Here is a 42493-nt window from a genome sequence, read left to right as displayed (position 1 = left end):
CCCCACGACTGCGCACTCAGCCGAGCAACCCGGCCGAACGAGCCCAGCGGTACTTCGCGCCGAGCACCGCCACCGGCTTTTCGGTGGTGTACGGGTAGGCCACGACCCCGTGCTGGTATAGGTAATCGCTGGCCTCTTCGACTTCGACGTCGCCGGAAAGCGAGGCGACGACGGGCTTTTCGATGCCCCTCTCGCGGAACTCCGCGACCACTTCGGACACCAGCTTCGCGAACACCATCGGCGGCGTGACGATGGTGTGCCAGTAGCCGAGGATCAGCGCGTGGATCCGCTCGTCCCCGAGTCCCAGCGCGATGGTGTTGCGGTAGGTCGACGGTGGCTCACCACCGGTGATGTCCACCGGGTTCCCCGCCGCGCCGAAGGGCGGGATGAACTTCCGGAACGCCGTGTCCAGATCGGACGGGATCTCCATCAGCTTCAGCCCGTTGTCCACGCAGGCGTCCGAGAGCAGCACGCCCGACCCGCCGGCGCCGGTGATGATGACGACGTTTTCGCCCTTCGGTGCCGGCAGCAGCGGGATACCCCGCGCGTACTCCAGCATGTCGTTCAGGCCCGGTGCGCGGATCACCCCGCTCTGGCGCAGGATGTCGTCGTAGACCTTGTCGTTCCCGGCGAGCGCGCCGGTGTGCGAGCTGGCGGCCTTGGCGCCCTGCGAGGTCCGGCCCGCCTTGAGCACCACGACCGGCTTCCGCGCCGAGACCCGCTTGGCCGTCTCCGCGAACGACCGGCCGTCCTTGAGGTCTTCGAGGTGCATCGCGATGAGCTCGGTGTTCTCGTCGTGCTCGAAGAAGGTCAGCAGATCGTCCTCGTCGATGTCGGCTTTGTTGCCCACGCCGACGATCGACGACACGCCCATCTTCGCCGACCGGCTGAACCCGAGGATCGCCATCCCGATTCCGCCGCTCTGCGAGGAAAGTGCGACACCGCCCTTGACGTCATAGGGCGTGCAGAACGTCGCGGACAGATTCTCCGGTGTGTAGTAGTAGCCGTAGATGTTCGGGCCGAGGACGCGCACACCGTGCTTGCGCGCGATCGCCAGTACCTCGTTCTGCAGTTCGATGTTGCCGGTCTCGCCGAACCCGGACGGGATCAGGATCGCCCCGGCGACCCCCTTGCGCCCGGCCTCTTCCAGCGCGGCGGGCACGAACCTGGCCGGGATGGCGAACACCGCTACGTCCACATCGGACGGTACGTCGGCGATGCTCGGGTAGGCCTTGCGATCCAGGATCTCCGGAGCCTTGGGGTTGATCGGGAAGATCTCCCCCGCGTAGCCGCCGTCGACCAGGTTCTTCATCACCGAGTTGCCGATCTTCCCGGTCTCGGCGGACGCCCCGATCACCGCGATCGACGTCGGCTTCATGATGCGGTTCATCGCGGAGAGGATCTCCTCCTGCGAGAACCGCAGCGGCTCCTTCGCCGCGTCCGGGTCGACCAGGATCCGGACGTCCACCGCGGTGGCCCCGTCCGGTGTGGCCAGCACCGGGTTCAGGTCGACCTCGGCCAGTTGCGGGAAGTCGGTGACCAGCTCGCCGAGAGCGCGGATCACCCCGGCGAGCGCGTCGCGGTCGACTGGCTCCGCAGCGCGCACACCCCGCAGCACCTCGGCCGCCGCGATCCCGTCGATCATCGAAAGCGCTTCCCCGGCCGAGGTCGGCGCGAGCCGGAACGTGACGTCCTTGAGCACTTCGACCAGTACGCCGCCCAAGCCGAACGCGACGACCTTGCCGAACGTCGGATCGGTGACCGAGCCGATGATCACCTCCTGCCCGGTGATGAGCATCTGCTGTACCTGGACGCCGGCGATCCGCGCGTCCGCCCGGTATGCCTTGGCGTTCGCGATGATCCGCGCGTAGCCCTCGGCCACCTTCTCGGCGGTGTCGAGGCCGACGAGCACACCGCCGGCGTCGGTCTTGTGCAGGATGTCCGGCGACACGATCTTGAGCACGACCGGCAGGCCGATTTCCCGTGCCTGCGCGACGGCTTCGTCCGCGCTCGCCGCGAGCCGTTCCTGCGGGGTCGGGATGCCGTAGGCCTCGCAGACCTGCCTGCCTTCGGGCGCCGTCAGCGACGTGCGCCCTTCCGCCGCTACGGCTTCGAGGATCTTCTCGACCGCGGCGCGGTCCTTACCGCTTGCCATCTGCCAGTCTCCTTTAGATCACGCCTGCGGTACGGAGTTCTTCGAGTTGTTCGGGGCTGTAGCCGAGTTCGCCGAGGATCTGGTCGTTGTGCTCGCCCAGCAACGGGGAACGGCCGATCTCGACCGGCGAGTCGGACAGCTTCAGCGGGCAGCCGACGGTCTTGTAGGTGCCGCGTTCCGGATGCGGGACCTCCACGACGGTGCCGAGCTCGGCCAGGGTCTCGTCCTCGGCCAGTTCCCTGGTGGACAGGATCGGGCCGCACGGGACGTTGCAGGCGTTGAGCTTCTCCATCACTTCCCACTTGGAGTGCCGCGAGGTCCAGTCCTCGATCAGCGCGAACGCCTTGTCCAGTTTGGACAGCCGGGCCTCCGGCGTCGCCCATTCCGGGTCCTCGGCCAGTTCCGGTTTGCCGATCAGCTCGGTGATCGGCTTCCACCCGACCGGCTGGATGATGACGTAGATGTAGTCGTTCGGCCCGCCGGGCGCGCAGCGCACCGCCCAGCCCGGCTGCCCGCCGCCCGAGGCGTTGCCCGACCGCGGCACCTCGTCGCCGAAGTTCTCGTTCGGGTACTCGTTGAGCGGCCCGTGCGCGAGCCGCTGCTGGTCGCGCAGCTTGACCCGGCACAGGTTCAGCACGGCGTCCTGCATGGCGACCTGGACGCGCTGCCCGCGCCCGGTGCGGGTGCGCTGGTACAGCGCGGCGAGGATGCCCGCCACCAGGTGCATCCCGGTCCCCGAATCGCCGATCTGCGCGCCGGTCGCGGTCGGCGGGCCCTCCTCGAACCCGGTGGTGCTCATCGCGCCGCCCATCGCCTGCGCGATCACCTCGTAGGCCTTGAAATCGGCGTACCGGCCGGGCCCGAACCCCTTGATCGAGGCGTAGACCAGCCGCGGGTTGAGCTCCTCCAGCCGCTCCCACGAGAAGCCGAACCGGTCCACGACGCCGGGGCCGAAGTTCTCCACCAGGACGTCCACTTGGGACACCAGCTCGCTGAACAGCTTCTTGCCCTGCTCGCTCTTCATGTTGAGCGTGATGCTGCGCTTGTTGCCGTTGAGCATCGTGAAGTAGAGACTGTCCACTCCGGGCAGATCACGCAGCTGGCCGCGGGTGATGTCGCCCCGGCCGGGGGTTTCCAGTTTGATGACGTCCGCGCCGAGCCAGGCCAGCATCTGCGTCGCCGACGGACCCGACTGCACATGCGTCATGTCCAGGACACGAATACCCTCAAGTGCTTTTCCCATGGGATTTCCTCCACTCGCGAGCCGGGTCACTTGTACATCGTCTGGTTCATGGTTCCGGGCGCGTACACGTCGGGATCGACCCAGACGTTGATCAGCGAGGGCTTCCCGGACTCCCGCGCCCGCCGCAGCGCCGGGGCGATGTCCTGGGGGTCACGGACTTCTTCGCCGTAACCGCCGAGCATCCGCGCGAACTCGTCGTAGCGGACGTCACCGAGCGTGTTGCCGACACGCTCGCGAGGCAGGCCGTACTTCGCGGCCTGGCCGTAGCGGATCTGGTTCATCGACGAGTTGTTGCCGACGATGCCGACGAACGGCAGGTCGAACCGCACCAGCGTCTCGAAGTCCCAGCCGGTGAGGCTGAACGCGCCGTCGCCGAAGAGCGCCACGACCTCCTTGTCCGGGCGGGCGTGCTTGGCCGCCAGCACGAACGGGATCCCGACGCCGAGTGTCCCCAGTGGACCGGGGTCCATCCAGTGGCCCGGCGACTTCGGCTGCACGACCTGCCCGGAGAAGGTGACGATGTCGCCGCCGTCGCCGATGTAGATCGAGTCCTCGGTGAGGAACTCGTTGATCTCGTGCACCAGCCGGTACGGGTGGATCGGGTTGGCGTCGGAGTGCTGCAGCGGCAGGCGCTTCTGGTACGCCTTTTCCTCCACGGCCCGCAGCTCTTCGAGCCACGGCTTGCGCGACACCGCGCCGTTGTCCCGGCGCGAAGCGGCCTCGGCGACGGCGGCCAGCACCTGCCCGGCGTCGCCGACGATGCCCAGGTCGATGTCGCGGTTCTTGCCGACGGTCCGGTAGTCCAGGTCGATCTGCACCACGGTCGCGTCGGGGGAAAGCCGCTTGCCGTAACCCATCCGGAAGTCGAACGGCGTTCCGACGATGACGATGACGTCGGCTTCGGTGAAGGCGTAGCGGCGGGAGAGCTGGAAGTGGTGCGGATCGCCCGGCGGCAGCGTGCCGCGGCCGGCGCCGTTCATGTACGCCGGGATGTTGAGCGTGCGCACCAGGTCGGTCGCCTGCTCGGTGGCCCGGGTGCTCCAGACCTGGCTGCCGAGCAGGATCGCGGGCTTCTTCGCGTTCACCAGCAGGTCCGCGAGCTTCTCGACGTCGGCGGGGTCTCCGGCGTTGCGCGTGGACGCTCGGTAGTGGCCCGCGGTGGGAATCCGCGCCTGGTCCAGCGGCACCGACGCGTCCAGCACGTCGCGGGGAATCTCCAGAAAGGACGGTCCGGGCGCGCCGTGGAAGCATTCGCGGAACGCCATCGAGACCAGGTCGGCCGCGCGGGCCGTGTGCGGCACGGTGGCGGCGAACTTCGTGATCGGCGTCATCATGTCCACGTGGGGCAGGTCCTGCAGCGACCCCATCTTGTGCTGGGTCAGCGCGCCCTGGCCGCCGATCAGCAGCATCGGGCTCTCCGCCCGCAACGCGTTCGCGACCCCGGTCACCGCGTCGGTCGTACCGGGACCGGCCGTGACGACCGCGCACCCCGGACGGCCGGTGATCCGCGCGTACCCGTCCGCGGCGTGTGCCGCGACCTGCTCGTGCCGGACGTCGATGACCTCGATGCCCTCGTCGACACAGCCGTCGTAGATGTCGATGATGTGCCCGCCGCACAGGGTGAAGATCGTGTCCACGCCCTCCGCCTTGAGCGCCTTCGCCACCAGGTGCCCGCCGGAGATCGTCTCCGGTGCCTGCTCGCCGCCGCTGCCTCCGCTCGGCGTGGTCCGCGCCGCCCCTTCGCCCGCCGTCGTTCCGGTCGTTGCTGGCGCCATGTCCGCTCCTCTTGTCTCACGCCGGACCTCTCTGATCCGTGCGCTCGCTGTCGGTCTCCCTGCCCGCCCCGGGCGAGTCCTCCGAGGTCAGGGCCACCTTCACGGCAGACTGTAGATTGCATACCGTATGAGGTAGCCATATACTGACTCTCCGAACGGCTCGCTGTCCAGCGGTGATTCACCGGGGTTAAGCCCCGGAGCCCGGAGCGCGACGAGCCGGTCCGCCGTGCCCGGACCACGGCCACCGCGGGTGCCGGACGGCCCCGCAGGAAGGACTTCCCCCATGGATCTGTTCGAGCATCAGGCGCGCGAACTCTTCGCCCGGCATTCCGTGCCGGTCCCCCGCGGCGAGGTCGCCGTCAGCCCCGGCCAGGCCCGGCGCGCCGCCGCGGCGATCGGCGGGCCGGTCGTGGTCAAGGCTCAGGTCAAGACCGGCGGGCGCGGCAAGGCGGGCGGGGTGAAACCGGCCACTACGGCCGACGACGCGGAGCAGCTCGCCGACGACATCCTCGGCATGGACATCAAGGGCCACACCGTCCACAAGGTCCTCGTCACCGAGGCGAGCGAGATCGCGGAGGAGTACTACGTCTCGTTCCTCCTCGATCGCGCCGAACGCACGTTTCTCGCGATGGCCTCGGTCGAGGGCGGAATGGAGATCGAAGAGGTCGCCGCCACGAAACCCGGGGCGCTGGCGAAGATCCCGGTCGATCCGCGCACCGGTGTCGGCCATGCCGAGGCCGCCGAGATCGTCGCGGCGGCCCGCTTTCCGGCAGAGATCGCCGCGCAGGCCGCAGACGTGCTCGTCCGGCTGTGGGCGGTCTTCGCCACCGAAGACGCCACGCTGGTCGAGGTGAACCCGCTCGCCCGCACCCGCGACGGGAGGATCGTCGCGCTGGACGGCAAGATCACGCTCGACGACAACGCCACCTTCCGGCATCCCGGCCACGCGGAGCTGGCCGATCCCGCCGCGGGCGATCCGCTCGAACGGCAGGCGCGGGAAAAGGGGCTCAACTACGTCAAGCTGGACGGCGACATCGGCGTCATCGGCAACGGCGCCGGGCTCGTCATGTCCACTTTGGACGTCGTCGCGGCGGCGGCCGCCGAGGCCGGGGCCATCGGGCCGGCCGACTTCCTCGACATCGGCGGCGGCGCGTCGGCCGAGGTGATGGCCGCCGGGCTCGGCGTGATCCTCGGGGACCCGGACGTGCGCAGCGTGTTCGTCAACGTCTTCGGCGGCATCACCGCCTGCGACGCGGTGGCGTCCGGGATCGTGCGGGCGCTGGAGATCCTGGGCGGCGAGGCGGCCAAGCCGCTCGTCGTCCGGCTGGACGGCAACAACGTCGCCGAGGGCAGGCGGATCCTCGCCGCCGCGGCGCATCCCCTGATCACCGTGGTCGGCACGATGGACAACGCCGCCCGCGAAGCGGCGAAACTCGCGGCCGTCCCCGCCGCGGCGAACGCGGAGGTGTGAGGCATGGCGATCTTCCTCGACAAGACCAGCCGGATCGTGGTGTCCGGGATGACCGGCGCCGAAGGCACCAAGCACACCGGCCGGATGCTCGCCGCGGGCAGCACGGTCGTCGGCGGGGTCAACCCGCGCAAGGCGGGACAGCGCGCCGAGATCGGCGACCTCTCGCTCCCGGTGTTCGGCTCGATCGGCGAATCGGTCGACAAGGCGGGCGCCGACGTCGCGGTGTTGTTCGTTCCGCCGCCGTTCGTCAAGGACGCGGTGATCGAAGCTGTCGACGCCGGAATCCCGCTCGCGGTCGTCATCACCGAAGGCGTCCCGGTCCACGACGCCGCGGCCTTCTGGGCCCAGGCGACCGCGAAGGGCGGCCAGACTCGCATCATCGGCCCGAACTGCCCCGGCGTGATCTCCCCCGGCAAGTCGAACGCGGGCATCATCCCCGCCGACATCACCGGCCCCGGCCGGATCGGCCTGGTCTCGAAATCGGGCACGCTGACCTATCAGCTCATGCACGAGCTGTCCGGTATCGGGTTCTCGACCTGCGTCGGCATCGGCGGCGACCCGGTCATCGGCACCACGCACATCGACGCGCTGGAGGCCTTCGAACAGGACCCCGAGACCGAGCTGATCGTGCTCATCGGCGAAATCGGCGGCGACGCCGAGGAGCGCGCCGCCGCGTACGTTGCCGAGCACGTCACCAAACCCGTAGTCGGCTACGTCGCCGGATTCACCGCGCCCGAGGGGAAGACCATGGGCCACGCGGGCGCGATCGTCTCCGGTTCGTCCGGGACGGCCGCGGCGAAGCAGGCTGCGCTCGAAGCGGCCGGCATCCGCGTGGGCCGCACCCCCAGCGAAACCGCCGCCCTGGCACGGGAAATCCTCGCCGGGTGACGCATGGATCTGCGGCAGATGGAGATCGCCGTCGCCGTCGCCGAGGAAGGCGGATTCACCGCCGCGGCGCAGCGGCTGCGCACCGTCCAGTCCACCGTGTCCACCACGGTCCGGGCGCTCGAACGGGACCTCGGGACTCCGCTGTTCGAGCGCACCACCCACCGGGTCGCGCTCACGCCCGCCGGAGAAGCCTTCCTCCCCGCGGCTCGCGCGGCGCTGCGGGCCGCCGACGAGGCGCGGGCGACCGTCGATCTCAGCCGCTGGCGGCTACGGGGCGAAGCCACGATCGGCACGATGCCGGGCCTCGGCTCCCGGCTCCACCGCGCCCTCGCCGGACTGCGCCGCCACCACCCCGGCATCGACGTCCGCGTCCGGCAGGCACCGGCCGGGGAGCTCTGCCAGGCGATTCGGGAGTCCACTGTGGACCTCGCGATCGCGGTACTGGACAAGCGGCAGCGGTACGGCCTGGTCACCCGGCTGCTCGCCGACGAGGACATGGTGCTGGTGACGTCGCCGGCGGCGAGCCCGCCGCAACCCGGCCCGGTGACCCTCGGCGAGGCGGCCGGTCTGTCCCTTGTGGACTTCCCGCCCGGCTGGGCGATCCGCGAGTCGGTCGATCACGCCTTCCGCGCCGCGCTGCTGGACCGCGCGGTGACCGTCGAGGTCGACGACCTCACCGCGGCGGCCGAGCTGGTCAGGCACGGTCTCGGCGGATGCGTCCTGCCCGAGTCGATCGCCGCGTGGTTCCCCGATCTCGTGGTGCGCCGCTTCGCGGAGCACGCGCCGAATTGGCGCGTGCAGCTGGCCCGCCCCGGCGGCGACGTCTCCCCCGTCGTCGCCGCCGTCCTCCGCGGGCTCGGCTGACGGCGCGTCGCCGGGGCGCCTGGTGAATCCAGGGCGAACATCTCGCGAAGGCTCGGCGACGGCCGAGGTGCGCCGAACCGTCCGGAGCCCGGGTCTCGGCCGGAGTATTCGTTGGGACACAAGAAGATTTCAAACCCCGGGGCACGCGATCCGGATCATGGACCTACCCCTATCATGGCGCCCGCTGCTCGCCTCCTCCCAAGTCGTCGCTCCCGAAAAGGGGACCCCATGTCCGACGTCATCAACAGCATCTTCGGCCGCTCCAAGAACGAGACATCCGGTGAGTACGGTGTCACTTCCGCCGCCGATCAGCCCGCCACCACCCCGGAAACCGTTGACAGCCCGGTGATCGAGGCCGAGCCGGTGGTCCCGGCCGACGGCGCCGCCGAGACCGAGGAGGTCGCCACCTCGACCGCCGACGAGGACGAGGCGGCCGAGGCCGCTCCGGCCGAGGACACCGTCACCGAGCCCGGCGAAACAGAGCCTGGGAACGGCGACGCTGAGGACGACGACACTGACGACGACACCGAAGACGACGAGCCCGAAGACGACGAGGCCTTCGTCGAGGAGGAGACCACCGACGAGGACTCCGACGAAGCGACCACGGACGCAGACGAGGACGACGCGACCACGGAGGAAGGCGAAGAGGAAACCGAATCCGACGACGCGCCGGTGGCTGCCACTTCCGAGGCGGTCGAAGAGGAAACCGGCGAAGCGGACGTGGAGCCGGACACCCCCGAGACCCGGCCCGCCGCGGGAGTTCGCGGCAGCACGACCGTCGGCGACGACGTCGTGGCCCAGCTCGTCACCATGCTGACCCGCAAGACCGAGGGCGTGCACGAGCTCGCCGCCGAAGGCGTATCGGCCGGGCTCGACGGTGAGGTGGCCACGATCGCGGTCCGCGTGGTGGTCGAGTTCGGGCACGCGGTCAAGACGCTGGCCGAGCGGATCCGGATCAGCGTGATCGAAGCCGTCGAAGAGTTCCTCGGCCTGGATGTCGCGGCGGTGGACGTCCACGTCGCCGGTATCCACCTGCCGGACGCTTCCTGACCGAAACCGGCGAGGTGCCCGGTCCCCGCACCGGGCACCTCGCCCGCCGGCGGGTCGGGGCGGGACGCTCCGGTCGCGAGCAGGTGTTCCCACTGTCCACAGTGGACCCCGCAGAGTACCGGACAACGAGCACGTCCGGCATTCTCGTCACGCGGCGGGCAGCAACGACTTCGGACGTCCGGGCTGCGCGACGCGTCCGGTGAGCACCGCGCCGGCCAGGCTCAGGATTCCCGCAGCGGCGAACGCGCCGAAGTAGCCGTGCGAGGTCACCACGAACGCGGCGAGCCCGATCCCGAGCACCGCGCCGACGGCCTTCGCGGCGTACAGCACCCCGAAGTTCTGCAAAGCGGATTCTTCTCCGAAGTACTCCCGGACCAGGCCGACCAGCAGCGTGTAGCAGCACCCGTTGCCGAGCCCGGCGAGCGCCACACCGGCCAGAAGTCCCGCCGCGCCACGGTGTTCCCCGGAGTAGAACAACACGAACTGCGCCACACCGCCCGTCGCGAGCGCGAGCCGGAGGATGCGCCGCCTGCCCAGCCGGTCCGAGAGCCAGCCCAGTAGCACCCGGCCGCCACCGGTGACCAGCGCGAGGACGGCGAGGGCGAACGCGGCCAGTACCGGGCCGCCGCCCCGCGCGGCGACGAACGTCGCGAGGTAACCGAGGTCGAACAGCAGGACGGCGGCGGCGAGCGCGACGGTGAGATAAAGCGGGAGCGCCTTCCGGCAGCGAAGCACCTCGCCCGGCCGGAAGTGCCGGAGTGCCGGGCGATTCGCCGTGACACTCCGGTTGTGCGCCTTGTCCAGCGCCCACTCCCGCGGGTCCGGCCGCTCCGGCCACCAGTGTTCCGGCGGGTAGCGCAGCAGCAGACCGGAGCCGGTGATCACCATCAGCACCAGCGCCGCGGTCACGTCGAGCAGCACTGCGCGGCTGTCCACCGAGAGCACGTATCCGGCGATCAGGACGAACGGCACGCTCCCGAAGGCGAAGGCGCCGCTGACCACGCCGACCCGCGCGGCGGTGCGCTCGGGGAACCACCGCAGCACCGCGCCGACACAGGTCGCGTAGACCAGGCCGGTGCCGATCCCGCCCGCCACGGAATAGCCGAGGAACAGCGCGGCCAGACTGCTCGCGTGGCCAAGCGTGACGAGTCCGGCGGCGCACAGCACGCCGCCGAGGACGACCGCCGCGGCAGGGCTCACCATCTGCCGGTCCCGCAGCCACGCCACCGGGAACGCCACGCTCGACTGGCACACCGCCCACAGCCCGAACGCCAGGATCACCTCGGTGAACGTCCAGCCGTGGGCCCGCGTCAGCACCGGGGCGATGGCGCCGAAGCCGTATTGCTGAACCCCGGCGGCGAACATCGCGGCGGCGGCCAGCCAGCCCATCCAGATCCGCGACCGGCCGAGCAGGGCACGATCGCTCTCGCCGATCCGGTACCGCCGCCCGTAGACGTCGAGGAGTTCGCGAACCGGGGGCTGGGACATGGCCATCACTTCCCCTCCACGGAGGTCCTGCACTGAATGTTGTATACAGTATGAAGTCGTCTGGTTATAGCACCCGGGCCAGTGCCCTGTCCACAGCCGTCGCGACTGCTCAGTGCGAGTGACGGCCGACGGCGTCCCCGCTGCTCCCGGCCAGAAAGTCCAGGTCCGCGCCCTCGTCGGCCTGCTGCACGTGGTCGAGGTAGAGCCGGACCCAGCCGCGTTCGGCGGCGGGCGGCGGAGGCTCCCATTCCGCGCGCCGCCGCGCGAGTTCCTCATCGCCGACTTCGAGATCCAGCCTGCGCGCCCCGGCGTCGAGGGAGATCCAGTCACCGGTCCGGACCAGCGCCAGCGGTCCGCCGATCGCCGCTTCGGGCGCGGTGTGCAGCACGCAGGTGCCGTAGCCGGTGCCGCTCATCCGCGCGTCGGAAATCCGGACCATGTCGTCGATCCCGGCCTCGAGCAGCACCCGCGGCATCGGCATGTTCCCGACCTCGGGGAAACCCGGGTAGCCACGCGGGCCCGCGTTACGGACCACCAGCACGGTGGTGCCGTCCACCGGCAGGTCCGGGTCCTCGCACACCGCGACGTAGTCCTCGATGCGGTCGAACACCAGCGCCTGCCCGCGATGCCGGAGCAGCCGCGGGGACGCGGCGGAGACCTTGAGCACCGCGCCGCGCGGGCAAAGGCTGCCGCGCAGGACCACCGTGCCGGACCCGGCGGGCCGGAACGGTTCCTCCCGGGTCCGGATGACCTCGTCGTTCCAGCAGCGCGCGCCTTCGACGTTCTCGCCGAGACTGCGCCCGGTCACGGTCGGCGCGTCGGCGTGCAGCAGGTCCCGCAGCCGGTCGAGCACGGCCGGAAGCCCGCCCGCGTAAGCGAAATCCTCCATCAGGAAACGGCCGGACGGCATCAGGTCGACGAGCACCGGGACGTCGCGGGCGAGCGCGTCGAAGTCGTCGAGAGTGAGTTCGACGCCGAGCCGCCGTGCCAGCGCGAGCAGGTGCACGACGGCGTTGGTCGAACCGCCCAGCGCCGCGTTCACCCGGATCGCGTTCTCGAACGCCGCGCGCGTCAGGATCGCGGCCGGGCGGAGGTCCTCGGTCACGAGCCCGACCGCGCGGCGTCCGGTGGCCTGGGCGAGCGCGAACCGGCGGGAGTCGACCGCCGGGATGGCCGCGGCGCCGGTGAGCTGCATGCCCAGCGCCTCGGCGAGGCACGCCATCGTCGACGCGGTCCCCATCGTCATGCAGTGTCCCCGGCTGCGAGACATGCACGACTCGGCCTCGGCGAGGTCGGCACCGCTCATCCGGCCTGCCCGCGCCTCCTCGTGGAAGCGCCAGACGTCGGTGCCCGACCCGATGTCCGCGCCGTGGAACTTCCCGTTCAGCATCGGGCCGCCGGTCAGCATGATCGTCGGCAGGCCGACGCTCGCGGCGCCCATGAGCTGGGCGGGCGTCGTCTTGTCACAGCCGGAAAGCAGCACGACGCCGTCGAGCGGGTTGGCCCGGATGGTCTCCTCGACCTCCATCGCCATCAGGTTCCGGAACAACATCGTGGTGGGCCGCATCAGCGGCTCGCCGAGCGACATCGTGGGGAATTCGAGCGGCAGCCCGCCCGCCTCCCACACCCCGCGTTTGACCGCTTCGGCCAGTTCGCGCAGATGGGCGTTGCACGGGGTCAGCTCGGACCAGCTGTTCGCGATGCCGATCACCGGCCGGCCGTCGAAGACGTCGTCGGCGAAACCCTGATTGCGCATCCAGGACCGGTGGATGAACCCGTTGCGCCCTTCCGCGGCAAACCACTGGGCACTGCGCGGCGACGTCGGCGACGGCACTGTCGTTCTCCTCCCGCAGGGAACACCGCCGCCAGTCAACCACGAAGATCGGCGCCGGGACAGCGCCGCCGGTCAGGCCTGGCTGCTGTCCCGGGAACCCTTGCGCGCCAACGCCTTCTTGTGCCCGGAGTCCAGCGCCGCGACGATCGCGAACGCGACGGCCGCGATGACGCCCGCCACCACGTAACACCACGGCGCGGGCAGGTAGTTGGCCGCCGACATCACCGACGGCTCCTTGTCGGTGAACAGCCGGAAGACGATCGCCATCACGCCTTCCCAGAATCCGGCGAGACCCACCACCACCATGCCGAGCCGGTACCAGCCCTCGTCCATTTCGCCCGCTCCCCTGTTGTCGATCACTACGTTACGAACGTATCATCCGGATAGCGCGAATTCCGGAGTAGAAGCAGGTGCAAGTGCCTTTACGTCACACAATTTCCGTCACGAATTCCCGATCTTCACGTGACGAAAAGCGGCAGCGCTGCCCGGTGTGCCGGACCCCGCTGCCGGCGGCGGAGCGCGGCAGGCCGCCCACGTACTGCTCCCGCGCCTGCCAGGCCAAGGCGTACCGGCAGCGCAAGAACCCACCCGTCCCGGAGCCGCCGGAACGGGCCACCCACTCGCCCCGGCGGCGTCAGATCGCCGAAGCGGTGTGGCGCATCGCCGCCGAACGAGGACTGGAAGCGGCGAGCATGCGCGAGATCGCCGCCGAGGCAGGCGTTTCCCTCCGCGTTGTCCAGTACCACTTCGAGAGCAAACACCAGCTTCTCGTGTCGGCGCTGGAAATGCTGCACGAAGAGAACAACGCCCGCGGCGGCGAACGGGTCGGCACCGAGCCGCTCGGCCCGCGTGCCCTGCTGGCCGCCGTCCTCGACGAGTTCCTGCCCCTGGACGAACAACGCCGGACAGCGTTGCGCGTCCTCAGCGCCTACTTCGCCCGCAGCCTCACCGATCCCGCGCTGGCGGCGGTGTTCCTGCACAACCAGCATCCGCTGGAGGACCTCGTCACCGAACTCGTCCGGCAGGGGCAACGGAGCGGACTGGCCGATCGCGGGCTCGACCCCGGCTACGAGGCGGATCTGCTGGTGTCCGGCGTCATCGGGCTGGGGATCGACATCCTGCACGAACGGCGGAGTGCCGAGGAGGTCCGGCACGTGATCGGCTACCACCTCGACCGGATCTTCCCGGCCGCCCGGCCTTAGCGTCCACAATGGACGCAGGCGGAAAACGAATGGCGCCGATCCGGCCCGGCCGGTTCACTGTGATCATGACCGTTCTGGACACCCGGCCGCTGTACCCGCTCGAACGGCAGGCGCTGCTCGGCCTGCTGGCCTCGCTCGACGCGGCCGACTGGGCGAAGCCGACCGTGTGTCCCGGCTGGGACGTGCACGACGTCACCGCGCACATCCTCAACGACTACCTGCGGCGCATCTCCGGCAGCCGCGACGGCCACCCCGGCGCGGTGTTCGCCGACGACGAGACACTGCCCGCGTATCTGGCCCGCACCAACGAGGAATTCGTCCGCGCCGCGCGGCAGTGCAGCCCGCGGACGATGATCGATCTGCTCGCCCATCTCGGCCCGCAGCTCGACGCCGTCTGGGCGGACACCGACCTCACCGGCCCGGCCCAGCTCGACGTGTCGTGGGCGGGCCCCGGCGAGAGCCCGGCCTGGCTCGACATCGCCCGTGACTACACGGAGTTCTGGGTGCACCAGCAGCAGATCCGCGACGCCGTGTCCCGCCCCGGTGCCGACGAGCCCGCGCTGCTGCACCCCGTCCTCGCCGCGTTCGCGCACGCGCTTCCCCACGCGCTGCGCGATCAGGACCGGCAGGCGGGCACCACGGTCCTGGTCGAGATCACCGGGCCTGCGGGCGGCCGGTGGGTATGCCTGCGCGACGACACCGCGTGGCGGCTGGCCGAGACGAACGACGGCGAGCCCGCCGCGACCGTGGTCATGGACCAGGACACGGCATGGCGGCTCGCCACCCGGGGCATCACGGTCGCCGAAGCACGGCGTCGTGCCGAACTGCGCGGCGACGCCGAACTGACGACGGCCGCGACGACGTGGCTGGCGATCGTGGCTTAGCTAGATTCGCTCGATCCTCGCCAGCCAGGCCGGTGGGCCGTCCGGATCGAACCGTGTCTTGATCCGCTCCGGCTCGATCGTCGTGACGCGCCAACCGGCGTCCCCGCCGAACGCCGCTGTCAGCTCTTCCCTGCCGACGGGATGCGGGCCGCGGCTCTCGGCCGGGCCGGCGTCGCTGAAGCACAGCACATACAGGGTCGCACCGGGCTCGGTCACCGACGCCAGGCTCGCCACGTAGTCCCGCCGCTCGCCGGCGTCGCAGGCGTGGAAGAGGCCGCAGTCCAGCACTGTCCCGAACACCCGGCCCAGCCGGTCCAACCGGAAGGCGTCGGCCGCCACGAACTCGGCCCCGAGACCGCGGGCCCCGGCCTTCTCCCGGGCGATCGCCAGCGCGGTTTCGGCCACGTCGACGCCCAGAACCGGCAAGCCGAGGGAGGCGATGTGCAGGGCGTTTTCGCCAGTGCCGCAGCCCGCGTCGAGAACCGCGCCGGTGAAGACCCCTTCGGCGGCCAGGCGCACGATCGCCGGTTGCGGCTCGCCGACGTCCCAGGGCGCCGGGCCGTCGTGATACGAGGCGTCCCAGGGCTGACCCGCCTGCCGCTCATGACTCGTCGGTTCCCGGCCGCCGAACGGATCCTCGGCGGGAATTCCTGGTCGCTCGGACATCGTCCCATCGTCGCACGGCCGTCCACTGAGGACACGAGGGTCAGCCGAGCAGCACGTCCGACGAGCGCGACGGGACGACGTCCAGCGATGCGAGCGTGGCGTCGTCGAACCGGATCGCACCCGCCGCGAGGTTCGCCTCGAGGTGACCGGCGTCCGCCGTGCCCGGGATGAGGAGCACGTTCGGGGCGTGGTGCAGCAGCCAGGCGAGTCCGATCTGGGCGGCAGTGACGTCGAGAGACCGCGCCGTGGCGAGAACCGCGAGCTCGTCAGTCACCTTCGGGACGCCGGGGAACGCGCCGCCGAGCGGGAAGAACGGCACCCACGCGATTCCCTCGGCGACACACAGCCGCAGCATCTCCTCGTCCTCACGCGTGACCAGGCTGTAACAGTTCTGCACGCAGGCGATGCTCGCCGGAAGCGCGCGACGCAGCACGTCGAGGGTCACCGCGCTCAGCCCGATCGCGCCGATCTTGCCCTCGTCCCGCAGCGCCGTCAGCACGGCGAGCTGGTCGTCGACGTCGACGACCTGGTCGCCCTCGGCGAGCAGCCCCGGCCTGGTGTCGAGACGGCGCAGGTTGACGACCGGGATCCGGTCCACGCCAAGGCTTGCGAGGTTCGCCTCGACACTGGCTCGAAGCTGTTCGGGCCGCTGGGCGGGACGCAACGGAATGGGCCCGCCGGGGTGGGGATCGGCACCGACCTTGCTCACGACCACGACGCCGTCCTCGGGGCGGATCGCCTCCCGGATGAGCCCGTTGACCAGGCCGTCGCCGTAGAACTCGGCGGTGTCGACGTGATCGACGCCGAGTTCGACCGCGCGGCGCAGGAGCGCGACGGCGGCCGCGCGGTCGCCGCGCAGGCGTTCGAGCTGCATCGCGCCGTAGCCGACGCGGGAGACGACGTGGCCGCTCAGCAGGCCCGCGCCACCGGGGCGTGCGGCGCCAGTCGCGGTGACCTCGGGGGAAGAAGACATGGACGCTCCGTCCTTCGTGCGAGAATGACCAAAGCGGAGGACCCTCCGCTCAGTCGACGGTAACACAACCGGAGGTACCTCCGCTTTGACTCCGCCCGAACCGCCGGACGCCGGCCGGCCCGTCCGCGCCGACGCGCGGCGCAACCGCGAGAAGCTCATCGCAGTCGCCCGTGCCGCCTTCACCGCGGCCGACGACTCCGTTCCGCTGGAGGGCATCGCCCGCGACGCCGGTGTCGGGATCGGCACGCTCTACCGCCACTTCCCCACTCGCGAAGCCCTCGTCGAAGCCGTGTACGCCGCCGAACTCGACGACGTCGTCACGAGCGCCTCCGCACTGCTCGACCAGCACCCGCCCGAAGACGCCCTCCGCGCGTGGATGGACCGGTACGCCGAGTTCAGCGCGGCCAAGCGCGGGATGATCGCGACGCTCCGCACCGGCTGGGGCTTGTCCGGCCCGCCGACGCCGACGACCCGGGAACGCATCACCGGGGCGATCGGGAAGATCCTCGCGGCCGGGGTGCGCACCGGCGTTTTCCGCGCGGACGCCGAACCCGACGACGTCACGGCCATGCTGCTCGGCGTGTTCCTCTCCACGTCAGCCACCAACACGCCGGAGCAGATACGACGGCTTCTCGACCTCGTCGTAGACGCGGTCCGCCCGCGAGCGGAATAGCCGGGACGCCTCCGTTGTCGTCGTTGAAGACGAACGCCGACGAAAGCTGGGGACGAATGAAGGCAATCGCGGTCACGCGCTACGGCGGGCCAGAGGTGTTGCGGGTACTCGACCTCCCGGAGCCGCATGCCGGTCCGGGCGAGGTCCGCGTCCGGGTGCGGGCCGCGGCGGTCAATCCCGCCGACATCGTGCTGCGCGAGGGCGGACTCGCCGAGCGGTTCGAGTTCGCGCCGCCGTACGTGCCGGGCATGGACGTCGCGGGAGTACTCGACGAGATCGGCGAAGGAGTCACGACGCCGATCGCGCTCGGGGAGCGAGTCATCGCCGTCGTTGTCCCGATAGGCGAACGTCGCGGCAGCTACGCGGAGTACGTGGTGGTACCGGCCGAATCGGTCGTCCGCGCACCGTCCGAAGTGGACGATGTGGCGGCGTCGACGCTGTTGATGAACGCGCTCACCGCACGCCAGGCGGTCGACGTGCTGAAACCGGCGCCGGGACGGACCGTCGCGGTGACCGGGGCCGCCGGAGCGGTCGGCGGGTACGTGATCCCGTTGGCCAAGGAGGCGGGCCTCCGGGTGATCGCGGTGGCCGCCCCCGCCGACGAACCGCTCGTACGCGAGTTCGGCGCGGACGAGGTCGTCGCACGCGGGGACGACCTGGCGGCGCGCATCCGCGAGGTGGTGCCCGGCGGCGTGGACGGGGTGGTCGACGCGGCGCTGATCGGGCCGTCGATCCTGCCCGCGATCCGCGACGGCGGGGTACTGGCCGTGGTCCGGCCGTTCGAGGGTGAGCCGGAACGCGGGATCACCGTGCACCGGGTCCGGGTGAGCGACGACGTCCGGTCCACCGCCGCCCTCGAGCGGCTCCGTGACCTGGCCGAACAAGGCGTGCTGCGGCTCCGCGTGGCACGGACCTATCGGCCGGAGGAAGCCGCCGAGGCCCATCGGGCCTTCGAACGTGGCGGGCTGCGCGGCCGTCTCGTCTTCGAGTTCTGACGGCGCGCCGGACCGTCCACTCCGGACTGATCGAGCGGGGTGCGGGGCGGGTTGGCACCGGCGGAGCCGCCCGGTCTACCGTGGTGTGTGGACAGCGCCGCCCTCCGGATCACCGCCCGCACCCCGGCCGAATCGAGCGCCGCGGGCACCTGGTTCCAGCACACCATCGTCGATTCCCACCGGCTCCAGCTGCTCTGCTTCTTCGTCAGCATGGTGCTGGCGTTCGGGTTCATCCGGCTCTCGGTCCGGCTCATCCGCGCGAACGTGCGGTGGTGGCCGAAGAACATCACCCCGGGCGGCCTGCACCTGCACCATGTCGTGTTCGGGGTCGTCTTCATGCTGATCGGCGGCGTCGCCGGGTACGCGATCCCGGACGAATCGACGGTCTGGCGCGCGGTCATGGCGGGGCTGTTCGGCGTCGGCTCGGCGCTGGTGCTCGACGAGTTCGCGCTGATCCTGCACCTCAAGGACGTCTACTGGTCGGAGAAGGGCCGGGTCTCGGTCGACGCCGTGTTCGTCGCGATCGCGCTGGCCGGGCTGCTGCTGCTCGGGTTCCGGCCGGGCGTGGTGGACATCTTCGTCGAGATCGGCCCCGAAGAGGGCAACCTGACCAGGACGCTGGTCATCGCCGGTGACCTCGGGCTGGCCATCGTGACCCTGCTGAAGGGCAAGATCTGGAGCGGGCTCATCGGCCTGTTCGTGCCGGTCCTGCTATTCGTCGGGGCGGTGCGGCTCGCGCGGCCGAACTCGCCGTGGGCGCGTTGGCGTTATCCCGCGTCGGGCGCGAAGGCGAAACGCGCGCTGTGGCGCGAACAGCGGCTGCGCATCCCGGTGGTCAAGGCGAAGATCTGGGTCCAGGAGCTGATCGCGGGGCGCCACGACCGGAACACCTGACGTCACAACACGAGCACCGCCGCACCGGTGACCCGGCCACCGGCGAGATCCGCTAGCGCCCGGTCGGCATGCGCGAGCGGATACGGCGTCGTGCTGACCCGCAGCCGGTGCCCGGCGGCGAAGCGCAGGAAGTCCCGCGCGTCCTGCCGCGTATTGGCCGTGACACTGCGGATTTCCCGCTCCTGGAACAGATGCCGCTGGTAGTCGAGCCGCGGGATGTCCGAAAGGTGGATCCCGGCGATCGACAGCACTCCCCCGCGATCGAGCGCCGCGAGCGCGGGCGGCACGAGGTCACCGGCCGGGGCGAACAGGATCGCCGCGTCCAGTGGTTCGGGCGGAGTGTCCGCCGCGCCTTGTGCCGAGGCCACGCCGAGATCGCGGGCGAGGTCCTGCGCGCGAGGACTGCGCGTCATGACGTGCACCCGCGCGCCGCGGGCGAGCGCCACCTGCGCGGCGAGGTGCGCGCTCCCGCCGAAGCCGTAGATCCCGAGCCGCCCGCCTTCGGGCAGCCCGGCACGTTCCAGCGCCCGGTAGCCGATGATGCCCGCGCACAGCAGCGGGGCGAGTTCGACGTCGAAATACCCGTCGGGCAGCCGATGTGCGTACGCGGCGGGCACCACGCAGTACTCGGCGTATCCGCCGTCGGCGTCCCAACCGGTGTACACCGAGTCCGGGCACAGGTTTTCCGCGCCCCGCAGGCAAAACCGGCAGGTACCACAGGTTCCCCGCAGCCACGCCACGCCGACCCGGTCCCCCACCGCGAAGCCCGCCGAAGCATGCACCACCTGGCCCACGACCTCGTGTCCCGGTACGACGCCCTGGCGGTGCACGGGCAGGTCACCCTCGGCCACGTGCAGATCCGTCCGGCAGACGCCGCTGGCCAGGACCCGCACCAGCAGTTCGCCCTCGCCCGGCACGGGGACGGGCTCGCGGGTCCGCACCAGCGGCCCGGACGCCATCGGCCCCGGCCGGTCCACGCGCCACGCGGTCATGTCCGCCATTCCGGCATTATCGCCCCTCGGCCCGCGTCGGCTCGCGTACCGGGACAGTCGGTCGGCGTACCCCGAGAGTCGGACGGTGAACCGACCGTCCGGGTACGCGAGCCGACTCGCTGGGTACGCGAGCCGGCGTGCTAGGACGGCGGGCGGGTGGCGGCGACGTCGCGGCTGTGGTCCTCCCAGGCCACGGCGAGGCGGTCCACCGCGGTCTCGAGGGTGTGCGGGGATTCCGCGAGCGAAAGCCGGACACCGGCGAAGTGCCGCCGGTCGACGCAGCACGCGGCGCCCGGGGTGACCAGCACGCCGTACCGGGCCGCCCGGTGCGCGTAGGTTTCGCTGTCCGCCAACGGCAATCGCGCGTACAGCGACAGTCCCGCCGCCGGTGGCTCGACCGCCCAGGCGGGCAGCCGCTGCCGGATCGCGTTCACCAGCAGATCCCGGCGTGCCGCCAGCGCGGCGCGCAACTGTCCGTGCCAAGCGTCGTCGACGGCCTCCAGCAACCGGGCGGCGAACAACTGTCCCGGGACGCCCGGCGCGAGGTCGTTGGCCGAACGCAGGCGCAGCAGGTGCCCGCGCAACGCCGCGGGTGCGCGGATCCAGCCGATCCGCAGACCCGCCCAGAACATCTTCGACAGCGAGCCGATCGCGACCACGGAGTCGTCGGACGCGGCGAGCGGCGGCACCGGTTCGGCGTCCTCGTCCAGGGTGAGACCCGCTTGGGCGAGATCCTCGACGAGGAGACCATCACTGGAACGGGCCGCGGCGAGCAACGGCTCGCGCCGCGACCGCGCGAGCACCGCGCCGGTCGGATTGTGCCCACCCGGATCGACGTAGATCACCGGGGCGGCGAGGCGGCCCGCCGCGCGGCGCACCGCGTTGACGTCGATCCCGAGCGAGTCCACGCCAACGCCGAGCAGCCTGCCGCCCCGGCCCGCGAGCGCCCCGGCGAGCCCGGGATAAGTGGGGCACGCGGTGATGACGGTCCGGTCCGGGGAAACCGCCGCGGCGGCCACGAGCGTCAGCGCGTGTTGCGCCCCCGACGTCACGATGAGCTGATCGGCGGTGGTGGGCAGGCCGAGCCGCCGGGTCAGGTGCGCGGCCAGCGCGGCCCGGAGCACCGGCAGTCCCGCCGGGTGCAGGCCGTGGCCCCGCCACTCCGCCGGGTCGGCGGCGGCGACCTCGGGCAGGTGTTCGGTGCCGGCGGGGACGGACAGCGAAAGGTCGATCGTCTCGCGGTCCTCGTCCAGTCTTCGTTGCAGCAGCGCGGAAGCCGGGCTCTGCTTCGGCGTCTGGGTCCACGCCGGGCGCGCGCGGACGTAGGTTCCCGCGCCCTGTCTGCGCTCGACCAGCCCGGCGTCGGCGAGTTCGTCGAAACAGCGGACCACCGTGCCCCGGCTCAGCCCGAGGCCCTCGGCGAGGATCCGTTCGGCGGGCAGCCGGTCGCCCGCGGACAGCAGCCCGCGTTCGATCGCGGCCGCGACGCCCTCGGCCACCCGGCGATAGCGCGGACCCGGCCGGGCGGCCCAGCCGTCGAGCGCGACACGCACCCACCACCCCAGATCCTGGTCCATTTTCTCAGATTGGCCCTGTCTCGGCGGCAGCCGCAACCGGCACGCTGAGCGCATGGACCCCAGCCCGACCCTCGCCCGGCGCTTCTGGGAAGCGCTCGAACCCCTGCACGCGACCGTGTACTTCGCCCCGGAACCCGCCGAAGTCGCCAAGGCGCTCGGCCTCCGCGGCTGGTGGATGGGGTACTTCGCCGGCCGGATCGCCCCGCTCGGCCCGCTCGGCGCCGCCCCGGTGACGTCGATGTTCTTCGGTTTCGCGCCGGGCATGGTCGAGCGGGCGCTGCCCGACGCGTGGGCGTACGCGGCGCCGGACGCCGTACTCGCGAGCCGGATCGACGCCGTCACCGCCGCCCTCGACCGGCTCCTGCCACCGGGTGACCGCGACAGGCTCGTCGAACTCCTCGAACGGGCCGTCGACGGGTGCCGCTACGAGGGCCGTCCGCTCGCGGCGGGCTGGTCGCGGGTCCGGCGCCCGGAAAGTGTGACGGGCAGGCTCTGGCTCGCGGCGACCGTGCTGCGGGAACACCGCGGCGACGGGCACGTCATCGCCGCGGTGCACGCCGGGCTGCGTGGCCTCGACGCGACGCTGACGCACATCGCGACCGGGAACGTCACCCGCGAGATCATCCAGCCCAACCGTGGCTGGAGCGACGCCGACTGGGACGAGAGCCGCCGCAGGCTCGTGGCGCGCGGGCTGCTCGACCGCACCGGCAGGCTCACCAAGAGCGGCGGCGTGCTGCGCAGGCAGGTCGAGGACACCACCGACCGGCTCGCCGCCGATCCGGTGGCCACGCTCGGCGAGTCCGGTGTGGACGAAGTCATCCGGCTGGCCGCGCCGCTGAGCCGCCACCTCGTCGACACCGGCGTCATCCCCCTCCCGAACCCGATCGGCGCCCCGCGCCCCTGACCCGGCAGGAAATCATGACCATCGCACTCGACCTCGACGACGCCGTCGCCACGATCACCATCGACCGGCCCGCCAAGCTCAACGCGCTCGACTACGCCACGATCGACAGCCTCGTCCGCACCCTCGACGACCTCGAATCCGACTCCGCGATCCGTGCGGTCATCCTGACCGGCGCCGGGGACCGGGCGTTCAGCGCGGGGGCCGACATCGGCGATCTCGCGGGCAGCATCGGGCGCGGCGCCGAAGCGGCACTACGAGAGATCGTGCGCCGGGGACAGGGGCTCACCCGGCGCATCGAGGAGTTCCCCAAGCCGGTCATCGTGGCGGTCAACGGACTGGCCTACGGCGGCGGCTGCGAAGTCACCGAAGCCGCTCCGCTCGCCATCGCCAGTGAACGCGCCACCTTCGCGAAACCCGAGATCACGCTGGGCTTTCCGCCGCCCTTCGGCGGGACGCAGCGGCTGCCCCGGCACGTCGGGCGCAAGCACGGGCTCGAACTCATCCTCACCGGCGACCCGATCGGCGCCGACCGCGCCGCGGAACTCGGCATCGTCAACACCGTCGTGCCCCACGAGGAGCTGCTCCCCGCCGCGCGCGAACTGGCCGCGCGCGTCGTCCGCCACTCCCCCGCCGCCGTCCGCGCATGCCTCGCCGCGGTGACGCGCGGGATCAACCTGCCGATCGACGAGGGCCTCGGCGTCGAAGCCGCGTGGTTCGCCGCGACCCTGCCGGACCACGGCGTGCCCAGCGGCGTCGAGCACTTCCTCGCCCGCCGGTAAGCACGTCTGTCGCTTGTGGATGGTCGGGAGCAGGGCCCCGGGAGCTAGGTCACCGGGGACCCGCTTCACCTCCCTCGTTCCGGAGCACCAGACATGGTCTGAGCTGACCACCCCGCGCACACTGCGAATGCAGTTAGTCGCCGCCACCGGGAATTATGATCAACCCGCGCTGCTGATCCGGTGCGGCATCCAGCGCCACCTTGACCGAGCGCCGACGGCAGAACTGATCGCGGATACCTTCAGTCCGGAAGGCGATCTCGAACACCACACCGTGATCATGCTGGTGCCACGACCACCGGACAGCCCGATCGGCAATCGCGGCATCGACCAGGGCGTCAGCGTAGGTGCGACGCCAAGCGCTCGCAGGGGTTTCCCCATCGAGCACCTCGATGAGCAGCCAAGGATCAGACACAGCTTCGACCGTATGCTCGCGAGCCGGGCGGCACTACCCGCATTTGCCGCGATTCGCGCTGTTCCGGACTTCCACCAAACTTGTCAACTCGTCATGGCGAGCTGACAAGCGCAATACTGGCATGCATGGTCGATCGGAGAACCAGGCTCTCCCGCGCTGCTCGTGAGCGGAACCGTGGCGCGTTCCTCGCCGATGCCGCCGCGCGCGGCTTCACGCCGTCCACCTCCGTGAAGATCCGCTTCGAACAAGCCGACCAGCGCGCAGCCGCCCATCTCGCCATCGACGAAGGCGCCGAGATCACCGTGAGAGATCGGGTGATGCGAGCCGACGGGCTGGTGGTCCAACTCGCGGTGTCGCGCCTTCCGCGCGAGCTGACGCGCGGCACCGCGATCGAGGACGTCGACACCGGACCCGGCGGCGCGTACGCGCGCCTTGAGGAATCCGGGCATCGGCTCGGCTCGTTCGTGGAGCACGTCGGCGCTCGGATGCCGACGCCGGATGAGGCGACGCTGTTGCAAGTGGCGGAAGGAGTCCCGGTCATCACCGTGACCCGGGTTGCTTACACCGAGGACGGTAAGCCGGTGGAGATGAACGACATGGTACTCGCCGCCGACCGTTACGAACTGTCCTACGAGTGGCCAGCCGACTGACCGGTCCGGCGCTTCACTTGTCTGTCGCTTGTGGACGGTCAGAAATGGTGCGCAGCCGGGAGGTAGTCCCCCGGTGCCTCGCCCAGGGACACTGGTGCACATCCCGGCCGGGTCCGCCCCACGACGGCGAGCCCGGCGCGCCCGCGAGGAAGACCGCAGCCATGAGCAGCACGCAGAAGGTCCGCCAGAACGCCAGAGCGCTCTTCACCCGGCACCTCCGGCTTCTCGCGGCCGGGCGCGTCCGCGAGTGGGTGGAGCTGTTCGCCGAGGACGGCGCGCTCGAACTCGCCTTCTGCCCGCCCGGTATCCCGTGGCGCTACGCCGGGCACCGGGACCTGCACGAGTATCCGCGGTACATCCGGCAGCACGCGAAGGCTCGCTTCTCCCCGCCCACGTTCCACGCCACGGAGGATCCGGAGCTGGTGATCGCCGAGTACCACAGCCGCGGCGTCGCCGTCACGACCCGGCGCGCGTTCACCCAGACCTATCTTTCCATGGCGTATATCAGGAAATGCCGGATCACCCTGCTCCGGGACTTCTGGAATCCGCTGGTCGTGCTGGACGCCTTCGGTGGCCCCGAAGCCCGCGATTACGCACTCGGCGCCCCCGCGGAGTCGCGGGAGCGCCGAGCAGCCTGACAAGGATCAGAACGTCGCCACGTCGGGCGGCACCGGCAGGTCCGCCCGCGCCGACGCCGGGCGTGGCTCGACCGCGCAGTGCGTCCCGCGCGGCGGCACCGCGCCGGTGAACAGGTACTGATGGATGTACTCACGCGAACACTTGCTCACGAAGTACATCCCGTGCCCGCCACCGTCGTAGGTCACCAGCGTCATCCCGGTCTGCTTCTCCATCGACTTCGCCCACGGGTAGGCCGTCGCGGGGTCGTGCCGCGCGTTGGTGATGAGCAGCGGCGGCACATCACGGCTCAGGGTGAGCTTGTGCGGCGGGTTGACCGGCGCGGGCTGGCCCGCGCACACCAGCGCCCACGGGTTGTAGCCGTTGAACCGGATGTTCGGCGAAACCTTGCGCAGACCGTCGTCCAGCTTCTTGAACTCCTCGTATCCGGACACCCGGTATGCCCAGTCGTTGCACCAGATGGCCCTGGTCGGGTTCGGGGCGGTCGGCGCCGCGGCCAGCAGCTCCGGCTTGGTCCCGCTGTCACGGAGGGTCTTCAGGAAGGTCCCGAGAACGGCGAACTCCTCGGACAGCGTGTAACTCTCGATGTGCGCCGCCAGACGGGGCCCGTCGTACTTCTGCGCCGGATCATCCGGATCCGGCAACGTGCCCGCGTCGGCCCGGTCGTAGAGCTCCCGCACCAGTTTCTCGACGTCCTGGCCGTGCAGCGCGCACTCCGGCTTGTCGGCACACCACCGCACGAACTGCCGGAAGACCTCTTCACGCGCAACGCTTTCGGTGCGCACGAAGTCCCAGTTGCTGGTCATGCTGTGGTCCATCGTCGAATCGAGTACCAGGCGCCCGACGTTGCGGGGAAAGAACTCCGCGTACTGCTGGCCCCGCAGAGTCCCGTACGAGACACCGTAGTAGTTGAGCTTGCGCTCGCCGATCGCCGCGCGGATGGCGTCCATGTCCCGGACGTCGCTGCGCGTGTCGACGTGGTCGTAGATCGGGCCGCTGAGCTTGCGGCAGTCGGCGATGTACTGCTTGCTCTTGGCCGTCAGGTCCCGGAACTGCTCCTCGGTGGCAGGCCACCCCCGTGGCTCGGGACCGTCCGGGCAGGCGATCGGCTTGCTGTCGCCGATACCCCGCGAGTCGTAACTGATGACGTCGTAGTGGTCGTAGACCGGATCGGCGAGGATCTTGCCGTGTTTCAGGCTCTTCGCGCCCGCTCCGCCGGGCCCGCCCGGCCCGTACATCAGGGTGCCCAGTTTCTCCCCGGTGCCGGTCCCCTTGCGCCGGGCCAGTGACAGTTCGATCCGCTCGCCACCGGGCTTGGCCCAGTCGAGGGGGACGGCGAGCCGCGCGCAGTCCACGCCGGGCGCGTCGGCGCAGGGTTTCCAGTCGATGGCCGGTGGGCTCGCCGACGCCGGAGCGGCGATCAGCAGTGGTGCGGCGAGCGCCAGCACGACCGCACCGGAAAGCAGAGAACGTCGCATGAGATTCCCTTCCTCCCTGTAAGTCTTTGGTGACTGTCAGGGAGAAACCGACACTATCGACGGCGATGAGAAGGTTTCATCGGCCATCAGGCCGGTTCACCTCATCCTCACGGCTTAGCCCGAACGGAGCAGTCTTCGGCCTCCGCCCGGGTCAGCGGCCGGGCGCGATTCTGGCGAGGTCGACGCGGGACTGGATCCCGAGCTTGCGGTAGATCTGCCGCAGGTGGAATCCCACGGTGTGCGGCGACACGAACAGCTCGCTGGCCACCTGCCGGTTGGTCAGGCCCCGCGCCACCAGCCGCGCCACCTTCTCTTCGGTGTCGGTCAGGCTCGCCCAGCCCGTTTCGGGCCGCGGGGCGTGGTTCCAGTGCCGCCGCCGCACCCCGAGGCCACGCAGCCGCCGCCGGACCCGCGCGGCGTCCCACGCCGCGCCGGCCGCTTCGTAGGCGTCCATCGCCCTGGCGAGTCCGGCGATGCCTGCCGGGCGGTCGGTGCCGCACCGGAGCACACCGGCGTCCTCGATCGCCGAAGCGCGGACCCACGGGTCCGGGTACTGTCCGGCGACCTCCGCGATCGCCGCGGCGTCCCGGTCCAGCAGCGCGCGGGCATGGCTCGCGGCGACGCCGAACACCGGATAACCGGGATTGGCCGCGCTGACCGCCTCGGCCGCTTCGGCGAACTCCCGGCCGATGTCGGGGCGTTTCGCGGCGAGCGAGGTCCGGACATACCACGCCGCCGCGGCGGGATCCGCCAGGATCAGCCCGCGCCGCTCGCCCGCGCGGAGCAGGATCTCCAGCGCCGCCGCGGCGTCACCGCCGGCAGCGGGCACCTGCGCTGCGACCCGGCAGCGCAATGTCCACAGTGGATGGTCCGGGTCCGTGGGCACGGATTCCTCGAGCGACCGGACACGCCTGCCCGCGACGGCGACATCGCCCCGCCGCAACGCCACCAGCACCCGCACGGCGTGCAACGTGGGCAGGGTCAGCAGCATCTGCGTTTCGTGGAAGTGCGCGACCGCTTCGGCGGCGGCGGACTCGGCGCCGTCCAGGTCACCGCGCAGCAGCCGGACCCAGCCGCGCAGGACCAGTGGCACCGACGCCACCACCTTCGCGCCCGCCGCGGAGATGACGTCGTTCATCTCCGCGATCACCGCCTCGGCCTCGTCGAGCTGGTGTGCCCGCACGAGCATCCAGGCCTTCTGCCACAACGGATACGCCGTCAGCGCACCGGAAAGCCGCCGCCAGCGCTCCACCGACCGCTCCATCGCGCGGAACGCGTCCCCGATCCGGCCCGCGTTCCAGCACGCCGTCGCCCGGACCGCCAGCGCGGTCGCCACCAGATCGTCGCAGCGCGGGCCACCCGGCTCGGCGAGCAGCCCGTCCGCCGTCCGTTCCGCGGCCGGCGAGTCCGAAAAGGACAGTGCGGTCAGCCGGACCACGTCCGGGCAGGGCGTCCCGCAGTCGCGCTCGTCGTCCGGGGCCCGGCGCGGTTCCGGCGCGAGCGACAACGCCTTCCGTGTCTCCCCGCGCAGCACCATGATCGTGGCCAGGTTCGCACGCACCGACTGCTCCTGCACTCCGGCGGGGACACCGCCGACGACCCGGTCGGCGACCTCGGCGGCCCGGTCGAGACTGCCCGACCGCATCAACGCCGTCATCGCCGTGGTGGCCAGCGCGAAGTGCTCCGGCGCCCCGCGTTCGGCGATCTCCATTCCCCGCAGCGCGAGCGTGGCCGCCGTTTCGGGCGCGGCGGCCAGCAGCCGGTTCGCGGCTTCGGCGATGGTCGTGATCGCCTCGGTGTCCCCGGGCTCGGCGCAGCGGACCAGATGACAGGCCGCCGCCGCTTCGTCGGCGGACTCGCCACCGCGGGCCAGGTGCATCGTCGCCGCTTGACGGTGCAGCAGCGCGAGCAGGTGCGCGGGCACCAGCGCCAACGCGGCCCGCCAGAGCAGATCCGCGCGGAAGGCGAACCCCGCGCCCCGGCCGGCCAGGATCCCCTCGGCCTGTGCCTCCCACAGGGGACGCAGCAACGCCGCCGGTGATTCGTCGAGCATCTCCGCCAGGTCCCGCGCGGTGAACGACCGGCCGAGCACGGCCGCCACCTGCAGCAGCTGCCTGCTCGCCATCGACAACCGGCCGAATCGCTCACGCATCAGCGCGAGGAAGCGCTCCGGCAGCCGCGTACCCGCGTCCGCGACCGAGGACGGCCTGGTCAGCTCCCCCGCCGCGAGCCGCGCGACCCCGCCGTCGAACTCGAGGGCCCGATCGGCCCGCAGTCCCTCGAACAAGGCGACCACCGCGCCGGGCGAGCCGTCGAGACACGCGCTCAGCGCCACCAGGTCCGGGTCCGGGCGGGCGCCGAGCAGATCACCCGCGATCTCCGCCACCACCGCGGCGGGCAGCGCGTCGAGTGGCTGGATCCATTCCGCGTGCCCGGCCCGCGCCAGCGCCTTGAGCAGCAGACCGTGCGGCGACCGGCCGTCGCCGGCACGGGCGGCGAGGAGCCAGACGACCGGGGCGGCGGCGAACCCGCCGGTCACGCTCCCGAGCGCCGACAACGTGAGCGCGTCCAGCTCGTGCAGGTCGTCGACGGCGACCACGACCGGCCCCTGCCGCAGCCGGTCCCGCACGAGCCGGTGCAGCCGCGCGGTGTGCCGGGCCAGCCGGTCGATTTCCCGCGCCGTCGTGCGGGTTTCGTCCGTTTCCGGACGTGCGCCGTCGGTCGGCGGTTCGTGCGCGATGCGATCGACCACGGAGAAGCCTCGACTCTCGGCCAGGCACACGGCTTCGCGGATCAGCCGGGTCTTGCCGCTTCCCGCCGGGGCATCCATCAGGAGGATCCGGCCGCGTCCGTCCTCGGCCGCGGCCCGCAAGGCCGCCGTGATCTGTGCCCGCTGCGCCGCGCGGCCGCGCACCGGCCGCGGCGAATTCGATTCCCGCCCTGCGTTCGCCATGATGAACCTTCGGTTATCGCTGCTGCCGTTCGTCGTTCACGCGCAGCGCAACCAGCCGAACCCTCCCCTAGCGCGCGGGCCGTATCGGCCTCGAACAAGAAAAATCCGCCGGTCACCGCGACAATCCGGGGTTCCGGCGGAAGGTGCAGGGAGCAGGATCTCGGGAGCGGCGCGGAAATGTCAAGCCCTGGAAGTCGGACCACTCCCGCGGCGGCCCCTTTTTACCTCTTACGGCCGAAAGCGACCGAAACCGGAACGACCGTCACGGCCATTTGTGCGGCCGGGATGAATTCGAGCGGCCGATAGGATCATCCGACCATGAACGCGTCGTGTGACTCGCCTCTCCGGACTTCAATCGTGCCGGGGAACGGGAAACCCGATTCCGCTGCGTGAGCGATGTCGTGACACTCCGTCGACCCCGGTGCCGGACGAGAACGGCCGGTGCCCGCGAGCGCGAGCACCAGCCGAATGGCGCAAAACGGGGTTAACCGAGGCTGCGGGCGAGGTCGTCCAGGACCTTCATCGCGCCCGCCGGCCCGAGGCCGAGGAACCACACTTCGTCGTCGACGCGGACAGCGTGCTTCGCCTTGACCGCGCCGAGCCCGGCCCACAGCGCGCCGCCGGTCACGGTCTTCTCGTCCTGACTCGGACCGGCGCCGTAGCTCGAATAGAAGATCCAGTCGGCGTCGGCCTGGTCGATGCGTTCCGCCGCGACCTGCGTGGCGAGATCGGCGATGTTCTGGTTGTCCGGCCTGGCGAGACCGACGTCCTTCAGTATTACGCCGATGAAGGAAAGATTCCCGTACAATCGGATGTTGCCGGACAGAAAACGGACGAGGGAGATCCTGGGGTTACTGGCGATTCCCTTCTTCACCTCGTTGGCGCGGTTCTGGTAGCCGTTGAGCAGTTCGACAGCCTTGCTCTCCTCGCCGAGCGAAGCACCGGCCAGCAGGAGGTTTTCCTTCCACGGGAAACCGGGGCGGATGCTGAATACGGTCGGCGCGATCTTCGACAGTTTCGGGTACAGATCGTTCGCGCGCAGTTTGCTGCCGAGGATGAGATCCGGGTTCAGCCGGGCGATCGCCTCGAGATTGAGGTTGTCGATCTTCCCGACCGCCGGGATGCCCTTCGCCCGGTCGGCGAGATAGGACGGGACGCCGTCGGCGCCCGCGGTCGTGGCCATCCCGACCGGCGTGACCCCGAGCGAAAGCACGTCGTCGAGTTCGCCGCTGTCGAGTACAACGACGCGCGCCGGCTTCTTCTCCAGCTTCGTCTGCCCCAGCGCGTGAGTCACGGTGCGGGGGAAGACCCCCGGGCCGACGTCGGCGCCGAGTTTCGCGGTGGCCGTGTCGGCGGTGCTGAAGAGCTTCCCGCCCTTCGCGACCTCGGTGTCCCCGACGCCTGACGAGCTTTGCGGAGCGGGCTGCCCGCAGGCCGCGACGAGGCCGCCGAGCGCCACCACAAGCGCCGTGGCGATCGTTCTCGTCCTGGTTCTCGCATGCATGCGATCGCCTCGCTCCGCGAGACTGTGCCCAATTCCCTTTTGGCGCATGGTATCCATGATTCGCTCGCAAGCGTCGCTCATGGGTGTTCTCTCTTTCTCTTGCACGGCTTCAGATCCGGCCCGCCCGGTTCGCCCTCGCGAGCAGCAGCAGGAGGTACGGGGCGCCGACCGCGCCCGTCACCACGCCGACCGGGAGCTGGGTGGTGCCCAGCAGATGCGCGGCGGCGAAGTCACCCGCCAGCGTCACCAGCGCGCCGGTCAGCGCGGCCGGGACCAGTGAGGGGCGAGCACCGCCGGCCAGCCGGGTGGCGATCGGATTCGACACGAACGCGACGAACGCCACCGGCCCCGCCGCGGCGGTGGCCAGGCTCGCCAGCGCGACGCCGATCAGGATGAGCCCCAGCCTGCCGCGTTCGACGGCGACGCCGATCCCCCGCGCGCTGTCGTCGCCCAGTTGCAGGGCCGCGAGCGTGCGGCTGAGCAGCAGGGCGAGCGGGACGAGAACGGCCATGCCCAGCGCCAGCGGCCCGACGTGCTCCCAGCCCCGGCCGTTGAGATTGCCGGTCAGCCACACCAGCGCCTGCTGGGCGAGCTGGACGTCGGCCCAGGTCATCAGGAACGAGATCACGCTGGACAGCACCGCGGCGATCCCGATGCCGACGAGCACGAGCCGGTAGCCGTTCATCCCGCGCCGCCAGGCCAGCAGGTAGATCGCCGCCGCGGTCACCACGCCGCCCGCGAGCGCACCGGCCGACACGATCGCGCCCGACGCGCCGAACACGACCAGGCACACCACCCCGGCCGCGCTCGCCCCCGAGGTCACGCCGACGACGTCCGGGCTGGCGAGCGGATTGCGCAGCAGCCGCTGGAACAACGCGCCCGCGAGCCCGAAGGCGACCCCGACGAGCAGGCCGCACACCGCGCGCGGCAGCCGCAACTCGGTCACCACGTACACGCCGCGCCCGGTGCCCGAACCGGTCAGAATCCGGAGCAGGTCCGGAATCGGCACGGTGAAGTCGCCGACCGAAAGAGAGGCGCCGAACACGATCACGACGGCGGCGAACAGGAGCAGCGAAACCGTCCGGGCGCGCCGGACGCCGTGTCTGCGGGCGGCGGTGACGACACGGACGGCGTCGGCCGCGGCGGTGCGGTTCACAGTTGCGCCAGCTTCCGGCGCCGGACCAGCACGACGAACACGGGCGCGCCGATGACGGCGGTGACGATGCCGACGGCGACCTCGGCGGGCCGGAGCACGACGCGGCCCACGACGTCCGCCACGAGCAGGAGCAGCGGTGCGAGCACCGCGGAGTACGGCAGCAGCCAGCGGTGGTCGGGGCCGGTGATCAGCCGGGCGACGTGCGGCACGGTGAGCCCGACGAACCCGATCGGCCCGGCGATCGCCGTCGCCGATCCACAAAGGACGATCACGCCCAGCGCGCACAGCAGCCGGGTGAGCACGACGTTCTGGCCGAGCGCGCGGGCGAGGTCTTCGCCCAGCGACAGCGTGTTCAGCATCCGGGCCGAGCCGAGGGCGAGCACCACGCCGACGGCGAGGAACGGGAGCACCTGTCCGATCGCGGCCGGATCGCGGCCGGTCAGCGAACCGACCTGCCAGAACCGGAACTGGTCGAAGGTCATCGTGTCGGTGAGCAGGACACCGCTGGTCACCGAGGCGAGCGCCGCCGTCACCGCGGCTCCGGCGAGCGCCAGCTTCACCGGTGTCGCGCCCTCGCGGCCGAGCGAGCCGATCGCGTAGACGATGGTGCCCGCGACCGCCGCGCCGAGAAAGCCCAGCCAGACGTACCCCGTGACGCTGGTCAGCCCGAACGCGGTGATGCCGAGCACGACGAACAGCGCCGCCCCCGCGTTCACCCCGAGGATCCCCGGATCCGCGAGGGGGTTGCGGGTGACGCCCTGGATCACGGCTCCGGCGAGGCCGAGCGCGACCCCGGCCAGCAGGCCGATCAGCGTGCGGGGCAGCCGCAGGTCGCGGACCACGACGTGGTCGGGGTTCGCCGGGTCGAAGTGGATCAGCGCGTCGAGCACGGTGCCCGGCGCGACGCCGCGGGCGCCGACCGCGATGCTGAGCACCACGGCCAGCGCGAGCACGGTGACGAGGACGAGCAGCCCGGCGGCCAGCGTCACGCCACGATGGCGATGCCGGACCTCGGTGTGCGGAGGGTTTTCGTGCACGCTCGTCACGAGCGGCGCCGGCGTCGGCGTCGGGGCTGGGTCATCACGGGCTTCCGGGTCGGTCGTTAGGCGCGCCTACCCTAACCCGCGTTGCCGGGTGCCCGGCGCTTCACACCGCGGTGCGTGACGAGCGATACAGCTGGAAGGCGAGCACGAGCATGATGACGCCGAAGACCAGCGCGTAGATCCCGGCCATCAGCGCGATGAAGACGGCGCCGGCGTCCGGCCGGATGAAGATGAGCACCCCGAGCACCACCGACAGCGCGCCCGCGATGCCGAGGAACAGCTCGCCGCGGATCCACTTGCGCAGCCGGATCGCCGTGCTGATCTCCATGATCCCGGTGACCACCGCCCAGATCCCGACGAGCAGCGCCAGCGTCAGCGCGGTGATCGCGGGCCACACCAGCGTCAGCACCCCGGCGATGATGCCCAGCACCCCGGCGATGATCGTGCCCCAGCGCCGCTCGGCCTCCTTCGGCTCGGCGAGCAGCGCGATGCCGTCGATGATCGCGTAGATCCCGAACACGAAGGCCAGCGCGACCGCCGTGACGCCGGGCCACACCAGGGCCAGGACGCCGAAGAGGATCGCGAACACACCCCGGACCACCAGCAGCGCCACCGCCGCGCCCGAACCACTCACCACGTCGACCTCCCTGTCCGTGACCGGCCGATCACGAACCTAACCCCGGTCCCGTGCCACCGCCCGTCGAAGCCACCACCCGAGCAGGGGATTTTCAGTGTCGAGCCTCGGCCCTCGCCGTGTCGAGGGCCTTCCCGTACTCCTTTCTCTCCACTGTGGACGGAACGGCCCTGGTCAGGCGGCGTGGCGGCAGGTCGGGCAGCTGCAGTCCGAGCAGACACAGTGCGCGCAGTCGTCCGCGCAGTGCGCGCACTGACAGGTCGCGTGGTTGCACGTGGGGCAGCTGCAGTTCGCGCAGTCGCACACCGCGCAGCTGTCCGAACAGTCCGGGCAGGAACACTTCGTGCATTCGTCGTAGTGGACGCCGCCGGCGTCCCGATGTTCGCGGTGCAGGTGTCCATCGTGGACATAGTCGACGTGGTCGTCGTGCAGCACGGCGTCGTGGCCGCAGCCGGGTCCGTGCGTGTGCCGGTGGGTTTCCGCGGCGGGGTGTTCCAGGGTGGTCATCGTCAGTCCTTTCGGGACGGTCGAGTGGGCACCCCTGACGGTCATATGCACGTTCACGCACGTCAAATCGGGAGACTCCGGCGTCCCCCGATCAGGTCACCAGGTCGGCCGCGCGCCGATCCCGCCGTCCACCACGAGGTTGTGCCCGGTGATCCAGGAAGCCATGTCCGAGGCGAGGAACACGCAGGCGTCGCCGACGTCCCGGCCTCGTCCGGCACGGCCCAGCGGCGCGGCCCGGTTCCACCGTTCGAGTCCTTCGGGCCAGTCCTCGGCCAGGCCCGGCCGGTCGATCAGGCCCGGGGAAACGCTGTTGACGCGGACGCCGAACTCGCCGTATTCCAGCGCGGCCGCCCGCGCGTGCATGATCAGCCCGGCCTTGCTCGCGCTGTAGTGGGCGTGGCCGGGTGCCGGTTGCGTGCCCTCGATCGAGGCGATGTGCGTGACGCTGCCGCCGCCGTGCTCCCGCAACGCCGTCACCGCGGCCTGGGTGCACAGGAACGCGCCGGTCAGGTTGACGTCGACCAGCTCGCGCCAGCTCGCCGCCGACATCGTCGCCAGCGGCTCGACCGGCTGGATCCCGGCGTTGTTGACCAGCGCGTCGAGCCGTCCCGCCGCGGTCACCGCCTGTTCCACGATCCGGTGACACGTCCGCTCGTCGGTGAGGTCGCCGCTCACGACGAGGGTCTTCCCGCCCTCGTCGGCGATGCGTCCGGCGAGTGTCGTGGCGTTCCCGGCGCTGCGGTGATGATGGAGCACCACCGCGGCACCCGCCCGCGCGAACCGCAGGGCGATCGCCTGCCCGATCCCGCCGCCCGCGCCGGTGATCAGCGCGACCTTTCCGGTCAGGTCCGGCAGGGCGGGGTCACGCATCGGGGTCCTCGGTCATCCGCCGCCCGGCACCGGGACGGCACAGCGCGCGAATCCTGTCGGCGGCCGAGGGATACCGCGCGACGAGTTCCTCGGCGTCGCCGCCTTCGTAGTCGTCGGGCACGAAGCCCGGCGCCATCGTGGTCCCGCACAGCGACCAGTGCCCGCCGGGCGCGACCTGCGCGCCCATCCACGTTCCGGCGGGCACGGTCAGCTGGATGTGCTGTCCCGCCGCGTGCCCGAGGATCTCGACGTGCGCCTCGCCGTTTTCGGGCAGCAGCAGGAGTTCGAGCGGATCACCGCGGTAGAAGTGCCAGACCTCGTCGATCGGCAGCCGGTGCATCGCGGAGAACAGCCCGCCGGTGGCGAACAGCGCGATGATCGCCGAACCCGCCGGGCGTCCGGTCCCGTCCACGGGGCCCGCCCAGGTTCGCCGGAACAGCCCGCCCTCGACCGGCAGCGGTTCGAGCCCGTACTGCCGTGCCACCTCCGCCACCGTCGTGTCCACGATCGCCATTACCGCCCTCCGACGTACCGGTCGCCGGTCAGCCTAGTTACGGCTCGCCGGCACCGGCGAACCGGACCCGGCCGCACCGCTACTGCCGGAGCAGATAATTCCGGAAGGGATCCAAGCGCCTCTGGTGCGCACCGCCGCCCGGACATCTGCCGAGCGTCGGATTGCCGGCGAAGAACAGACCCGAACATTTGATGCAGATGTCCCAGTTGCTCTGACCGCCGGGACCGTCCATTCCGTCCGGCAGCGACTCGATGCGGTACTGCCCGGAGCCCAGCGTGCTATGTCCCGGCCCTGGCGACCCGTTCGGACAACGGCTTGCCGTTTGCCCTCGCACCACATGCCAGAAGATCGACCACAGGCCCTGGCAATTGTGACACCAGACCCACCCGTCTTCTCCCGCGCCGCCGTCGGAAGTGAACTTGAGGACGTAGTTACCGCTGCCGTTGCTGTGGTGACCACCGTCGAACAGATCGCCCGCAGGACAGCTGCCGCGCGTGTTGTTGCCGGAAAACCACAACCCGGCACACCTTTCGCACCATTTCCAACCGCCCTGACTGGCCCCGGCGGGCGTGGCCGCCGCTACCGAAAGCGCACCGATCGTCGCGGCCACACCCGTGACTCCGCGAATCACCTTCCGCCGTGATATCACCCCGCGCGACCCGGACGGCGTTCCGGGATCTTGTTCCGGAGAATCCATTTCCACCAACGCCCTCCAGACGTGGAACAGGGACATTTCACCCCCGTGCTCGCCGAAGGTAGCACCGGCCCCGATACGACACAATGCGGCGATCCGGCGCCCCGGAACAATGGTGATCCGGGGTGATAAAAAGACCGGGAACCGTTACATGAAGTGCGGCACGGACAAAGATCGCCTACACCGCGAACATTGTCCATGATTACCGGGCACGTTGTTCCGATCTTTCGGCGACGCCGGCGAGACGCTAGGCTCCTAGGCGATTCTGGATGGCCTCGGCTGCCGCGACCGCTCCCCCGCCCTCGCCGAGAGACGCGCCAGCCTCCTTCGCCGCCACCCGCAACGAGGGGTCCGTCAGGGCTCGTTCGACGGCGGTCCGCAGCTCCCCGGCCGGGACGGGACGACGGGACATCGCGTGCCGCAACACCGTTCCCGCCCCGCGCCCGGCGACCTTCCGGCCGATGATCAGCTGTTCGGCCTGCTGCGGGACCACGACCAGCGGCACGCCGCGGGCCAGCCCTTCCAGTGCACTGTTCATCCCGCCGTGGGTGACGAACGCCGACGCGTGCCGCAACACCTCGCGCTGCGGGACGGAAGCGCGGACCAGCGTGCCCGCCGGCGGGCGGCCCAGCCCGGCCGGGTCGACGCCGCCGGTCGCGATCAGCACGCGCGCGGGCAGGTCGCCCAGTGCCTCGAAACAGGCGTGGAAGAACGCGCCGCTGCCCGCGTGCAGGGTGCCCAGCGAGACGAGGACCAGTGGTCCGGGCTCGTCGAGGAACGCGGCGAGTTCGGCGTCGGGTGCGCTGTCCCCGCCCTCCGGAAAGGTGGGACCGACGTAGTGGCAGCTCGCGTCGATGCGCGGGTCATCACCCTGCAGCCAGCGCGGGATCGGGAAGATCGTGACGTCGCCGCGCATCGGCAGAGTCGGCGACGGCGGATAGATCCGCTTCCCGAAGCGCCGCACCACCCGCTGCTTCGCCGCCACGGTGCGGGGCAGGTCCCGGATCGTCGGCCCGAGGAAGCAGGCCCATTCGCGGGCGGTCAGGCAGGAGAGATCCTTGCCGCCGACCAGGAACGTCGTCATCAGCGAGATCATCGGCACGCCGAGGCTCGCCGCGGCCATCCGGCCCCAGATCGCGTTGGAGTCGAAGGCGATGGCCGCGGGCGGGTCCCCGGCCAGCTCGTCGCGCAGGAACGGCAGCAACGACTCGGTCGCCCGGAGCACCCGGGTGACGACTCGCAGCGTGCTGCCGGACTGCGTGGCCTCGGCGATGCCGGCCACGCTGATCGTGCCCGGCGGGTAGGCGCGGAACTCGCATCCGGCGCGTTCGACCGGCGCGCGGAACTCCTCGCCGGTGTAGTACGTGACCTCGACTCCGCGCCGCGTCAGCTCGCGCATGATCGGCAGACTCGGGTTGACGTGCCCCCACGCGGGCATGCCCGCCATCACCACTCGGCTCATGACGCCATGAAACTACACTCGATGTAAGTTCGCAATGTGTTCACGAGTACAGGTGATGTAACGTCCTGGGCATGGACGAGTCCCGGCGCGAACGCAAGAAGCGGCAGACGAGACGGCTGATCGCGGACACGGCAATCAGGCTGTTTTCGGAACAGGGGTACGAACAGACCACCGTCGCGCAGATCGCCGCGGCCGCGGACGTGGCCACCAAGACGTTCTTCAACCACTTCCCCAGCAAGGAGGCCGTGCTGTTCCCCGACACCGGGCGCAACGCCGCCGTCGCGGTCGAGGTCATCGCGGGGCGGAAGCCCGGCGAGCCGGTCGCCGACCTCCTGGCCCGCGCCTACGAGGCCATGCTGGCCGGCTATCGCGCCGAAAGCGCCGGACGGGACGACCGGACGCTGATGGAGCTCTACACCCGGCTGATCATGACCGTCCCCGCCCTGCAGGCCAAGGCGCTGCGCCTGGAATTCGCCGAACAGCGGACGATCGCCGGGGCGCTGCGCGAGGCCTACCCGGACACGCTGGACGCGATCAGCGCCGCCGCGGTGGTCGGCGCCATGGCCGGGGCCGTGCAGGGGGCGGCGCTCACCAGTCTCGAAGCCGGTCAGTCCGAAAAGGACTTCTGGAAGGCCATGCGGCGTGGCATCGACATCGGCCTGTACGGTCTGGGCGGCTGACCTCCGCCGCGTGTCATCGGGATTTCATCGGCGGCACCTAAGCTTCGCCGCGATGCGAAAATTCGTGAAGGTCCTGACGGTGATCAGTTTTCTCCTGTGCGTCGCGGGTGCGCTCCTGTGGTGGAAGCACACCGGCGCGAACCCGGTGTGCGACGGGAAGGACATGCGCCCCGGCGACGTCTGCCAGCGGATCCGCGCCGGTACGTCGATGAGCTACGACGAGGCGAAGGCGTCGCTGGAGGACTCCGTCCCGGTCGACATGGGACTGTTCTTCGGCGGCGGAGCCGTCTTCGTCCTGTCCCTCATCGGCGGCGTCATTCTGCGACGGGCGAACACCACGACGTCCTGACGAGTTACCGCGCGGTCACGCTGACCGGGAGGTCCTTGAGGCCGTTCACGAAGTTGGACCGCACGCGGCGGGGTGTCGCGGTCAGCCGGATCGAGGAGATCCGCGCGACGAGTTCGGTGAACATCAGCCGCAGTTCCAGCCGGGCGAGGTGGCTGCCGAGGCAGAAGTGCGGGCCGCCCTTGCCGAAGGCGAGGTGATCGTTGGGCGAGCGGGTGACGTCGAAGCGGTGCGGCTCGGCGAACACACCGGGATCGCGGTTGCCCGCGGCGAACCACAGGACCACCTTGTCCCCCGCCGAAATCCGCCTGCCGCCGAGTACGACGTCCACGGTCGCGGTGCGGCGGAAGTGGTAGACCGGCGAAGCCCAGCGGAGGAATTCCTCCACCTCGCCGGGGATCAGCTCCGGACGCTCCCGCAGGAGCACGAGCTGGCCCGGGTTCTCCAGCAGTGCGAGCATCGCGTGCGAGATGGCGTGCCGGGTGGTCTCGTTGCCCGCGACCACCAGCAGCAGGAAGTAGTTGCGGAAGTCCGTTTCGGACAGTGGCACCCCGTCGCGCGGCATCCGGTTGACCAGTTTGGACACCAGGTCCTCGCCGTCGGCGCCGCGGCGACGCGCGGCCAGTTCCTCCCCGTAGGCGAACACTTCGAGCGAGGCCGGGCTGCGGAACGGCAGGTGCCGGTACTGGTCGCTGTCCGTGCTGCCGAGCAGGACGTCGGCGTAGTCCGGGTCGGTGTTGCCGATGATGCGGTTGCCCCACTCGATGAGCTGCCCGGTGTCCTCGTCCGGGACGCCGAGCATGCGCGCCAGTACCCGGATCGGGAAGTCGGCGCTCACCTCGCGCACGAAGTCGAAGGTGCCCTTCGCCAGCGCGTTGTCCACTGTGGACGCCGTGAGCCCGCGCAGGAACGTCTCGTAGCCCGCGAGCCATCGCGGGGTGAAATCCCGTTGCAGCACCTGCCGCAGCGCCCGGTGCCGGGGCCCGTCGGTCTCCAGCATGGAACGCCGGATGCCGGCCAGGTCGTCATCGACCTCTTCGAGGTTGACGAACTTCTCCGAGGTGAACGTCGCGGTGTCGCGGAGGGCGCGGACGATGTCGGCGTGCCGGGTCAGGCTCCAGTAGCCGGCGCCGGAACGCTCGCGGGTCCATGACACCGGGTCGGTGCGGCGCAATGCGTCGAAGGCCTGCCAGGCTTCGCCGCGCTGGAAGAGGCCGAGGTCGTCGAGATCGGTACTGATCGCTGTACTCACGGTGGCCCCCGGGCTCAGAGGTGGTGGACGTACTCCCGCAGTTCCCAGTCGCTGACCCAGGCGCGGTAGCGCTCGACCTCGTCGCGCTTGAACGCGGTGAACGAGGACACCAGTCGTTTGCCGAGCTTCCCCTGCAACGCCGCGTCGGCCTCGAAGGCGTCGAGCGCGGCCGAAAGCGACGTCGGCAGCACGGGCGCCTTCGCGGGGTCGTAGCCGTAGCCGTCCAGGGGCGCCGGTGGCTCGGCTCCGGCCTCGATGCCCAATTGCATCGCGGCCAGTACGCCGCCGTAGAGCAGATAGGGATTCGCCGAACTGTCGGGCAGGCGCAGTTCCACGCGGGTCGCGTCGCCGCGCTCGGGCGGGATGCGGACCATCGCGCTGCGGTTGTCCAGGCCCCAGTCGATCAGCCAGGGAGCCAGGGTGTCGGGGCCGAACCGCTTGTAGGAGTTGACCGTCGGATTGGCCAGCGCGGCGAGCGCCGGTGCGTGCGCGAGCACCCCGGCCAGCGCGTGACGCAGCACCGCGGAAAGCCCGAACTGGCCGGCCGGATCGGCACCGGCGTTGACGCCGTCGGCGTCGGTCAGCGAGACGTGCAGGTGGAACCCGGACGCGCCCTCGCCGTTGAACGGCTTGGCCATGAACGTCGCCATCCGGCCCGCGCGCCGTTCCAGCTCCTTGATCGCGGATTTGAACCGGAAGGCGCGGTCGGCCGAATCCACGGCCGCCGAATGCGCGAGGTTGATCTCGAACTGGCCGGGACAGAATTCGTGGTTCCCCGCGGTCACCCCGATGCCGAGATCACGCAACTGCCGCAGGGTCGCTGTCAGGTGTCCGCCGGGGTCGCCCTTCGCGCCGGTGACGTAGATGTTGCCGGACTCGTCGCCGTAGCGCCGCCAGCCGTCCCCCTCCCGCTCCAGCACGAAGTACTCGAGCTCGGGACCCACCACCGGGAACAGGCCGGTGGCGTGGAACGCCTCGACGATGCCGCGCAGCACGGTGCGGGGCGATTCGTCGCAGGGCTCGCCGGAGGGGTCGAACACGTTGCCGAGGCAGGACGCGACGCCGTCCTCCCAGGGGACGTCGGCGATCGTGGTGAGATCCGGGAAGACCTTCACGTCCGGCAGGCCCGCGTCGAGCCCGCCCTCGACGTCGAGCGTCTCGCCCCGCGTCGTCGTGTGGTAGACGGCGCGGCAGAACGCGAGGCCGTGCTCCATCACCGCGGGCAGCTGAGCCACGAGCACCTCGCGGGACCGTTCGGTCCCCATCAGGTCGGGATAGCCCACGCGCAGGACGTCGATCCCCCTCGCCGTGAGGTCCTCGACGGCGCGGCGCACGGCATCGCGATCGGGCGGGGTGTCCATGACCGGCCTCCCGGGTTGTCGTTTGGGACCGAACTATAGGCCGGGCAATCGGGGCCGACAAGCCCCTTTGCTCGCCTTCTCCGCACGCCGGGGAGTTGATATCGTTAGCTACCAAACGTTCGTCTGCCGCTGGTTGGAGGCCGTCTCATGGCGCCGGTACGAGGATTCTTCTACCCCCGCACCCCGTCGGGGCTGGCGGCCCTGATCCCCCCGCCACCGTGGCACTATTCCGGCGACCTGCTGACGATCGAGTACCGCACCGATCCGGCGAAGGTCGCCGCCCTGCTGCCCGCTCCCCTGCTGCCCGCCGAGGAGGACCCCGGCGCGGTCGCGCTCATCTGGGCGGACTGGCAGTCCTGCTCGGCGGACGGCCGCCAGCTGCTCGACCCGGTTCTGGCGCAGTACAAGGAATGTTTCGCGGTGGTGCGCTGCCGGTTCGAGGGCAGGACGTACTCGCGCTGCGTGTACATCTGGGTGGACAAGGATTTCGCGATCGCGCGGGGGATCCACCAGGGCTACCCGAAGAAGCTCGGCTCGATCCACCAGACACGCCCGCATCCCTACGGTCCCGCGCCCCGGCTGGCGCCCGGCGCCCGCTTCGGCGCCACGCTCGCCGCCGGGGACCGCCGCCTGGCCGAGGCAGTGCTGACACTCGAGGCGGAGAGCGAGACCGGCGGGTTCGTCAACGGGCACCCGATGGCCCACCACCGCTGGCTGCCCGGCATCGCGAAGGACGCGCCGGACACCGTCGCCGAGCTGATCTCCTCGGGCGCCGCGGCGTTCGAGGGCGGGCCGGTCTGGCGGGGCAACGCGGAGCTGCGGCTGTTCCCGTCGCCGGCCGAGGAACTGGCCGAGCTGACGGTGGACGAGCCGATCGGCGCCTACTACCAGCAGATCGGCGTCGTCTGGGACGGCGGCTCGGTACTGGCGCCCCGGGTCTGAGCCGTGAGCTGAAGGGGGGGGGTGTGGGGGGGAGAAGAGAGCAGCAGGAGCCACAACACGCAGAGGAGAGCGACACACACCCGCAGAAACAC

The 42493-nt window shown here is 70.8% G+C and carries 39 protein-coding genes and 1 pseudogene; 16 read left to right on the top strand and 24 right to left on the bottom strand.

The genetic code is table 11. The annotated features are described in order from the left end of the window. Nucleotides 1-16: 16 nt before the first annotated feature. The 3 genes from ACFWX1_RS00600 to ACFWX1_RS00590 are packed head-to-tail and all read right to left on the bottom strand — an operon-like array spanning nucleotide 17 to nucleotide 5173. Nucleotides 17-2155: an acetate--CoA ligase family protein gene (locus tag ACFWX1_RS00600; RefSeq protein ID WP_378382671.1), complete on the bottom strand. Its 2139-nt coding sequence runs from the start codon at nucleotides 2153-2155 to the stop codon at nucleotides 17-19. Between the two features lie 13 nt (nucleotides 2156-2168). Continuing rightward, on the bottom strand, nucleotides 2169-3398 hold the full coding sequence (gene frc / locus ACFWX1_RS00595; protein ID WP_378382670.1) for a formyl-CoA transferase: 1230 nt from the start codon (nucleotides 3396-3398) through the stop codon (nucleotides 2169-2171). Nucleotides 3399-3424: 26 nt separating this feature from the next. Continuing rightward, a complete protein-coding gene (locus ACFWX1_RS00590; RefSeq protein ID WP_378382669.1) occupies nucleotides 3425-5173 on the bottom strand; it encodes a thiamine pyrophosphate-binding protein in 1749 nt (582 codons plus the stop codon). Nucleotides 5174-5456: 283 nt separating this feature from the next. On the opposite strand from ACFWX1_RS00590, the gene sucC reads away from it, so the two are divergent. From sucC to ACFWX1_RS00570, 4 genes are all read left to right on the top strand, one after another. Next, a complete protein-coding gene (gene sucC / locus ACFWX1_RS00585) occupies nucleotides 5457-6644 on the top strand; it encodes an ADP-forming succinate--CoA ligase subunit beta (protein ID WP_378382668.1) in 1188 nt (395 codons plus the stop codon). A 3-nt stretch (nucleotides 6645-6647) separates the two neighbouring features. Next, complete coding sequence (sucD, locus tag ACFWX1_RS00580) at nucleotides 6648-7532, top strand: succinate--CoA ligase subunit alpha (protein WP_378382667.1); 885 nt, start codon at nucleotides 6648-6650, stop codon at nucleotides 7530-7532. Between the two features lie 3 nt (nucleotides 7533-7535). Beyond that, a complete protein-coding gene (locus tag ACFWX1_RS00575) occupies nucleotides 7536-8396 on the top strand; it encodes a LysR family transcriptional regulator (protein WP_378382666.1) in 861 nt (286 codons plus the stop codon). A gap of 228 nt (nucleotides 8397-8624) precedes the next feature. After that, nucleotides 8625-9446, top strand: a complete 822-nt coding sequence (locus ACFWX1_RS00570; RefSeq protein WP_378382665.1) for an Asp23/Gls24 family envelope stress response protein — start codon at nucleotides 8625-8627, stop codon at nucleotides 9444-9446. 147 nt (nucleotides 9447-9593) lie between these two features. Here ACFWX1_RS00570 and ACFWX1_RS00565 read toward each other — a convergent pair whose 3' ends face one another. From ACFWX1_RS00565 to ACFWX1_RS00555, 3 genes are all read right to left on the bottom strand, one after another. Then, nucleotides 9594-10940 (bottom strand): OFA family MFS transporter, encoded by a 1347-nt coding sequence (locus ACFWX1_RS00565; RefSeq protein ID WP_378382664.1) that lies wholly within the window; start codon nucleotides 10938-10940, stop codon nucleotides 9594-9596. A 103-nt stretch (nucleotides 10941-11043) separates the two neighbouring features. Then, nucleotides 11044-12768 carry an IlvD/Edd family dehydratase gene (locus tag ACFWX1_RS00560; RefSeq protein WP_378382663.1) on the bottom strand — a complete coding sequence of 575 codons (1725 nt, stop codon included), beginning with the start codon at nucleotides 12766-12768 and terminating at the stop codon, nucleotides 11044-11046. A gap of 72 nt (nucleotides 12769-12840) precedes the next feature. Then, entirely contained in the window at nucleotides 12841-13128 is a 288-nt protein-coding gene (locus tag ACFWX1_RS00555; RefSeq protein ID WP_378382662.1) for a hypothetical protein, read from the bottom strand. A gap of 128 nt (nucleotides 13129-13256) precedes the next feature. On the opposite strand from ACFWX1_RS00555, the gene ACFWX1_RS00550 reads away from it, so the two are divergent. Further along, entirely contained in the window at nucleotides 13257-13970 is a 714-nt protein-coding gene (locus tag ACFWX1_RS00550; protein ID WP_378382661.1) for a TetR/AcrR family transcriptional regulator, read from the top strand. 65 nt (nucleotides 13971-14035) lie between these two features. Continuing rightward, complete coding sequence (locus tag ACFWX1_RS00545) at nucleotides 14036-14854, top strand: maleylpyruvate isomerase family mycothiol-dependent enzyme (RefSeq protein ID WP_378382660.1); 819 nt, start codon at nucleotides 14036-14038, stop codon at nucleotides 14852-14854. Here ACFWX1_RS00545 and ACFWX1_RS00540 read toward each other — a convergent pair whose 3' ends face one another. Next, the gene (locus ACFWX1_RS00540; protein WP_378382659.1) at nucleotides 14855-15520 is read right to left on the bottom strand and encodes a class I SAM-dependent methyltransferase; all 666 of its coding nucleotides are present in this window, start codon (nucleotides 15518-15520) and stop codon (nucleotides 14855-14857) included. Between the two features lie 40 nt (nucleotides 15521-15560). Further along, on the bottom strand, nucleotides 15561-16493 hold the full coding sequence (locus ACFWX1_RS00535) for an aldo/keto reductase (RefSeq protein ID WP_378382658.1): 933 nt from the start codon (nucleotides 16491-16493) through the stop codon (nucleotides 15561-15563). Between the two features lie 85 nt (nucleotides 16494-16578). Here ACFWX1_RS00535 and ACFWX1_RS00530 point away from each other — a divergent pair, with 85 nt between their 5' ends. The 3 genes from ACFWX1_RS00530 to ACFWX1_RS00520 all read left to right on the top strand — a co-directional run bounded on the left by ACFWX1_RS00530 (nucleotide 16579) and on the right by ACFWX1_RS00520 (nucleotide 19055). Further along, the gene (locus ACFWX1_RS00530) at nucleotides 16579-17166 is read left to right on the top strand and encodes a TetR/AcrR family transcriptional regulator (protein WP_378382657.1); all 588 of its coding nucleotides are present in this window, start codon (nucleotides 16579-16581) and stop codon (nucleotides 17164-17166) included. A gap of 56 nt (nucleotides 17167-17222) precedes the next feature. After that, nucleotides 17223-18161 carry an NADP-dependent oxidoreductase gene (locus ACFWX1_RS00525; protein ID WP_378382656.1) on the top strand — a complete coding sequence of 313 codons (939 nt, stop codon included), beginning with the start codon at nucleotides 17223-17225 and terminating at the stop codon, nucleotides 18159-18161. A gap of 87 nt (nucleotides 18162-18248) precedes the next feature. Further along, nucleotides 18249-19055: a hypothetical protein gene (locus ACFWX1_RS00520; protein WP_378325358.1), complete on the top strand. Its 807-nt coding sequence runs from the start codon at nucleotides 18249-18251 to the stop codon at nucleotides 19053-19055. Nucleotides 19056-19057: 2 nt separating this feature from the next. Here the strand turns inward: ACFWX1_RS00520 and ACFWX1_RS00515 are convergent, their stop codons facing one another. Both ACFWX1_RS00515 and ACFWX1_RS00510 read right to left on the bottom strand, forming a co-directional pair. Then, on the bottom strand, nucleotides 19058-20047 hold the full coding sequence (locus ACFWX1_RS00515) for a zinc-binding alcohol dehydrogenase family protein (RefSeq protein WP_378382741.1): 990 nt from the start codon (nucleotides 20045-20047) through the stop codon (nucleotides 19058-19060). A gap of 140 nt (nucleotides 20048-20187) precedes the next feature. Further along, nucleotides 20188-21624: a PLP-dependent aminotransferase family protein gene (locus tag ACFWX1_RS00510; RefSeq protein ID WP_378382655.1), complete on the bottom strand. Its 1437-nt coding sequence runs from the start codon at nucleotides 21622-21624 to the stop codon at nucleotides 20188-20190. A gap of 52 nt (nucleotides 21625-21676) precedes the next feature. On the opposite strand from ACFWX1_RS00510, the gene ACFWX1_RS00505 reads away from it, so the two are divergent. Together ACFWX1_RS00505 and ACFWX1_RS00500 are read left to right on the top strand one after the other, a co-directional pair. Then, entirely contained in the window at nucleotides 21677-22528 is an 852-nt protein-coding gene (locus ACFWX1_RS00505; RefSeq protein WP_378382654.1) for a hypothetical protein, read from the top strand. A 14-nt stretch (nucleotides 22529-22542) separates the two neighbouring features. Beyond that, a complete protein-coding gene (locus tag ACFWX1_RS00500; RefSeq protein WP_378382653.1) occupies nucleotides 22543-23307 on the top strand; it encodes a crotonase/enoyl-CoA hydratase family protein in 765 nt (254 codons plus the stop codon). Nucleotides 23308-23440: 133 nt separating this feature from the next. Here ACFWX1_RS00500 and ACFWX1_RS00495 read toward each other — a convergent pair whose 3' ends face one another. Then, on the bottom strand, nucleotides 23441-23719 hold the full coding sequence (locus ACFWX1_RS00495; protein ID WP_378382652.1) for a hypothetical protein: 279 nt from the start codon (nucleotides 23717-23719) through the stop codon (nucleotides 23441-23443). A gap of 137 nt (nucleotides 23720-23856) precedes the next feature. On the opposite strand from ACFWX1_RS00495, the pseudogene ACFWX1_RS00490 reads away from it, so the two are divergent. Together ACFWX1_RS00490 and ACFWX1_RS00485 are read left to right on the top strand one after the other, a co-directional pair. Further along, nucleotides 23857-24369, top strand: a pseudogene (locus ACFWX1_RS00490) (GntR family transcriptional regulator); the annotation flags it as partial. A gap of 161 nt (nucleotides 24370-24530) precedes the next feature. Continuing rightward, nucleotides 24531-25007, top strand: coding sequence for a nuclear transport factor 2 family protein (locus ACFWX1_RS00485; RefSeq protein ID WP_378382651.1), 477 nt, complete (start codon nucleotides 24531-24533; stop codon nucleotides 25005-25007). Nucleotides 25008-25013: 6 nt separating this feature from the next. Here the strand turns inward: ACFWX1_RS00485 and ACFWX1_RS00480 are convergent, their stop codons facing one another. From ACFWX1_RS00480 to ACFWX1_RS00430, 11 genes are all read right to left on the bottom strand, one after another. Next, nucleotides 25014-26483 (bottom strand): alpha/beta hydrolase, encoded by a 1470-nt coding sequence (locus tag ACFWX1_RS00480; RefSeq protein ID WP_378382650.1) that lies wholly within the window; start codon nucleotides 26481-26483, stop codon nucleotides 25014-25016. Nucleotides 26484-26634: 151 nt separating this feature from the next. After that, nucleotides 26635-29436: a LuxR C-terminal-related transcriptional regulator gene (locus ACFWX1_RS00475; RefSeq protein WP_378382649.1), complete on the bottom strand. Its 2802-nt coding sequence runs from the start codon at nucleotides 29434-29436 to the stop codon at nucleotides 26635-26637. A 484-nt stretch (nucleotides 29437-29920) separates the two neighbouring features. Beyond that, nucleotides 29921-30940 carry an ABC transporter substrate-binding protein gene (locus ACFWX1_RS00470; RefSeq protein ID WP_378382648.1) on the bottom strand — a complete coding sequence of 340 codons (1020 nt, stop codon included), beginning with the start codon at nucleotides 30938-30940 and terminating at the stop codon, nucleotides 29921-29923. A 109-nt stretch (nucleotides 30941-31049) separates the two neighbouring features. After that, a complete protein-coding gene (locus tag ACFWX1_RS00465; RefSeq protein WP_378382647.1) occupies nucleotides 31050-32096 on the bottom strand; it encodes a FecCD family ABC transporter permease in 1047 nt (348 codons plus the stop codon). After that, nucleotides 32093-33133 (bottom strand): FecCD family ABC transporter permease, encoded by a 1041-nt coding sequence (locus tag ACFWX1_RS00460; RefSeq protein WP_378382646.1) that lies wholly within the window; start codon nucleotides 33131-33133, stop codon nucleotides 32093-32095. Before ACFWX1_RS00460 ends, ACFWX1_RS00465 begins: the two co-directional genes overlap by 4 nt. Nucleotides 33134-33242: 109 nt before the next feature. Continuing rightward, nucleotides 33243-33776, bottom strand: a complete 534-nt coding sequence (locus ACFWX1_RS00455) for an HdeD family acid-resistance protein (RefSeq protein ID WP_378382645.1) — start codon at nucleotides 33774-33776, stop codon at nucleotides 33243-33245. A gap of 171 nt (nucleotides 33777-33947) precedes the next feature. Further along, complete coding sequence (locus ACFWX1_RS00450) at nucleotides 33948-34280, bottom strand: hypothetical protein (protein WP_378382644.1); 333 nt, start codon at nucleotides 34278-34280, stop codon at nucleotides 33948-33950. Nucleotides 34281-34376: 96 nt separating this feature from the next. After that, nucleotides 34377-35150 carry an SDR family NAD(P)-dependent oxidoreductase gene (locus tag ACFWX1_RS00445; RefSeq protein WP_378382643.1) on the bottom strand — a complete coding sequence of 258 codons (774 nt, stop codon included), beginning with the start codon at nucleotides 35148-35150 and terminating at the stop codon, nucleotides 34377-34379. Beyond that, nucleotides 35143-35664, bottom strand: coding sequence for a cupin domain-containing protein (locus ACFWX1_RS00440; protein WP_378382642.1), 522 nt, complete (start codon nucleotides 35662-35664; stop codon nucleotides 35143-35145). Before ACFWX1_RS00440 ends, ACFWX1_RS00445 begins: the two co-directional genes overlap by 8 nt. A 79-nt stretch (nucleotides 35665-35743) precedes the next feature. After that, entirely contained in the window at nucleotides 35744-36274 is a 531-nt protein-coding gene (locus ACFWX1_RS00435; protein WP_378382641.1) for a hypothetical protein, read from the bottom strand. A gap of 331 nt (nucleotides 36275-36605) precedes the next feature. Then, nucleotides 36606-37820: a macrolide family glycosyltransferase gene (locus ACFWX1_RS00430; RefSeq protein ID WP_378382640.1), complete on the bottom strand. Its 1215-nt coding sequence runs from the start codon at nucleotides 37818-37820 to the stop codon at nucleotides 36606-36608. 71 nt (nucleotides 37821-37891) lie between these two features. Here ACFWX1_RS00430 and ACFWX1_RS00425 point away from each other — a divergent pair, with 71 nt between their 5' ends. Together ACFWX1_RS00425 and ACFWX1_RS00420 are read left to right on the top strand one after the other, a co-directional pair. Then, entirely contained in the window at nucleotides 37892-38500 is a 609-nt protein-coding gene (locus tag ACFWX1_RS00425) for a TetR/AcrR family transcriptional regulator (protein WP_378382639.1), read from the top strand. 52 nt (nucleotides 38501-38552) lie between these two features. Next, nucleotides 38553-38849, top strand: a complete 297-nt coding sequence (locus ACFWX1_RS00420; RefSeq protein WP_378382638.1) for a hypothetical protein — start codon at nucleotides 38553-38555, stop codon at nucleotides 38847-38849. A 4-nt stretch (nucleotides 38850-38853) separates the two neighbouring features. On the opposite strand, the gene ACFWX1_RS00415 is transcribed toward ACFWX1_RS00420, so the two are convergent. Together ACFWX1_RS00415 and ACFWX1_RS00410 are read right to left on the bottom strand one after the other, a co-directional pair. Next, entirely contained in the window at nucleotides 38854-40098 is a 1245-nt protein-coding gene (locus tag ACFWX1_RS00415) for a cytochrome P450 (protein ID WP_378382637.1), read from the bottom strand. 14 nt (nucleotides 40099-40112) lie between these two features. Beyond that, a complete protein-coding gene (locus ACFWX1_RS00410; RefSeq protein WP_378382636.1) occupies nucleotides 40113-41459 on the bottom strand; it encodes a glutamine synthetase family protein in 1347 nt (448 codons plus the stop codon). 147 nt (nucleotides 41460-41606) lie between these two features. On the opposite strand from ACFWX1_RS00410, the gene ACFWX1_RS00405 reads away from it, so the two are divergent. Further along, nucleotides 41607-42401: an acetoacetate decarboxylase family protein gene (locus tag ACFWX1_RS00405; protein WP_378382635.1), complete on the top strand. Its 795-nt coding sequence runs from the start codon at nucleotides 41607-41609 to the stop codon at nucleotides 42399-42401. Nucleotides 42402-42493 lie beyond the last annotated feature (92 nt).

The sequence above is a fragment of the Amycolatopsis sp. NPDC059021 genome (genome assembly GCF_042739895.1).
Classification (GTDB): Bacteria; Actinomycetota; Actinomycetes; order Mycobacteriales; family Pseudonocardiaceae; genus Amycolatopsis.
This window is presented reverse-complemented; position numbering and strand designations above follow the sequence as displayed.

Bases quoted from the DNA above. Each gene is read 5' to 3' on its own strand.
- ACFWX1_RS00600 (WP_378382671.1), bottom strand. From the start codon at position 2,155: ATGGCAAGCGGTAAGGACCGCGCCGCGGTCGAGAAGATCCTCGAAGCC.
- frc (WP_378382670.1), bottom strand. From the start codon at position 3,398: ATGGGAAAAGCACTTGAGGGTATTCGTGTCCTGGACATGACGCATGTG.
- ACFWX1_RS00590 (WP_378382669.1), bottom strand. From the start codon at position 5,173: ATGGCGCCAGCAACGACCGGAACGACGGCGGGCGAAGGGGCGGCGCGG.
- sucC (WP_378382668.1), top strand. From the start codon at position 5,457: ATGGATCTGTTCGAGCATCAGGCGCGCGAACTCTTCGCCCGGCATTCC.
- sucD (WP_378382667.1), top strand. From the start codon at position 6,648: ATGGCGATCTTCCTCGACAAGACCAGCCGGATCGTGGTGTCCGGGATG.
- ACFWX1_RS00575 (WP_378382666.1), top strand. From the start codon at position 7,536: ATGGATCTGCGGCAGATGGAGATCGCCGTCGCCGTCGCCGAGGAAGGC.
- ACFWX1_RS00570 (WP_378382665.1), top strand. From the start codon at position 8,625: ATGTCCGACGTCATCAACAGCATCTTCGGCCGCTCCAAGAACGAGACA.
- ACFWX1_RS00565 (WP_378382664.1), bottom strand. From the start codon at position 10,940: ATGGCCATGTCCCAGCCCCCGGTTCGCGAACTCCTCGACGTCTACGGG.
- ACFWX1_RS00545 (WP_378382660.1), top strand. From the start codon at position 14,036: ATGACCGTTCTGGACACCCGGCCGCTGTACCCGCTCGAACGGCAGGCG.
- ACFWX1_RS00540 (WP_378382659.1), bottom strand. From the start codon at position 15,520: ATGTCCGAGCGACCAGGAATTCCCGCCGAGGATCCGTTCGGCGGCCGG.
- ACFWX1_RS00535 (WP_378382658.1), bottom strand. From the start codon at position 16,493: ATGTCTTCTTCCCCCGAGGTCACCGCGACTGGCGCCGCACGCCCCGGT.
- ACFWX1_RS00525 (WP_378382656.1), top strand. From the start codon at position 17,223: ATGAAGGCAATCGCGGTCACGCGCTACGGCGGGCCAGAGGTGTTGCGG.
- ACFWX1_RS00515 (WP_378382741.1), bottom strand. From the start codon at position 20,047: ATGACCGCGTGGCGCGTGGACCGGCCGGGGCCGATGGCGTCCGGGCCG.
- ACFWX1_RS00510 (WP_378382655.1), bottom strand. From the start codon at position 21,624: ATGGACCAGGATCTGGGGTGGTGGGTGCGTGTCGCGCTCGACGGCTGG.
- ACFWX1_RS00505 (WP_378382654.1), top strand. From the start codon at position 21,677: ATGGACCCCAGCCCGACCCTCGCCCGGCGCTTCTGGGAAGCGCTCGAA.
- ACFWX1_RS00500 (WP_378382653.1), top strand. From the start codon at position 22,543: ATGACCATCGCACTCGACCTCGACGACGCCGTCGCCACGATCACCATC.
- ACFWX1_RS00485 (WP_378382651.1), top strand. From the start codon at position 24,531: ATGAGCAGCACGCAGAAGGTCCGCCAGAACGCCAGAGCGCTCTTCACC.
- ACFWX1_RS00480 (WP_378382650.1), bottom strand. From the start codon at position 26,483: ATGCGACGTTCTCTGCTTTCCGGTGCGGTCGTGCTGGCGCTCGCCGCA.
- ACFWX1_RS00475 (WP_378382649.1), bottom strand. From the start codon at position 29,436: ATGGCGAACGCAGGGCGGGAATCGAATTCGCCGCGGCCGGTGCGCGGC.
- ACFWX1_RS00470 (WP_378382648.1), bottom strand. From the start codon at position 30,940: ATGCATGCGAGAACCAGGACGAGAACGATCGCCACGGCGCTTGTGGTG.
- ACFWX1_RS00450 (WP_378382644.1), bottom strand. From the start codon at position 34,280: ATGACCACCCTGGAACACCCCGCCGCGGAAACCCACCGGCACACGCAC.
- ACFWX1_RS00445 (WP_378382643.1), bottom strand. From the start codon at position 35,150: ATGCGTGACCCCGCCCTGCCGGACCTGACCGGAAAGGTCGCGCTGATC.
- ACFWX1_RS00440 (WP_378382642.1), bottom strand. From the start codon at position 35,664: ATGGCGATCGTGGACACGACGGTGGCGGAGGTGGCACGGCAGTACGGG.
- ACFWX1_RS00430 (WP_378382640.1), bottom strand. From the start codon at position 37,820: ATGAGCCGAGTGGTGATGGCGGGCATGCCCGCGTGGGGGCACGTCAAC.
- ACFWX1_RS00425 (WP_378382639.1), top strand. From the start codon at position 37,892: ATGGACGAGTCCCGGCGCGAACGCAAGAAGCGGCAGACGAGACGGCTG.
- ACFWX1_RS00420 (WP_378382638.1), top strand. From the start codon at position 38,553: ATGCGAAAATTCGTGAAGGTCCTGACGGTGATCAGTTTTCTCCTGTGC.
- ACFWX1_RS00410 (WP_378382636.1), bottom strand. From the start codon at position 41,459: ATGGACACCCCGCCCGATCGCGATGCCGTGCGCCGCGCCGTCGAGGAC.
- ACFWX1_RS00405 (WP_378382635.1), top strand. From the start codon at position 41,607: ATGGCGCCGGTACGAGGATTCTTCTACCCCCGCACCCCGTCGGGGCTG.